The following is a 57671-nucleotide window of genomic DNA, read 5'->3' on the forward strand; positions in this document are numbered from 1 at the left end:
CCTCCGGCCGCCGGAGGGCACCGGCGCGGAGAGGCGGAGGGGCCGGACCCCTCCCGCCTCGTCCGGCGATCGGCAGCGCCGCGGCGCGGGATCATCCGGTGATCAGCCGCGCCGACGGCTCGGCGTCATTCGGCGATCAGCCGCACCGGCAGCTCGAACAGGTCGTTCTGTGTCACCACCGGCTTGTTGCGGAGCTCCGACACCGGTACGGCCAGGTCCAGGGACGGGAAGCGCTCGTACAGGGCGGGGAGGGCGACGCCCGCTTCCAGGCGGGACAGGGCCGCGCCGGGGCAGACGTGGGGTCCGTGGCCGAAGGAGATGTGCCGGTTCTTGCCGGTGCGGCTGACGTCGAAGTCGCCCGCGGCGGGACCGTGGGCGTTCTCGTCGCGGCCGATCGCGCCGTACGACACGATCAGCGCGTCGCCCGCCGGGATCACCTTGTCGCCGACCGGGACGTCCTCCGTCGCGAAGCGAATGAGGACGTGGGAGGTCGGCGTGGCGTAGCGCAGGGTCTCCTCGACGACCGCCGACCAGTCGGCCTCGCCGGCGAGGACGCGGGCGCGCTGGTCGGGGTTGGCGGAGAGGTTGACCACCGCGTTGACGATCAGGGAGATCGTCGTCTCGTGGCCCGCCGCGACCATCAGCTGCAGGGTGGAGACGATCTCCGCGTCGGTGAGGTGGTCACCGTCCTCGGAGGCCACGATCAGCGCGCTGGTCAGGTCGTCGCCCGGCTCGGCACGCTTCGCCGCCACCGTGTCCGCCATGATCCCGGCCAGCTCGGTGAGGGTCGCGATGACCTCGGCGGGCGGGGTCTGCGTCGAGAAGAACTTCTCGAAGAGCTCCTTCAGACGCGGCAGCCGGGACTCCTCGATGCCCATGAGGTCGGCGATGACGTACATGGGCAGGGGGTAGGCGAAGTCGGCCTTCAGGTCGACGACCTCCCCCGTGAGGTTGTCGAGCAGACTCTCCGTCAGCTTCGAGATCCGCTCCCGCATCTGCTCCACCCGTCGCGGCGTCAGCGCCTGCGCCACGAGGGTGCGCATCCGCCGGTGGTCCGCGCCGTCCACCGTGAGCATGGAGCGGCCGGGGTTGGCGAGCCCGATCAGCGGCCAGTCGGGGGCGATCTCGCCGCGCTGCCAGGCGCCCCAGACGTTGATGTCCTTCACCAGACGGGGGTCCGTGAGCAGGGCGCGCGCCTCGGCGTGGTGGGTGACCGCCCACACCGGCACACCGCCGGGCAGTTCGACGGCGGCGAGCGGTCCCGCTGCGCGCAGCGCGGCGCTCTCGCCGTCGAGGTCGGTGACGAAGGGGTCCAGGACTATGCGGGTCTCTTCGGTACCGGTGGTCATGCGGGGGTGCCTCCAAGGGCTGAAGTGGGAGTACTGCGTCTTCCCGGGGCAGGGGAGAGCCCCGGACCCCGGCCGGACGGCGTGCCGGCCGGGCGCAACGGCGTCTCAGAGGGCAGGTACGGGGGTGAACCGCACGGGCAGCTCGGTCAGGCCCCGCAGCCAGGGGGAGGGGCGCCGGGCCAGTGACTCGGCGGGCACGGCCAGGTCGATGTCCGGCAGCCGGTCCAGGACGACCTCGATCCCGGTGCGCGCGATGACCTCGGCGACCTCCTGCGCCGGGAACGGGCAGCGGTGCTCTCCGTGACCGAAGGAGAAGTGGGCGTTGTTGCCGCCGGTGAGGGCGGAGCTGTCGGTGCGGACCTGGGGGTCGGAGTTGGCGCCCTGCAGGCCGAGCAGCAGCAGGTCGCCGGCGCGGACCCGGCGGCCGCCGAGCTGGGTGTCGCGGGAGGTCCAGCGCCCGGCCACGTTCTGGGTGGGGGTGTCCTCCCACAGCACCTCGTTCATGGCCTCGGCGACACTGTGCCGGCCGCCGAACAGCGAGGCCGCGAAGCGCTCGTCGGTGAGCATCAGACGCAGCGAGTTGCCGATCCAGTCGGCGGTCGGCTGGTGACCGGCGGCCATCATGACCATCAGGTCCTGGGCGATCTCCTCGTCGCTGAAGCCCGAGGGGTCCGCGAGCATCCGGGAGACGACGTCGTTCGCCGGTGTCTCCTTGCGGTCGGCGAGCAGCTTCGCCATGGAACCGGCGAGGTGCTGCTGCCCGGCCAGCGCGCCCCCGCGCCCGTTGATCATGTCGTTCAGGGCGGTCACCAGGCCCGGACCCTGTTCGTCCGCGAAGCCGTAGAGCGTCGCGAGGACGCGTACCGGGAGCAGTGCCGCGTAGTCGCCGATGATGTCCGTCTCGCCCTTGGCGCAGACCGCGTCGATCAGCTCGTCGGCGAACTTCTCGGCCTGGGAGCGCAGTTCGGAGGGGTCCACGGCCTCGAGGGCGTTGCTGATCATCGCGGCACGCTCGCGGTGCCGCTCGCCGACCGTGTACAGGATGGAGGGCTGCTTGCGGCCGATCATCGGCAGCAGCGGCCAGTCGTCGGGGATGCGGTCCCACTGGCTCCACAGGTCCGAGTCGCGGCTGAACAGCTGCGGGTCGCCGGTGACGTGGTGCAGTTCGCGGTAGCCCAGCACCAGCCAGGCCGGAATGTCGCCGTCGAGGACGACCGGCACGACGGAACCGTGCTCGCGCCGCATCTCCCGGTACAGCTCGGCGGGTTCGGTCTGGAACCGCGCCCCGCTCAGGGGTACGGGCGCGGGTGCGGGTGTGGGGGTCACAGCGCCAACTCCGGTGATTGAAGGGCGCCTTCCTCGGCCGGGGCGCCGGGACGGACGTAGAGGGACTGGATGTGCTCCACCAGCGTGATCAGCACCCGCTTGCTGGACTCCCGGGACCGGGCGTCGCAGTCGATCAGCGGCACGTGCGGGTCGAGGTCGAGGGCCTCGCGGAGCTGCGCGGGGGTGTGCGGGGGGCCGCCGAAGTCGTTGCAGGCCACGATGAACGGCGTGCCGTGGTGCTCCAGCCGGTCGATGGCGTACCAGGAGTCGTCGATACGGCGGGTGTCGACCAGGACGATCGCGCCGAGTGTTCCGGAGAAAAGCCGGTCCCACAGGAACCAGAAGCGTTCCTGACCGGGCGCGCCGAACAGGTACAGGATGTTGTGGGCGTCCAGCGTGATGCGCCCGAAGTCGAAGGCGACGGTGGTCGCGGTCTTGCCGCGCACCTCGCTGATGTCGTCGACGGCCGCGCCGGCCTGCGTCATCGTCTCCTCGGTGTTGAGGGGACGTATCTCGCTGACCGAGCGGACCAGGGTCGTCTTGCCGACGCCGAAGCCGCCCACGATCACGATCTTGAGACCGTTGTCGGCCGACGCCGACAGGGGCGCACGAGCGTCAGAGGTTACGGAGTCCAACGAGCACCTGCTCCAGAATGTCGGGATCGGGAAGACCGGAAGGAACAGTGGTGTGCGGGTGGCGGGCGCTGACGCGGCTCGTGGAGAGCAGGTCGGAGAGCAGGATGCGGGTGATCGACACCGGCAGCTTCAGCTCCGCCGCGATCTCCACGACCGCCGTCGGCCGCTCGCACATCCGCAGGATCGCGGCGTGCTCGGACTGCATGCCCACCACCGGATCGCACTCGGCGACCACCAGTGTCACCAGGTCGAAGGGGGTGTCGGGCCCGGACCGGCTGCGTCCTTGGGTGAGTGTGTACAGCCGGTCGGGCGCGTCGTCCCTGCCAGGACGGCTCATGACGACCGGGGCGGCGCGCTCAGGTGCTCGCCGAGCTGCTCCACGAGTTCGCTCATGTTGTGCCCGACCAGTCCGGCGTCGGCGTCCTCGGCGGTGACGACGGCGAGATGCGCGCCGTCGCCGGCCTCCACGATAAACAGCACCCCTCCGTAGAACTCGGCCATCGCCGAGCGCACACCCCCGCTGCCGTCGCCGAACTCCACGGACGCGCCGTGGGACAGCGACTGGATGCCGGCGGCGATCGCGGCGAGCTGGTCGGCCTGGTCGACCGACAGCTCCGGAGTGCGGCACAGCTTCAGGCCGTCGCGGGAGAGCACGAGCGCGTGCCGTGCGCCCGGGGTGCGCTCAAGGAGGCCCTCGATGAGCCAGGTGAGCTTCTCGTCGGCGGTGATGGTGCCGGTCATGGGGTGGTGTCGCCTTCCGGGAACGAATGCTGGGTGGGGGTGGTGGAAGTGGCTGGGGCGGCGCCCCGTACGGCGGCCTCGTCGCGCGGGTCGTCCGCGCCGCGCTCGTCGGCGGCGCGTCCGGGCCGCGCGTCCGGAACCCGGTCCTCGGCCCGCACCCGGTCCTCGGCCCGCACCCGGTCCTCGGCCGGTGCGGGATCCTCGGCCCGTACGGCTTCGGGGGCGCCCGGCGTCGTGCCGCGTACCGCCTGGCGGAAGCTGCCGAAGCGGGTGGCCGACCGGGTCTTGGGGTCTTCGCCGGTACGCGGTTCCGGGGCGGCCGGGGGTGTGGCGTGCGAGCGGCTGCGCTCGGCGTGGGCGAGGGTGCGTCCGCGACGGCGCTTGGGCAGGCCGCCGGTGGAGGCGGGACCCTGCTCGTGCCGGGGCGAGTCGTGGGTCGGGACGGGGTCCGGGTCCAGGTCGTCGCCCGCGCGGGCGGCGGCGTACGACACGGGGGACGCCGAGGATTCCCGGGGCGACCGGGACTCCTGCGAGCCCTGCGGCTCCTCCGGCTCCGGCGATCCCTGGTCGGTCCGGGACCGTGGCGCGGAGCTGTGACCGTCGACGGCCGTCGGAGCCGACAGGACGTGCTCGGCCGGGAGCGGGGCCGCGCCGAGTGGGGTGTTCGGCAGCGTGAGGAGGTCCTGCGGGATCAGGACGAGGACGCCGGTGCCGCCGCGGGCGGAGGGCCGGAAGGACACCTTCAGGCCGTGCTTGCGGGCCAGCCGGCCGACCACCGCGAGGCCGAGGCGGGTGCCGGTGAGGCCGCCGAGGCCGGCCGGGTTCCCCGAGTCCCCGGAGACGGCGCGTTCGGCGCGCCGCAGCTGGACGTCGCCCATCACGAGGCCGCTGTCCTCGACGGAGACGATGACACCCGCCGGGACCTCCTCGACGTACACATGCACTTCGGCGGTCGGCGGCGAGAAGTTGGCGGCATTGTCGAGGAGTTCGGCGAGCGCGTGCATGACGCCCTCGGCGGCGTGTCCGGCGACGGCGGCCTCGCTGGCGGAGTGGACGCGCACGCGCTGGTAGCCGCCGATGCGGCCCATGGCGCCGCGCAGGATCGACTCCATGACGATCGGGCGGGCCCAGCGGCGGCCCGAGCGCGCGCCCGTCAGGACGGCGACGGAGTCGGCGAGGCGGCCCGCCTGGGCGGTGCGGTGGTCGAGGTGGAGGAGGTCGGCGAGGACGTCCTCGTCGGAGTGTCGCTCCTCCATGGCCCGCAGGTCGGCGAGCATGCCGGTGGACAGCGCCTGCATCCGGCCGGCCGCGTTGGCGGTCGCCGAGATCGCGGCGGCGCGGTCGCCGACGGCCTTCCGGGCGCGTTCGGAGAGTTCGGCGTTGCGCTCGGTGAGCAGGACGCGGTCGCCGGTGAGCAGTTCCCGCTCCTCGGCGAACTCCTCTGTGAGGCGGGCGCGTTCGCGTGCGGCGGCCTCGGTCAGGCGGATCCGCTCCTGGGCGGCGGCCTCGGCCGATCGGGCGCGTTCGCGGGCGGCGTCGTCGACCAGCCGGGCCCGCTCCTGGTTGAACTCCTCGGCCAGCCGGGCCCGTTCCTGCAGGAGCCGGCCGGCGTCCTGGGTCACACTGTCGAGGCGACGGCGCACCTGTCGCGTGGTCTGCACGGCGCGGGAGGCCACGATCACGGCCGCGCACAGCAGCACCGCGGCGGCACCCGTTCCCCAGGCGAGGGGGACGCGCGCCGATTCGGGGGCCAGCAGGACGGCGGTCACCACCGCGATCGCGGCCGGGACGGCGGCGGTCAGCGCGGCGGGTGCCGTGGCGCGCAGGGTGGGTCGTTCGCCGGAGGGCAGGGGCGGGGTCATCAATCGGTCCTCGGTCGTGTTCCTGGGGGGAGAACGTGTCCTCGGTCGTGTCCTCGGTCGATCCTGGGCGAGAAGCAACACCTGGTGCTCAACTCGCGGTCACTATATGAGAGTTCGTGATCGGATTGGGAAGGTTCGGGAAGCGGTTTCATGATCACCCCTGCATAACGGGGCCTTTCGGGTGCGCGGCCGGGCGGCCGGTACCCGCGCCCGGCGGCATCCTGGAGACATGACGGATCTGGGTGGACGGTCGGACGGACTGCCGGAGGGGCGACCCGGGAGGCGGCCTCAGGGACGAACCCGGGGGCGGACCGGTGGACGGGTCGGTGGGCCGCCCGGGGGCGTACCGGACGGGCTTCCCGAAGGAGCACCGAAAGGGCTCCCGGAGCAACTGCGGTCCGAGCTGGTGAAGGCCGTGCGCGGCGAGGTCTCCTTCGACGCCACGGCACGGGCGCTGACCACCATGGACGCCTCCAACTACCGGCGCGTACCGCTCGGCGTCGTGGCCCCGCGCGACGCCGACGACGTGACGGCGGCCCTCGCCGTGTGCCGCGCCCACGGGGTGCCGGTCGTGCCGCGCGGCGGCGGCACCTCGATCGCCGGACAGGCCACGGGCACCGGAGTCGTCCTGGACCTCACCCGCCACATGAACCGGATCGTCGCGCTCGACCCGGACGCCCGTACGGCCGTCGTCCAGCCCGGTGCCGTCCTCGACCGCCTCCAGGAAGCCGCCGCCCCGCACGGCCTGCGCTTCGGCCCCGACCCCTCCACCCACAGCCGCTGCACCCTCGGCGGAATGATCGGCAACAACTCCTGCGGCTCCCACTCGGTCGCCTGGGGCACCACGGCGGACAACGTGCGGGAACTGTCCGTCGTCGGCGCGGGTGGGGAGGCGCTCCGCCCCGGCCGGGACTGGCAGGGCGCCCCGGACGGTCTCCGGGCCCTGGTCGAGAGCGAGTTGGCGCTGCTGCGGACCGGCTTCCCGGACCTCCCGCGACGGATCTCCGGGTACGCCCTCGACGCGCTCCTGCCCGAGAGGGGCGCGGACGTGGCCCGCGCCTTCTGCGGCTCCGAGGGCACCTGGGGCGTCCTCACCGAAGCGGTCGTACGCCTGGTCGAGGCACCCCGGGCGCGCGCCCTGGCCGTCCTCGCCTACCCCGACGAGAGCGCCGCGGCGGACGCCGCCGCCGGCCTGCTGCCACTGGGGCCGCTGACCGTGGAGGGGATGGCCGCCGACCTCGTACGCGCCGACGCGGGACTGCCGCGCGGCGGGGCCTGGCTGTTCGTGGAGACGGGCGGCGGATCACCGGCTGAGGCACGCGCGCGTGCGGACGCGATCGTGCGGGCGGCGGACGTACGGGACTCCCTGGTGGTCACCGATCCTGCGGGGCAGCGGGCGCTGTGGCGACTGCGGGAGGACGCGAGCGGCACGGCGACCCGGATGCCGGCCGCCGAGGACGGCTCCCCGCCCGGCGGGGGCCGCGGCCCCGGCGGCGAGGCATGGCCCGGCTGGGAGGACTGCGCCGTGCCGCCCGCCCGGCTGGGCGCCTATCTCCGGGACTTCCGGCGCCTGCTCGCGGACCACGGACTGCGCGGCACGCCGTACGGGCACTTCGGTGACGGCTGCATCCACGTCCGGATCGACTTCGACCTGATCTCGACGGCGGGCGTCGCCCGCTTCCGCCGCTTCTCGGAAGAGGTCGCCCGCCTCGTCGTCTCCCACGGCGGCTCCCTGTCCGGCGAGCACGGGGACGGGCAGGCGCGCGCGGAACTGCTGCCGGCGATGTACGGCGCCGAGATGGTCCGCCTCTTCGAACGGGCGAAGGACCTCTGGGACCCGGACGGCCTGCTCAACCCCGGCATGCTCGTCCGCCCGCACCGGCTGGACGAGAACCTGCGGTTCGCCGTGCTGCCGCACCGCCCGGTGGACGTGGAGTTCGGATACCCGGCGGACGGCGGCGACTTCTCGGCGGCGGTGCGCCGCTGTGTGGGCGTCGCCAAGTGCCGTACGACCTCCGCGCCGGACGGCGCGGACGTCATGTGTCCCTCCTTCCGCGCGACCGGCGAGGAGGCGCACTCCACGCGCGGGCGGGCCCGGCTGCTGCACGAGATGCTGGCCGGCGAGATCGTCACCGGCGGATGGCGTTCGACCGAGGTCCGCGACGCGCTGGACCTGTGTCTGTCGTGCAAGGGATGCCGGTCCGACTGCCCGGTCGGCGTCGACATGGCCACGTACAAGGCGGAGTTCCTGCACCACCACTACGCGGGCCGCCGCCGCCCCGCCGCGCACTACGTCATGGGACGGCTCCCGGGCTGGCTCGCGGCGGTCACCCGCACCCGCTCGGCACGGCTCGTCAACTCCCTCGCGTCCTTGCGCCCGTTGGCCGCCCTCGCCAAGCGCCTGGGCGGCATCGCGCCCGAACGGGAGATCCCACGCCTGGCGCCGGACACGTTCAGCCAGTGGTGGTCGAGACGATTCCGGGACCGGGTGCGGGCGTACGTGCGCCGGGGACGGCGGGTCGGGGCGGACGGTCCCGGCGGGGCAGGGGGCGGGGAACGGCGGGACGCGGACGAGCTGTTCCCGGGCTTCGGCGGGAGGACGGTCCTGCTGTGGCCGGACACCTTCACCGAGCACCTGGCACCCTCCGTCGGACGCGCGGCCGTCCGGGTGCTGGAGGCCGCGGGGCTGGCCGTGCTGCTGCCGCCGCGGACGGTGATGAGGCACGGGCCCATCGGCGACGGGGTCACCCGGGGCCCCCTCCGCTTCACCACGCTGCTGCCGCGCCGCCGCCACCGCGTCTGCTGCGGACTGACGTACGTCTCGACCGGCCAGCTCGACCGCGCCCGCACCGTGCTCCGCCGGACCCTCGACCTCATGGAGCCCTACCTCGCCCTGGAGGACCTCTCGGTCGTCGTCCTGGAACCGAGCTGCGCCGCCGCGCTGCGCACGGACCTCCCCGAGCTGCTGGACGACGATCCGCGCGCGGCGCGGCTCGCGGCGGCCGTGGTGACCTTCGCGGAGGCACTGGAACGGCACGCGCCGGACTGGACGCCGCCCCGCGTCGACCGCCCGGCCGTCGGCCAGACGCACTGCCATCAGCACGCGGTCCTCGGCGACGCCGCCGAACGCCGGCTGCGCGACGCGGCCGGTCTGACCGGCACCCTCGCCGGCGGCTGCTGCGGTCTCGCGGGCAATTTCGGCTTCGAGAAGGGCCATGAGGAGGTGTCGAGGGCATGCGCCGAGGAACAGCTGCTCCCGGCAGTACGGGCGGCCGACGACACCGCGGTGATCCTCGCCGACGGCTTCTCCTGCCGCACCCAGCTGGCCCACCTGACCGACCGCCGCGGCCGCCACCTGGCGGAGGTGCTGGCAGAAGCCCTGGAGAACGGTTCGCGGGGCGGCGGGTCCGAGGGACCCGCGTAAGTACGCTGGCGATCCCACCGATCCGAGGACTTCGAGGAGCAGTGCGCATGACCCTCCGCCTGCAGGCGATCACCCGTGACGAACATCTGGCGTTCGTCCGCTCGCGGCCCTCGGCCAGCCATATGCAGGTGCCCTCCTGGGGCGACGTGAAGCCCGACTGGCGCGCGGAGAGCCTCGGCTGGTTCGACGAGGACGGACGGCTCCAGGGGGCCGGCCTCGTGCTGCTGCGGCCCCTGCCGAAGGTCAAGCGGTACCTCGCGTATCTGCCCGAGGGTCCTGTCATCGACTGGCACGCCCCTGACCTCGCCGAACGCTGGCTCCGGCCGATGCTGGCGCATCTCAAGTCACGCGGCGCGTTCAGCGTGAAGATGGGTCCGCCCGTGGTCACGCGCCGCTGGAGCGCGGACGCGGTCAAGGCGGCCATCGCCGATCCGGCGGCGCGGCGGCTGGGCGAGGTGACGGCGTCCTCGCGGGAGCCGGGTGCCGCCGAGATCGCCGACCGGCTGCGGGGCATGGGCTGGCAGCGGACCGAGCCGGGCGGCGAGGACGGTTTCGCGGCGGGACAGCCGCGCTACGTCTTCCAGGTCCCCTTCGCCGGACGGTCCCTGGAGGAGATCCACAAGGGCCTCAACCAGCAGTGGCGGCGCAACATCAAGAAGGCCGACAAGGCCGGAGTCCAGGTGGTCCGGGGCGGGTACGACGACCTGCCCGCCTTCTACGAGCTGTACGCGGAGACGGCGGAACGGGACCGTTTCATCCCCCGCCCGCTGCCCTACTTCCAGCGGATGTGGACCGCGCTGACGGCCGAGGACCCCGACCGTATGCGGCTCTACCTCGCCCACCACGAGGGCGACGTCCTCGCCGCGGCCACCATGCTGACCGTCGGCACCCACGTCTGGTACTCCTACGGAGCCTCCACCGGCCGCAAGCGTGAGGTCCAGCCCAACAACGCCATCCAGTGGCGCATGATGGCCGACGCCCACGCCCTCGGCGCCGCCGTCTACGACTTCCGCGGCATCACCGACACCCTCGACGAGACGGACCACCTCGTCGGCCTACTCCGCTTCAAGGCGGGCGCGGGCGGTGAGGCGGCGGAGTACCTCGGAGAGTGGGACTTCCCCATCAACCGGCTGCTGCACAAGGCCCTCGACCTGTACATGACCCGCCGCTGACCGCCGCTGACCGCCGCTGACCGCCGGGGCCCGCTGAGGTGGGCGTCGGTCCCGCTATCCGTCCAGGTTCGCTTCGAGGCCCTTGGCCTTCCCACGGCCCACCTGGGTGCGCACCGCGCCCATGCTCGCCGCGATGACCAGGGCGATGGCGAGGGACTCGGGGAGCGAGAGGGCCTGGTCCAGGACGAGGAAACCGGCGGTGGCGGCGACGGCCGGTTCCAGGCTCATGAGGATGGCGAAGGTGGAGGCGGGGAGGCGGCGCAGGGCGAGAAGTTCGAGGGTGTACGGGAGGACCGAGGAGAGCATGGCCACCGCGGCTCCCAGGGCGACCGTCGTCGGGACGAGGAGCCTCGAGCCCGACTCGACGACCCCGAGGGGCAGGAACGCCACCGCCGCGACCACCATGGCCAGGGCGAGGCCGTCGGCCTGGGGGAAGCGTCGGCCCGTCCGCGCGCTGAAGATGATGTACGCCGCCCACATGGCGCCCGCACCCAGGGCGAAGGCGACACCCGCGGGGTCGAGGCTGCTGAAGCCTCCGCCGCCGAGCAGGAAGACCCCGCCGAGGGCGAGGCCCGCCCAGAGCAGGTTCAGGGCGCGGCGGGACGTGAGGACGGAGAGCGCGAGCGGGCCGAGCACTTCGAGGGTGACGGCGGGGCCGAGCGGGATGCGGGCGACCGCCTGGTAGAAGAGGCCGTTCATCGCGGCCATGGTGAGGCCGAAGACGACCACCGTGCTCCAGTCGGCGCGCGAGTGGCCGCGTACCTTCGGACGGCAGACCAGCAGCAGCACGATCGCGGCCACCACCAGCCGCAGCGTCACCACGCCGAGGGCGCCCACCCGGGGCATCAGGCTCACCGCGAGAGCCCCGCCGAACTGCACGGAGATCCCTCCGGTGAGCACCAGGCCCACGGGCCCGAGGCCACCACGCCGGCCGGAACCGCCCGCCGTGGGCGCACCGGCCGCGGACACGGGTGCCAGGGCGGGGGCGGCCGAGGCCGGGGAGGACGGGGCGGCGCTGGGGGTGTTCACGGGACCTTCCGGGGGATCGACGCGTTCGTTCATCATACTGCACCTGTAAGTCCAGAGCAGTGGACTTGGTCAGGCGTGTGAACTCTTTACGCAACTGTCTCAAAGAATCGGGCGGGGCGCCCGAAGGGGACGCCCGGCCACGCGGGCGCGGCTGTACCGGCCAATTAATGCAAGCATGCTTGCTTGTTTCTTTGAGCGCTGCCATGCTCCGTGCCACACACCGTCGTGTCCCGAGGGGAGCGCATCGTGTCCGACGCGTCGTCCGTGGTCTCCGTGATCGACGATCTGCACCGGGAGAGTGAGGAACTCGACCGGTTGGTGGGGGAGTTGGACGCGGGGCAGTGGGCCCTCGGCACGCCCGCCGCGGGCTGGACGGTCGCCCACCAGATCGCGCATCTCGCCTGGACCGACCGGTCCGCCCTGCTCGCCGTCACCGACGCCGAGGCCTTCGCGAAGGAGGTCGAGAAGGCGCTCGCCTCTCCCGACGGCTTCGTGGACGAGGGCGCGGAGGAGGGCGCCGCACAGGCGCCCGCCCGGCTGCTCGCCGGCTGGCGCGAAGGGCGGACCGCCCTGGAGACGGCCCTGCGCGCGGCACCCGCCGGAACCCGGTTCCCCTGGTACGGCCCGCCCATGTCGGTCGCCTCCATGGCCACCGGGCGGCTCATGGAGACCTGGGCCCACGGACAGGACGTGGCCGACGCGCTCGGTGTGGTGCGCCCACCCACCGACCGGCTCAAGCATGTGGTCCGTATCGGCGTACGCGCCCGTGACTTCGCCTTCGCCGTACACGGCCTGACCGCACCCGCCGAGGAGTTCCGGGTGGAACTCGAGGGCCCCTCCGGCGAGATGTGGACCTACGGCCGGGCCGACGCCCCGCAGCGCGTCACCGGCCCCGCCCTCGACTTCTGCCTGCTGGTGACCCAGCGCGCCCACCGCGCCGACCTCGCCGTACGGGCCGAGGGCCCCGACGCGGACCGCTGGCTGGACATCGCCCAGGCCTTCGCCGGTCCGCCGGGTGCCGGGCGGGAGCCCAAGGAGGCCGGCCGGTGACCGAGGCAGCCGCGACCTCCACCCGCCCGCTGCGCATCGGCAACGCCTCCGGCTTCTACGGCGACCGCTTCGACGCGCTGCGCGAGATGCTCACCGGCGGACCGCTCGACGTCCTGACCGGCGACTACCTCGCCGAACTGACCATGCTGATCCTCGGCCGCGACCGGCTGAAGGACCCCGGACGCGGCTACGCCAAGACCTTCCTGCGCCAGTTGGAGGAGTGCCTCGGCCTCGCCCATGAGCGCGGCGTACGTCTCGTCACGAACGCGGGCGGCCTGAATCCGGCCGGACTCGCCGACGCCGTGCGGGAGCTGGCCGGCCGGCTCGGCATCCCCGTGCGCGTCGCCCACGTCGAGGGCGACGACCTCACGCACCGCCACCCCGGCAGCCTCGCCGCGCACGCCTACCTGGGCGGCGCCGGTATCGCCGCCTGTCTGGCCGAGGGCGCGGACATCGTCGTCACCGGGCGCGTCACCGACGCCGCGCTGGTCACCGGGCCCGCCGTCGCCCACTTCGGCTGGGGGCCGCGCGACCACGACCGGCTCGCGGGCGCCGTCGTCGCCGGGCACGTCCTGGAGTGCGGCACCCAGGCCACCGGCGGCAACTACGCCTTCTTCGCCGACCACGACCCGGCCGGGCTGCGCCACCCCGGTTTCCCGCTCGCCGAACTCCACGAGGACGGCACGAGCGTCATCACCAAGCACGACGGCACCGGCGGCCTCGTCGACATCGGCACCGTCACCGCGCAGCTCCTGTACGAGACGCAGGGCGCCCGGTACGCGGGGCCCGACGTCACGGCCCGCCTCGACACGGTCGCGCTCACCCAGGAGGGCCCGGACCGGGTACGGATCGACGGCGTGCGCGGGGAGGCCCCGCCCCCCACCCTCAAGGTCGGCCTCAACCGGCTCGGCGGCTTCCGCAACGAGGTCGTCTTCGTCCTGACGGGGCTCGACATCGAACGCAAGGCGGAGCTCGTGCGGGCCCAGCTGGAGTCCGCCTTCGACACCGCCAAGTCCCGCCCGGAGGAGGTCCGCTGGGACCTGTCCCGCACCGACCACCCCGACGCCCCCACCGAGGAGACCGCGAGCGCCCTGCTCCGCCTCGTCGTGCGGGACCAGGACCAGCGGGCGGTCGGACGGGCGCTGAGCGGAGCCGCCGTGGAACTGGCGCTGGCGAGCTACCCCGGATTCCATGTGATGGCGCCACCCGGTCCGGGCTCGCCATATGGGGTCTTCGAGGATGTGTACGTCCCCCAGGACGCCGTGGATCATGTGGCGGTCCTCCACGACGGGCGTCGGGTCGCCGTACCCCCGGCCCACGACACCCTCGTACTGGAAACCCCCGAAGAGCCGCCCCTGCCCGTGCCGTTGCCCGCGGGGCCGACCCGGCGGGTGCCGCTCGGACTGATCGCGGGGGCGCGCAGCGGGGACAAGGGCGGCAACGCGAACGTCGGCGTCTGGGCGCGTACGGACGACGCCTGGCGGTGGATGGCCCATCACCTGACGGAGGACACGTTCCGGAGTCTGCTGCCGGAGACTCGTGATCTGAAGGTCGCCCGGCACGTCCTGCCCAACATCCGCGCCCTCAACTTCGTGATCGAGGGGATCCTCGGCGAGGGCGTCGCCTCCCAGGCCCGCTTCGACCCCCAGGCCAAGGCCCTCGGCGAATGGCTCCGCTCCCGTCACCTGGATATCCCGGAGGCCCTGCTGTGACCGTGCTTTCCTCCGCGCTCGACATCAAGAGTCCCGAGTACGCGGCCCACCGCGAGGCCATGGCCGGCAAGCTCGCCGATCTGGAATCCGAGCACGCCAAGGCGCTCGCGGGCGGCGGCGAGAAGTACGTCGCCCGGCACCGCGGACGCGGCAAGCTCCTGGCCCGCGAGCGGATCGAGCTGCTTCTCGACCCGGACACGCCCTTCCTGGAGCTGTCGCCGCTCGCGGCCTGGGGCAGCGACTACGCGGTGGGCGCCTCGCTCGTCACCGGGATCGGCGTCGTCGAGGGGGTCGAGTGCCTGATCACGGCGAACGATCCGACGGTGCGCGGTGGTGCCAGCAATCCGTGGAGCCTGAAGAAGGCGCTGCGGGCGAACGACATCGCGCTCGCGAACCGGCTGCCCTGTATCAGTCTGGTCGAGTCGGGCGGCGCGGATCTGCCGTCGCAGAAGGAGATCTTCATTCCCGGCGGCGCGATCTTCCGTGACATCACGCGGCTGTCGGCGGCGGGCATCCCCACGGTGGCCGTGGTCTTCGGGAACTCGACGGCCGGGGGCGCGTACGTCCCCGGGATGTCCGATCACGTGATCATGGTCAAGGAGCGGGCGAAGGTCTTTCTCGGCGGGCCGCCGCTGGTGAAGATGGCCACGGGCGAGGAGAGCGACGACGAGTCGCTGGGCGGCGCCGAGATGCACGCGCGCGTGTCGGGTCTCGCGGACTACTTCGCCGTCGACGAGCGGGACGCGCTCCGGCAGGCCCGGCGGGTGGTCGCCCGTCTGAACCACCGCAAGGCGTACGGCGATCCGGGTCCGGCGGCGCCCCCGAAGTACGACGAGGACGAACTCCTGGGGATCGTCCCGGGCGATCTCAAGCATCCGTTCGATCCGCGTGAGGTGATCGCCCGGATCGTCGACGGTTCGGACTTCGACGAGTTCAAGCCGCTGTACGGGACGAGCCTGACCACCGGCTGGGCGAGCCTGCACGGCTATCCGGTCGGCATTCTCGCCAACGCCCAGGGGGTGCTGTTCAGCGCCGAGTCCCAGAAGGCCGCCCAGTTCATCCAGCTGGCCAACCAGCGCGACATCCCGCTGCTCTTCCTGCACAACACCACCGGCTACATGGTCGGCAAGGAGTACGAGCAGGGCGGCATCATCAAGCACGGCGCGATGATGATCAACGCGGTGAGCAACTCGCGGGTCCCGCATCTGTCGGTGCTGATGGGCGCCTCCTACGGAGCCGGCCACTACGGGATGTGCGGGCGCGCCTACGACCCCCGCTTCCTGTTCGCGTGGCCCAGCGCCAAGTCGGCCGTGATGGGCCCGCAGCAGCTCGCGGGCGTCCTGTCGATCGTCGCCCGGCAGTCGGCCGCCGCGAAGGGGCAGCCCTACGACGACGACGCCGACGCGGCGCTGCGCGCCATGGTGGAGCAGCAGATCGAGTCCGAGTCGCTGCCGATGTTCCTGTCCGGGCGGCTGTACGACGACGGGGTCATCGACCCGCGCGACACCCGCACCGTCCTCGGCCTGTGTCTGTCCGCGATCCACACGGCGCCCTTCGAGGGCGCGCGCGGTGGCTTCGGCGTCTTCCGGATGTGAGGAATCGAATGATTTCGAGTCTGCTGGTCGCCAACCGGGGCGAGATCGCCTGCCGGGTCTTCCGTACCTGCCGCGCATCGGGAGTACGCACGGTCGCGGTGTATTCCGACGCCGACGAGAACGCCCTGCACACGCGGGTGGCGGACGCGGCGGTGCGGTTGCCGGGCGAGGCGCCCTCGGAGACGTATCTGCGGGGCGATCTGATCGTGCGGGCCGCGCTGGACGCGGGCGCGGACGCCGTGCACCCGGGGTACGGGTTCCTGTCGGAGAACGCCGGTTTCGCGCGGGCGGTGATCGACGCGGGGCTGGTGTGGGTCGGTCCGTCGCCGGAGGCGATCGAGTCGATGGCCTCCAAGACCCGTGCGAAGAAGCTGATGGGACTCGCCCCGCTGGAGCGGGTCACCGCGGCGGACCTGCCGGTGCTGGTCAAGGCGGCCGCGGGGGGCGGAGGGCGCGGGATGCGGATCGTCCGTGACCTGGCCGACCTCGACGCCGAGCTGGAGGCGGCCCGCGCCGAGGCCCTGAGCGCCTTCGGCGACGGGGAGGTGTTCGTCGAGCCGTACGTGGAGGACGGCCGGCACGTCGAGGTGCAGATCCTGGCCGACGCGCACGGCACGGTCTGGCCGCTGGGCACGCGTGACTGTTCCCTCCAGCGGCGTCATCAGAAGGTCATCGAGGAGGCGCCGGCTCCCGGGCTCGGCGACGGCCTCACGCGGACGCTGTACGACCTGTCCGTGCGGGCCGCCCGCGCGGTGGACTATGTCGGCGCCGGCACCGTCGAGTTCCTGGTCGCCGACGGCACGGCGCACTTCCTGGAGATGAACACGCGTCTCCAGGTCGAGCACCCGGTGACGGAGGCGGTGTTCGGAGTCGATCTGGTGGCCCTGCAGCTCCGGGTCGCGGAGGGGGAGCGGCTGGAGGGCGAACCCCCGCGCGCGCGGGGTCACGCGGTGGAGGCCCGGCTGTACGCGGAGGACCCGGCGGGCGCGTGGGCGCCGCAGACGGGCACGCTGCACCGGATCGCCGTCCCGGACGGCGTCCGGCTGGACACGGGTTTCACCGACGGGGACCGCGTCGGTATCCACTACGACCCGATGCTCGCGAAGGTCGTCGCGCATGCCGGTACCCGCGCGGAGGCCCTGCGGAAACTGTCCGGCGCCCTGGAGCGGGCCACGATCCACGGTCCGGTCACCAACCGGGATCTCCTCGTGCGGTCGCTGCGGCACGAGGAGTTCGCCGGGGCCCGCATGGACACGGGCTTCTACGGCCGTCACCTGGCCGCGCTGACCGAGCCCGCCCCGGACCCGTACGCCCCGCTGGCCGCCGCTCTGGCCGACGCGTACGGCCGTTCGAGGTTCGGCGGCTGGCGGAACCTGGCGTCGCAGCCGCAGACCAAGCGCTATCTGATGCACGGCGCCGAGCACGAGGTCACCTACCGGCACACGCGTGACGGGCTCGCGGCCGACGGGGTGCGGGTGGCGCACGCCGACGCGGACCGCGTCGTCCTCGAAGTGGGCTGCGTGCGGCGGACGTTCGAGGTCGCGCGGTACGCCGACGGCCAGGTCTTCGTGAACGCCACCGCGCTGACCGCGCTGCCCCGCTTCCCCGATCCGGCCGCGGACCGGGCTCCCGGTTCGCTGCTCGCGCCGATGCCGGGCACCGTGGTCCGGGTCGCCGAGGGACTGGCCGAGGGGGCCGCCGTGCGGGCCGGAGAGCCCCTGCTGTGGCTGGAGGCGATGAAGATGGAGCACAAGATCTCCGCGCCGGCGACAGGAACGCTCAGCGCTCTGCACGTCGCCGTCGGGCAGCAGGTCGAGGTGGGCGCACTGCTGGCCGTCGTACAGGAGGAGACGCCCCCGGACGACGCCCGGTGAGAACGCGCCCCGGGGCGCCGGGCCGCGCCACCGCGCGGACCTGAGCCGCGCGGGCGCGAACAGCCACGTACAGGCCGCACTTCCGTACTTTCCGTACTTTCCGTACCTTCCGTACCGAACCTCCGTACCGAGGAGCCGTCATGAGCCCTGTCACAGAGACCGACGAACACAAGGCGCTCCGTTCCGCGGTCGCCGCTCTCGGCAAGCGCTACGGCCGCGAGTACCTCACCAAGGTCGTCGCCGAGGGCGGCCACCCCGACGAGCTCTGGTCCGAGGCGGGCAAGCTCGGCTACCTCGGGGTGAATCTCCCCGAGGAGTACGGCGGCGGAGGCGGCGGCATCGCCGAACTGTCGATCGTGCTCGAGGAGTTGGGCGCGGCGGGCTGCCCGCTGCTGATGCTCGTCGTCTCGCCCGCCATCTGCGGCACGGTCATCGCCCGCTTCGGCACCGAGGAGCAGAAGCGGCAGTGGCTGCCGGGCCTGTCGGACGGCACCCGCACCATGGCGTTCGGCATCACCGAGCCCGACGCCGGTTCCAACTCGCACCGGATCACCACCACGGCACGCCGCGACGGCACCGACTGGGTCCTGAACGGCCGCAAGGTGTTCATCTCCGGCGTCGACATCGCCGCCGCCACGCTCATCGTGGGCCGCACGGAGGACGCGCGCACGGGCAGCCTCAAGCCCTGCCTGTTCATCGTCCCGCGCGACACCGAGGGTTTCGGGCGGCGCGAGATCGACATGGAACTGCACGGCGCCGAGAAGCAGTTCGAGCTCACCCTGGACGAGGTGCGGCTGCCGGCCGACGCGCTCGTCGGTGGGGGCCCCTCCCACGCTTTCGGCAGTGGGGGAGAGGACGCGGGGCTGCTGCAACTGTTCGCCGGGCTCAATCCGGAGCGCGTGATGACGGCCGCGTTCGCGATCGGCATGGGCCGTTTCGCGCTCGCCAAGGCCGTCGCGTACGCACGTGAGCGCACCGTCTGGAAGGCGCCGATCGGCGCGCACCAGGCCATCGCGCACCCGCTGGCGCAGGCCCACATCGAACTCGAACTGGCCCGGCTGATGATGCAGAAGGCGGCGTTCCTGTACGACTCGGGGGACGACATCGCGGCCGGGGAGGCTGCCAACATGGCCAAGTACGCGGCGGGGGAGGCCTGCGTACGGGCCGTCGACCAGGCCGTGCACACCCTCGGCGGCAACGGCCTCACGCGGGAGTTCGGTCTCGCCTCCCTGATTACGGCGGCGCGCGTGTCTCGTATCGCGCCGGTCAGCAGGGAGATGATTCTCAACTACGTCTCCCACCAGACACTGGGCCTGCCCAAGTCGTACTGACCGCTCCAGGAGGAACCGTGTTCCGCAGCGAGTACGCAGATGTACCGGCCGTCGAGGAACCCATCCACGACGCCGTCCTGGGCCGCGCCGCCGAGCGCGGCGACACACCCGCGCTCGTCGACGGCGTCGACGGCACCACGCTCACCTACGCCCAACTCGACCGGTTCCACCGGCGGCTGGCCGCCGCGTTCGCCGACGCGGGGCTGCGCAAGGGCGATGTGCTGGCCCTGCACAGCCCGAACACCATCGCCTTCCCGACGGTGTTCTACGGGGCCACGCGTGCGGGGGCGTCGGTCACGACGGTGCACCCGCTCGCCACTGCCGAGGAGTTCGCCAAACAACTTCGGGACTCCTCGGCCCGCTGGATCGTGACCGTCTCGCCCCTGCTGGAGACGGCCCGGCAGGCCGCCGAACTCGCGGGCGGCGTACGGGAGATCTTCGTGTGCGACCAGGCATCCGGACACCGCTCGCTGGTCGACCTGCTGAGCGGCACCGCGCCCGAACCGCAGGTCGACATCGACCCCGTGGAGGACGTGGCGGCGCTCCCGTACTCCTCGGGCACCACCGGTGTCCCCAAGGGCGTGATGCTCACCCACCGCTCCATAGCCACCAATCTCGCGCAGCTCTCGCCGGCCATGCCGATGGGCCCGGGCGACCGCATCCTCGCCGTGCTGCCGTTCTTCCACATCTACGGACTGACGGCTCTGATGAACGCGCCCCTGAGGCAGGGCGCCACCGTCGTCGTCCTGCCCCGCTTCGAACTCGACACGTTCCTGGCCGCCATCCAGGAACACCGCATCACCGGCCTGTACGTGGCGCCGCCGATCGTCCTCGCGCTCGCCAAGCATCCGGCGGTCGCCGAGTACGACCTGTCGTCCCTGCACTACATCATCTGCTCGGCCGCGCCCCTGGACGCGTCGCTCGCGGCCGCGTGCTCGGCACGGCTGGGGCTGCCGCCGGTGGGCCAGGCGTACGGCATGACGGAGCTGTCGCCCGGCACCCACGTCGTCCCGCTGGACGCCCAGGACGCGCCCCCTGGGACGGTCGGCAAGCTCGTGGCGGGCACCGAGATGCGCATCGTCTCCCTCGACGACCCCGGCAAGGACCTGGGCGTCGGAGAGCCCGGCGAGATCGTCGTCCGGGGTCCCCAGGTCATGAAGGGCTATCTGGGCCGCCCCGACGCGACCGCCGCGATGATCGACCCGGACGGCTGGCTGCACACCGGGGACGTCGGCCACGTGGACGCGGGCGGCTGGCTGTTCGTCGTGGACCGGGTCAAGGAACTCATCAAGTACAAGGGGTTCCAGGTCGCCCCCGCCGAACTGGAGGCACTGCTGCTCACCCACCCCGGCATCGCCGACGCCGCCGTCATCGGGGCCTACAACGAGGACCACAACGAAGTCCCGCACGCCTTCGTGGTGCGCCAGCCCTCCGCCGCCGGCCTGTCCGAGGGAGAGGTGATGATGCACGTCGCCGAGCGCGTCGCCCCGTACAAGCGGGTCCGTCTCGTCACCTTCATCGACGCGGTCCCGAGGGCTGCCTCCGGGAAGATCCTGCGCCGGGAACTGCGAGGCCTGTCATGACCGTCGTCCTGACGGCGCGGGAACGCGCCGTCACCACCCTCACGCTCGACTCGCCGGCCAACCGCAACGCCCTGTCGGCCACCCTCGTGGGCGAGCTGGCCGACGCGCTCACCCGCTGCGGCAAGGACGACGAGACCCGCGCGGTCGTCCTGACCCACACCGGGAACACCTTCTGCGCGGGCGCCGACCTGCGCGAACCGCCGAACCCGGACGCCTTCGTCGGGCTGCTGCGGCAGATCGTCGAGCTGCCCGGACCCGTCGTGGCCCGGGTTACCGGGCACGTCCGGGCGGGCGGCCTCGGCCTGCTCGGGGCCTGCGACATCGCGGTGGCCGGCGGGGAGGCGACCTTCGCCTTCACGGAGGTACGCATCGGGGTCGCGCCCGCCGTCATCTCGCTCCCGCTGCTGCCGCGCGCCGACCCGCGCGCGCTCGCCCGCTACTACCTCACCGGCGAGCGCTTCGACGCCGCCGAGGCGGTCCGCACCGGGCTTCTGACGGCGGCCGGCGAGGACGTGGACGCCGTACTCGCGCCCGTTCTGGACGGGCTGCGCCGGTCGTCCCCGCAAGGCCTCGCCGAGACGAAGGCACTGCTCACGGCTAAGGTGCTGGAGGCCTTCGACCGGGACGCGGCGGACCTGACCGCGCTCTCGGCCCGGCTGTTCTCCTCCGCGCAGGCCCGCGAGGGGATGACGGCCTTCCTCGAACGACGGGATCCCGCATGGGTGGTGTGAGCGCGACGGAGCACGCGGCACGTACTCCGCACGTCCCCAAACAGGACCGCAGCCGGGCCACCCGGCAGCGGCTGCTGGCCGCCGCCGTGGCCTGTCTCGCCGAACACGGCTGGGCGGGCTCCACGGTCTCCGTCGTCGCCGAGCGCGCCGGTGTCTCGCGGGGCGCCGCCCAGCACCACTTCCCCACCCGCGAGGACCTCTTCACGGCGGCGGTCGAGTACGTCGCCGAGGAACGCTCCACCGCCCTGCGCGCCCTCTTCCCCGACGGCCCCGCCGACCGGCGTGTCGTCGTCACCGCCCTCGTCGGCCTCTACACCGGGCCGCTGTTCCGCGCGGCACTCCACCTGTGGGTCGCGGCCTCCAACGAGGACCAGCTCCGCTCGCGGGTGACCGAGCTCGAGGCCCGTGTCGGCCGCGAGAGCCACCGCATCGCGGTGGACCTGCTGGGCGCGGACGAGTCCCGCCCCGGAGTGCGCGAGACGGTGCAGGGACTGCTCGACATGGCGCGCGGCCTCGGCCTCGCGAACCTGCTCACCGATGACGCGGCGCGCCGGGAGCGGGTCGTGGCGCAGTGGGGCGCGATCGTGGAGGAGGCGCTGGGCTGAGCGTGCCGGGGGCCGGACGCCCGGGGCGAGCGGTGGCCGGGGCCGGCACCGCTCGCAGGTCAGGGGCTGAGCCGCTCGATCCGCCAGCTGCCGTCCGGCTCGGCCGCGTAGCGGAGCCGGTCGTGGAGGCGGTTCTCGCGGCCCTGCCAGAACTCGACCGTCTGCGGGGCGATCCGGAAGCCTCCCCAGTGCGGCGGCACCGGCACCTGCTCGCCCTCCGGATAGCGCTCGCTCAACTCCGCGTACGAGGCGTCCAGTTCGGTGCGCGAGGAGATGACCGTGGACTGCGTGCTCGCCCAGGCGCCGAGCTGGGAGCCGTGCGGACGGGTGCGGAAGTACGCGGCGGTCTCGTCCCGGCCGGTGCGCCGCGCCGTCCCGGTGACGATGACCTGCCGGGCCATCGGGTGCCACGGGAAGAGCAGCGAGATGTACGGGTTCCGGGCCAGCTCGAGGGCCTTGCGCGAGTCGTAGTTGGTGTAGAAGACGAAGCCCTGCTCGTCGTACTGCTTGAGCAGCACCGTGCGCGAGCTGGGCCGGCCCTCGGCGTCGGCCGTGGAGACGACCATCGCGTTCGGCTCGTGCACGAAGCCGTGCACCGCGGCCTGCGCCGCCTGCTTGAACCAGCGGGAGAACTGGTCCATGGGGTGTGCGGCGAGATCGTCCTCGTCGAGGCCCTCGGCGCGGTAGTGCGCCCGCATGGCGGCGGGGTCGGCGGCGATCTCCTCGTCCGCGGCCTCGGCGGCCTCGGCCGCGCGCCGGATGAGGGGTTCGGTCACGGATTCGTCCGGGAAACGATCGTTCACGCGGGTCATCCTGCCGTATCCGGGCCCGCTCCCGCGGGCGGGTGTCCTTCGTCACGCCGTGGCACTCAGTGCCGCGTACTCTCCCCAATGGTGGCACTCGGAGATATCGTGCTGCTGCTGTTCCGGTTGGATGACCGGCTGCACGGGGCATCACCGGAGTGACCGCTTCGGACCGCGAGTCGGCGGAGAACTTTCGAAGATCTTTCGAGAGCCTTCGTAAAACGACCGTGAAACCGGCTCGCGCACCGCACAATCGTCGACCGTCACCCCAGCAAGGGCACAGGGGTCACGAAGATCCCACAACATCATTTGTCGTACACATCACGAGGAGCCGCCTGATGTCCGACTTCGTACCCGGACTCGAAGGAGTCGTCGCGTTCGAGACGGAGATCGCCGAACCGGACAAGGAGGGCGGCGCCCTCCGGTACCGGGGCGTCGACATCGAGGACCTCGTCGGCCATGTCTCCTTCGGGAATGTCTGGGGACTCCTCGTCGACGGCGCCTTCAATCCCGGCCTGCCGCCCGCCGAGCCGTTCCCGATCCCCGTCCACTCCGGTGACATCCGCGTCGACGTGCAGTCCGCGCTCGCCATGCTCGCCCCCGTGTGGGGCCTCAAACCCCTCCTCGACATCGACGAGCAGCAGGCCCGCGAGGACCTCGCCCGCGCCGCCGTCATGGCTCTGTCGTACGTCGCGCAGTCCGCCCGCGGACAGGGTCTGCCGATGGTCCCGCAGAACGAGATCGACAAGGCCCACTCCGTCGTCGAACGGTTCATGATCCGCTGGCGGGGCGAGCCCGACCCCAAGCATGTCGCCGCCGTCGACGCCTACTGGACCTCCGCCGCCGAGCACGGCATGAACGCCTCCACCTTCACCGCGCGCGTGATCGCCTCGACGGGCGCCGACGTCGCCGCCGCGCTCTCCGGCGCCGTGGGAGCCATGTCGGGTCCGCTGCACGGCGGCGCCCCCTCCCGCGTCCTCGGCATGATCGAGGAGATCGAGCGCACCGGGGACGCCGACGCCTACGTCCGGCACGCCCTCGACAAGGGCGAACGCCTGATGGGCTTCGGTCACCGCGTGTACCGCGCCGAGGACCCGCGCGCGCGGGTGCTGCGCCGCACCGCGCGCGAGCTCGGCGCCCCCCGCTTCGAGATCGCCGAGGCCCTGGAGAAGGCCGCCCTCGCCGAGCTCCACGCCCGCCGCCCGGACCGTGTCCTGGCGACGAACGTCGAATTCTGGGCGGCCATCGTCCTCGACTTCGCCGAGGTTCCGGCCCACATGTTCACGTCCATGTTCACGTGCGCCCGTACCGCGGGCTGGTCGGCGCACATCCTGGAGCAGAAGCGCACGGGCCGCCTCGTGCGTCCCTCCGCGCACTACGTGGGCCCCGGCTCGCGGAGCCCCCAGGAGATCGAGGGATACGGGGACATCGCCCGCTGACCCCCGTACGCCGGTCATCACGCGGGAGTGAGCAGCTCCGCGTGATGACGGGCGGCGACCAGCGGGTGCGCCCGCAGCTTGCCCTTCAGCTCGTTGAAGCCGTACTCGGCGAAGAGCGGATTCGACGGATCGTCGGTGACGCCGGGCGCTGCGGAGGCGTGCGGGAACGGCAGCGGCTCGACCCGGGCGTCGAGGCGGGGGTTGTAGAAGAACGGCACCGAGAACCGCTCGGTGGCCCCGGCCGGGCTCACCACCCGGTGATTGGTCGCCACGAGGTACCCGTTGGTGGCGACCTCCAGGAGTTCGCCCAGGTTGACCACGAAGGCGCCCGGCAGCGGTGGCACGTCGTGGAAGCGGCCGTCCTCGCGCTGCACCTGCAGCCCGCCGACCTGATCCTGGAGCAGCAGCGTCAGGAATCCGTAGTCCTTGTGCGCTCCCACGCCCTGGTCGGCGCCGTCGCCCGCGCTCCCCGGATACCGCACCAGCTTCAGATGCGGGTGGGCCCGCTCGCCGAAGACGGGGTCGTAGAAGGCGGCCGGAGCCCCGATGGCGGTCAGCAGCTCACGCAGCAGCCGCGCCGCGACCGCGCTCAGCCGCTCGATCCAGGCCAGCGTGGCCGTCCGCAGCTCCGGCAGCGCGGCGGGCCACTGGTTCGGCCCCTCCAGCCACCAGTACGCGGGCTCGCCGGGACCGGGTGTCCGCGCGACCCTCTCGGCCCCTATGTCGAGCTGGTCCCGCCAGTCGCGGCTGCCGCCGGTCCGCTCGTCGCCCGTCCGCGTGTACCCGCGGAAGTGCGGCGAGCCGATGTTGTCGATGGCCAGCCGGTCGGCCTCGGGGAGCGCGAAGAACCGGTGCATGGCCCGCAGCAGCGCGCCGGTCTCGGCCTCGCTCACCCCGTGCCCGGTGAGCTGGAAGAACCCCACGTCATGGGCGGCGCTGTGCAACTGCGCGTGCAGCAGCGCGCGCGCCTGGGGGCCGCGGTCGGCCGCGGAGAGATCGATGATCGGAAGCTGCTGGTACAAGGGGAACCGCTGCCCGCTCGGGGCAGGCGTGGAAGACGTGTTCGTCGTCATGAGATGCGTCCGCGGGGTGTACGGGTGCCCGGGCGGCCGCCGGGGGTGGGGCGGGGGCCACGGGTGCCAGGTGGAGGAGAGAAGCGGTGCGAAGGGGGCCGGTCAGGCAGAGCGCCGACAGCCCATGCTCGTGACGCGCACGAAATCCACGTGGCGGCGTCGAACGAGCATCGGAGGCATGGACACAGCGTACTGCCGCCCACGCGATCCATCCGTGACCCGGGTCACCCCGGATGAACGCCCGCCCGGGCCCCGGCGCCCGCCCCGCCGGAGGCGCGTCCGTGGAGAAACGCAGACGACCCGCGAGCTCGGGTCCCTCCGCCGTGCGGCGGAGGAGCCGGCCGGACGCACCGGCGAGCTCGCGGGTCGGGTGACTGCGTTGGATTGGGCCGGCTGCATGCACACCACACATGCTGGTCCGGCGCCGAACCGAGTCCGACAACGGGCCGCTAGCCCGCAGTCACCTCGTATGTCCGGGTTTCCGTCATGAGCCGAAACACCTCCTCTCCTACGTGGGCAGCACTCTAGGAAGACATCCGGGGAGCCTCAAGCGATTTATGGAGGGGTGCGGGACGTGTGCTCCTGGGACGGACGGGGCGAAAATCCGGCGTACAACGATTTCGTCCAATCTTCGGGGAACGAGGTGTGGGCTGGGTCACGTTCGAGTTGAATGGTGACGAGTGAGCGAACTGTCGCGCCGTACACACGGACGCAGCCTGCAGGGGGTCCAGGTGAGTGCTTCCCGGCGTAGTGGGACCACCGACGAGCTCGGGCCGGACGAGCCCGAGCGGGATGGTTCCGATCTGCTTGCCGCGCTGCTGGACGGCATGGACGCGGCCCTGTGCGCCTTCGACGCCGACGGGGCCGTGACGCACTGGAACCGCGAGGCCGAGCGCATTCTCGGGTGGACGGCGGCCGAGGCGGTGGGGCGGCACGGCTTCGCCGGCTGGGCCGTGCGGACCGCGGACGCCGAAGAGGTCGAGGCCCGGCTGATGTCCGCAACGGAGGCCCCCGGCCGCCAGGTGCACGAGTTCGCGCTCCTGACCAAGGACGGCGGCCGCGTGCTCGTCCGCACCCAGTCCGCCGCCGTCCGCGGCCCGGACGGCAAGCCCGCCGGGGTGTACTGCGCCTTCAGCGAGGTGCACGCCCAGATCGACCTCGAACGGTCCATAGCCCTGAGCGAGGCGCTGTTCGAGGACGCCAGCTGGGGCGTGGTGCTGGTCGACGCCGACCTGCGGCCCGCCGTGGTCAACGCGCACGCCGCCCAGGCCCTCGGGACCGGACGCACCTCCGTTCTCGGCCGCCCCCTGGGGGAACTGCTCGCCCAGGGCGTCGAGGAACTGGAGAGCGCCTTCACCCACGTACTGGCCGAGGGCGCGCCGCCCGCACCCGCGGAGCTGTGGGTGAGCGTGCGCACGCCGGAGGGCGAGAAGCGCCGGTGCTGGCGCAGTGGCTTCCTGCGGCTCGCCTCGCCGCTCGCGGAGGAACCCGTACCCCTGGGTGTCGGCTGGCTCTTCCAGGACGTGACCGAGGCCAAGCAGACCGAGCAGGAGGCGGCGACGCTGCGCTTCCGCGCCAATCAGCTGCACCGCGCGGCGCGGGCCGCGGCGGAGTGCGAGGACCCGGGCGAGGCCGCCACCGTCCACCTCGACTTCGCCCTCGCGGGCTTCGCCGACCACGCCCTGGTCGACCGCGTGACCGGGGGCCGGCTCGCGGACGGGGAGGGGCCCGTGCGCCTCGTCCGGACCGTCGCCACACCCGCCGGGGCACCCGGACCGAGCATCCTCACCGGCAAGGCCGGGCTGCCCGTGCGCTACGCCGAGGGGCACCCCGCGCTGCAGTGCGTGGAACGCGCCGGGTCGGTGCGGGCCGACGCGGGCGCCGCCGACGCCGAGCAGGCGCGCGAGTGGGCTCTCGCCCGCCAGTGGCCGCGCGACTCCGTGCACGCCCTGTGCGCGGTGCTGCGCAGCCGCGGGCGGACGCTGGGGGTCGTGACGTTCCTGCGGAGCGCGGGGCGCAGCCGTTTCGAGCGGACGGACGCGATGTACGCGGAGGACGTGGCCGTACGGATCGCGATGGCGCTGGACCTGGAGGAACTGACGGGACGGCCCTGACGCCGCCTCCGGGGCGCGATCTTCCCGCGCCCTCATCCCTTCCCGGGCCCGCCCGCCGGGGGCGGACCTCTCGGCGCACGCCCGGACGTCCCCTCAGTGGCGGTAGAAGATCCGGTCCCCGTACTCCGTCATGACCCGACCGTTCCACTCGTGGCCGCCGTCGACGTTGCCCGAACGGAGCAGGGGCGGTTCGATGCCGCGGTCCGCGAGGGCGCCCGCGGCGGTGGCCATGACGGCCTGCAGGAGGGCCGAGGTGACGACGGTCGAGGCGGGGGCGAAGGGCGCCTCGATGGAGTCCACGGTGAGTTCCGCGTCGCCGACCGGGATCCTCGAGTCGAGGACGAGGTCGCAGTGGTCCTTGAGGTAGGTGCCCGACACGTGCCGGGACGTCGTCTCGGTGGCGTAGGCGACGGAGGTGACGCCGATGACCTTCACGCCCAGGGCACGGGCGTTCATGGCCATTTCCACCGGGAGCGCGTTGCGGCCGGAGAGCGAGATGATCACCAGCAGGTCGCCCGAACGGAGCGGGCTGGAGTCGAGGACCGCGCTCGCCAGACCGTCGACCCGCTCCAGGGCGGAGCCCAGCGTCGCGGGCATGACGTCGACGCCCACGACTCCCGGCACGACGAGCAGATTCATCAGGGCGAGGCCGCCCGCGCGGTAGACGATGTCCTGCGCGGCGAGCGAGGAGTGCCCGGCGCCGAAGGCGAAGAGCCGGCCGCCGTCGGTGACGGTGTCGGCGATCAGGGTCCCGGCCGCCCCGATCTCCCCGGCGTCCTCGTCCCGCACCTGCCGCAGCAGGCCGATCGCGGCGTCGAAGAACTGCCCGGCCAGCTTGCTGTCGCTCATCGGCGAAGCCCCTTAGAAGTCTCGTCGCTTGGACGTCTCGTCGGCGTCGGGGTCGGCACGGGGCGGGTGGGCGGCTGAACCGGTTCCCCGGTGCGGCCGTACTCCCCTCGTGTCGCGGATCACGTTGCGGTCTGGACCACTGCCCTGTCAATACGACCCACGGGCGCTGTCCACGACCTTCGGGGGCGGTCCCGGCCACCGTCACCGGGGCCTGTGCGGGCCGACCGGGGCCCGTGTCCGCACGGTTTCCGGGCACTCGGCAGCATGCGGTTCGGACGGCGAGGCACGGTTGTCAGTGCTATGCGTCAGAATTGAGTTCAGGGCCAGCGCACACGCCGGTGGACCATCGAGTCTCCGGCAGAGCTAATCGAGGGGCACGAATGTCCGGACTGATCGACACCACGGAGATGTATCTCCGCACCATCCTCGAGCTGGAGGAGGAAGGCGTTGTCCCCATGCGCGCCCGGATCGCGGAGCGGCTCGACCAGAGCGGCCCGACGGTGAGCCAGACGGTGGCGCGGATGGAGCGCGACGGTCTGGTGGCGGTCGCCAGCGACCGGCATCTGGAGTTCACCGACGAGGGACGGCGGCTGGCCACACGCGTCATGCGCAAGCACCGCCTCGCGGAGTGTCTCCTCGTCGACGTGATCGGTCTGGAGTGGGAGCAGGTGCACGCGGAGGCGTGCCGCTGGGAGCACGTGATGAGCGAGGCGGTGGAGCGGCGCGTGCTGGAGCTGCTGCGCCACCCGACCGAGTCGCCGTACGGGAACCCGATCCCGGGCCTGGAGGAGCTGGGCGAGAAGGACGGTGCCGACCCGTTCCTGGACGAGGGCATGGTGTCGCTGGCCGAGCTCGACCCGGGTCTGGACGGCAAGACCGTGGTCGTACGGCGGATCGGTGAGCCGATTCAGACCGACGCGCAGCTGATGTACACGCTGCGGCGGGCGGGCGTGCAGCCCGGCTCCGTGGTCAGCGTGACCGAGTCGGCGGGCGGGGTCCTCGTGGGCAGCGGCGGCGAGGCCGCGGAGCTGGAGGCCGACGTTGCCTCCCATGTGTTCGTCGCCAAGCGTTGACGCCGTCGGCGGGCGTACCGGCTCTCCGGCACCCACGCCTTCCGCGCCCGAGCCCCCGGTCCCCGGAGCGGGTGCGAGCACTGCCCGCGCCCGCGCCTCGGCCGGCCACGCTCCCGGTATCCACGGTTCCGGATATCGGCCGTTTCCCCGCCCATGCTTCCGGTGCCCGCGAGGGGCAGCTCCCGGGCGTCGACGGAGGGGCCGGCAGCCGCTGACCTCTACGTCGACGCCCGGGCGCACGCCGGACACCGTGGGGCGCATGCCTTCCGGTGCACCCCGGGGTGTGTCAACTGCTGTGGCTGTAGGGGTAGTTGTGATGTTTTCGCGACCTGGCCGAAACCAAGATTCAGTGTGCGGAATCGCAGCGGCGGGACCATTTGCGTGCGAGGCTGTCGCGTGAGGCATATGACCTGAGGGCTCTTGACCGTGTCCGAGAGCGATGGTGTGCGGTCGGGGAGGGGGCGTAAGGATGTGCCGCAGATGTGGAGAGGGCCCCGGCGCCGTCCGGCGCCGGGGCCTGTCCTCCCCTGTGCTGACCCGGAGCCCCGAGCTCTCAAGGTCATTCCCCTCGGACCGGTTTCCCCGAGCGGTCCGCCTCCCGCTGAAGATCTCCCCGCGGCGGCGGCGGTCAATCCTCGCGGGTGGTCACTCGAACGAGGGGTGTTGCGGCCAGAAAGGCCATTCTCGAAACCCCATTCGATAACGTGACGGTGTGGCGGGAGTACACATTCGGACACCGAGCAGCAGGAGCAGCGGCAGGAAGCGGTACGAGTGGACCGGCCGGATCGAGCGGGAACGGACGGGTCCGAGCGAGCTAGGGGGGTGCCATTACCGATGGTGCGGCGCATCGACGTGACGGGAGCGGGCGGCGTACGCCTCGCTGCCTGGGAGTTCGCCGATCCTCCCAAGAACGATCAGCCGAGGGCCTCCGAGGCGCCCGGCGTGCTGTTACTGCACGGCCTCATGGGCCGTGCCTCGCACTGGGCGTCCACCGCCCGCTGGCTCTCCGAGCGGCACCGCGCCATCGCCCTCGACCAGCGGGGCCACGGCCAGAGCGACAAGGGCCCGGAGGCCGAGTACACGCGTGAGGCCTACGTCGAGGACGCCGAAGCCGCCCTCGACCAGCTCGGCCTCGGACCGGCCGTCCTCATCGGCCATGCGATGGGCGCCCTGACCGGCTGGCAGCTCGCCGCCAAGCGCCCCGATCTCGTCCGCGCCCTGATCATCTGCGACATGCGGGCCTCGGCACTGGGTGCCGCCTCGCAGCGCGAGTGGGAGGACTGGTTCAAGGCCTGGCCCGTGCCCTTCGCCACGCTCGCCGACGTACGGAAGTGGTTCGGCGAGGACGACCCCTGGGTGGAGCGCCGCAACCCCTCCCGCGGCGAGTTCTACGCCGAGGTGATGCACGAGTGCCCCGACGGCTGGCGCCCGGTCTTCGATCCGGAACAGATGCTCAAGTCCCGCCAGACATGGGTGTACGACGCCCACTGGGAGGAGCTCGCCCAGGTCCGGTGCCCCGCGCTGGTGGTACGGGGCCTCGACGGCGAGCTCGGCCGGGCCGAGTCCCAGGAGATGGTCCGGGTCCTGCCGCGCGGCCAGTACGCGGAGGTCGCCGACGCCGGCCATCTGGTGCACTACGACCAGCCGGAGGCATGGCGCGCCGCGATCGAGCCGTTCCTCGACGGCGTACTCACCGTCTAGGACCTGTCCGGCCCCGGTCCCCAGCTGTCGGGACCGCCGGAGCGGGCGCCGGCGCGTGTACCGGCCGGCGCCGCCCGGCGCACGCTCACCCCTTGCTGACCGCCGCCAGGATCTCCGGCAGGCGCCGGGCCGTCCGGGGCGCCGCCAGCCGGAGCCCGAGCAGCGTGATCAGCGCCCCGTAGACGGCCCCCACGGGCAGCAGCAGCCAGCTCCACCGGTCCCCGTCCGCGCTCACGTTCAGCCAGATCGTGAGGGCGATGACGGGGGCGGCCAGCAGAGCGGCCGAGACCATGCCGCCGAAGATGGAGATCCAGGCGAGGCCGGCCTGACCGGGGGCCACGTTCTTGTAGCCCTCCTGAGGGATGGAGTACGGAAAGCGGGCCGAGGACCAGGCGCCGGTCGCCAGCATCGCGCCGAGCAGCGCGAAGGACAGGCCGAGCACCTCGGGCAGCTGCCGCCAGGCACCGAGCAGCGAGGTCGTCAGGACGGTCACGAGCGTCGCGTACGGCAGGGTGATGACCAGCAGGGCCAGCGCACGCCCGCGCAGTTCGACGTACGCGTCGCGGGTCGAGGAGATCGTCATCGCGACCATCCAGAACGCGGACGTGTCCTGCCCGAACTGGTTGTACATCTGGATCCCGAGCATCCCCGCCGCGAAGCAGGCGAAGTAGACCGTGCCGGTCCCCTGAAGGGCGTTGAACACCGGCACGATCAGCCCGATGGCCAGCGAGGTCACCCACGCCGCCTTGGTCTTCGGATCGCGCCACACGTACCGCAGGCTGCGCTCCATGACCGTGCCGGTGCGCCCGGCCGGCAGCAGCCGTCCGATCCCCGACGGACCCCGGTCCCGCGCGACGGGCTCCGCCGCCTGGAGCGTGGACCCGTCGGGCGAGGTCATCAGCCGTGTCAGATGGCGGGACCAGAGACTCAGCAACCCCGCCAGGGCGGCCGCGCACAGCGCGAGTTGGGCGATCCCGCTGCCGTACGATCCGTCGCTCACCGAGTCCACCGCGCCGATCGCCGACGCGGGCGGCACCCAGCGCAGGACGTCCGCCGCCGGGTCCAGCGTGGACAGCCCGCCCGCCGAACCGAGGCGCTGCGCGCCGAAGTTGACCAGTTGCACGCCGACCGCGACGACCAGTCCGCTGAGGACCGCCAGATCGCGGCCCTTGCGGCTGGACAGCAGCCGGATGTTGGCCGCCGCGACGGCCCGCGCGAGGGCCACACAGACCAGCAGGGCGAGCACGAGGGCGACGGCCGCCGTCACGTACGCCGCCGCCCCGTGGGCGACCGAGATCACCGAGCCGACCAGCAGGCAGAGGGTGAAGAGCGGCCCGATTCCGACCAGCGAGGCGGCCAGCAGCGCCCGGACGAGCGGTTGCGGCCGCAGCGGCAGCATCACCAGACGCGTCGGATCGAGCGTCTCGTCGCCACCGGGGAAGAACAGCGGCATCACGGCCCAGCCGAGCGCCATCACCGTCACGAGCGCCACGGCGACGGTGGTGGCGTGCGCGTTGCCGCGCAGCGCGATCAGCCCGATCAGCTGGAGCGCGGCGACCAGCAGGACGAGCACCAGGGAGACGATGTAGGCGGCCCGCCGCCCGGCGGACTGCCGCAGCCCGTTGCGCAGGAGCGACAGCTTCAGACGGACGACGACGGGCGTGATCGACGCGGCGGAGACGCTGGCGGGGGCGCTCACCGGGGAGCCCCGCCGCCCAGCCAGTCCAGATCGGCCGCGGTGCCGCGGCCGTGCGCGCCGACCAGCTCCAGGAAGGCCTGCTGGAGCGAGGGCGCGCCGCCGCGCACCTCCGCGAGCGGGCCGTGCGCGCGGATCCGCCCGGCGGCCATGACGGCGACCCAGTCGCACAGCGACTCGACCAGTTCCATCACATGGGAGGAGAAGACGACGGTGGCGCCGGAAGCGGTGTACCGCTCCAGGACACCGCGGATGATCTGCGCGGAGACCGGGTCGACACCCTCGAACGGCTCGTCGAGGAAGAGGACTTCGGGGTTGTGGAGGAGGGCGCAGGCCAGACCGATCTTCTTGCGCATGCCGGTCGAGTAGTCGACGACGAGTTTGTGCTGCGCGCCCGCGAGGTCGAGGACGTCGAGGAGCTGGGTGGCGCGCTTGTCGACCTCGGCACCGGGCAGGCCGCGCAACCGGCCGGTGTACGCGAGCAGTTCCCGCCCGGAGAGCCGCTCGAAGAGCCGGAGTCCCTCGGGCAGCACGCCGATCCGCGCCTTCACCTCCACCGGGTCGCGCCACACGTCGTGGCCGACCACCTCGACGGTTCCCTGATCGGGCCTGAGCAGCCCGGTGACCATCGACAGGGTGGTGGTCTTGCCGGCTCCGTTCGGACCGACGAGTCCGATGAACCGGCCCGCGGGCAGCTCCAGATCGACCCCGGCGACGGCGACCTGTTCCCCGAACCGCTTCCAGAGCCCTCGCACGCGTACGGCGGGCACGCCGTCGTCCTTCGCTCCCTCGCTCATGTAGGCACCCTAAGGGCCGACGGGCCGGCCCGGGGGTGTGGAGAACCGCGCGACCAGCCACGACGGACCGCGGCCGCCGGACCATCGCTCCGGCGGCGCGGATCGCGCCGTCAGCGATCCCGTCCGCAGGCGTAGGCCAGCGGCGAGATCAGCTCCTCCGCGTCCGGCAGCCAGCGGTTCGCGGGCGTCGGCCGGCAGGCCCACTGCACCGCACCCCGGGAGCCGAACCGGGTGGGCGGCGCGGCCACATAGGCTCCCTCGCCGAGCGCGACCAGGTCGAGCGAGGCCGGCGGCCAGCCCAGCTTCCGTACGAGATCGGGGACCTTCGCGGCGGCGCCGGGAAGTACGAAGAAGTGCATGCGCCGGTCCGGTGTGCAGGTCACCGGCCCGAGGGTGAGCTCCATCCGCTCCATGCGGGCGAGGGCCAGGAACCCGGCCGTCTCGGGTACGTCGATCGCGTCGAACGTACGCCCCGTGGGCAGCAGGACCGACGCCGTCGGCTGCTTCGACCAGAGCCGGCGCGCGACGGTCGCACTGCCCGTCGCCTGGGTCGCCCAGTCCTCGCGCATCGGATGCGCTCCGGGTACGGCACAGGCCGGCTCTCCGCAGGAGCAGCGCTGCACCCCGTCGGCTGCTTCCAGCCAAGCGCCGGGGAACACGTCCCAGTGGCGTTCCTCGGCATAGCGCACGGCGGTTTCCTGCAGCGATTCGCCACGCTGCTGGGGGATCTGCGCGGTCTCGGTGCCTGCGATGGTCTCGTCCACGGGAATCTCAACTCCCGGGTCCACCTCGGGTTACGGGGGACACACGCGCGGGGGAGGGGCATCGATTCCGTGCCTGGGGCGCATGGATGCACGTGTGGGGGCGCGCAGGGGGAACGGCAGCCGGTAGTGGGTAATCAGGGGTGGGGTCGGGCAACCGCCCTTACCCCGGCAATCCTCACATGTCTCGCATCTTCGGTATGTCTGCGGGGCATTGATCTTCCTGGCCGGCTTCCTTCGACGGGGCGGCCGGTGAAGACACGTCAACTCGGTGCGTGGGCAGGCACCGCAGCCACAGGGGGTACGCCATGGCCGCAAGGCCACTCATCGCCAGGCAGCCGAACGAACGACTGCAGGCACTCATCCAGGAAGCGGGCTGCTCGAACGCCGGGCTGGCCCGCCGGGTCAACATGTGCGGCGCGGAACACGGACTCGATCTGCGCTACGACAAGACGTCCGTGGCGCGCTGGCTGCGCGGCCAGCAGCCGCGTGGACGGGCTCCGGCGATCATCGCCGAGGCGCTCGGCCGCAAGCTCGGCCGGACGGTCACGATCGACGAGATCGGCATGGCCAACGGCAAGAACCTCGCGTCCGGCGTGGGTCTGCAGTTCTCGCCGACCATACTGGGCGCGATCGAGCAGGTCTGCGAGCTGTGGCGCAGCGACGTGGGGCGGCGGGACTTCCTGTCCGGGTCGTCCGTCGCCGCCTCCGCGCTGGTCGAGCCGAGCCGCGACTGGCTGATCTCGGCGCCGGACTCGCAGGTCGCCCGCTCGGCGGGCCCGCGCGTCGGGCTCTCGGACGTGGCGGCGGTCCGCGCGATGACCCAGGCCCTCGTCGAGCTCGACCACCAATACGGCAGCGGGCATGTGCGCCCGGTCGTCGTGCACTACCTCAACAGCGTGGTCTCGGGGCTGCTCGCCGGCTCCTACCGGGAGGCGGTCGGTCGCGAACTGTTCGCCGCCGTGTCCCGGTTGACGGAACTCGCCGGCTACATGGCCATCGACACGGGTCAACCCGGGCTCGCCCAGCGCTACTACATCCAGGCGCTGCGGCTCGCCCAGGCGGCCGGGGACCGCGGTTACGGCGGCTACGTCCTCGCCGCGTCCATGAGCCACCTGGCCGCCCAGCTCGGCAACCCGCGCGAGATCGCGCAGTTGGCGCGCGCGGCACAGGAGGGGGCACGCGGGCGGGTGACACCGCGAGCGGAGTCGATGTTCCACGCGGCCGAGGCGCGCGGGCACGCGCTGCTGGGCGACGCACGTGCCGCGCAGGTGGCGTCCGGGCGGGCCGTGACCGCTCTGGAGGGTGCCGACGCGGCCTCCGGGGACGACCCGGCGTGGATCGCGCACTTCGACGAGGCCTATCTGGCAGACGAGTTGGCCCACTGCCACCGGGACCTCGGCCAGGCCGAGGCCGCCGCGCGGTGCGCCGAGGAGTCCCTCGCCGGTCATCCCGAGTCGCGTGCCCGCCGCCGCGCCATCGGCTACGTCCTGCTGGCCACGGCACAGGTCCAGCAGCGCGAGGTGGAGCAGGCCTGCAACACGGGTCTGCGCGCCGTCGAACTGCTCGGCACGCTCCGCTCCAACCGGGGTGCCGAGTATCTGGAGGACCTGCAGCAGCGCCTGGAACCGTTCCGGGACGAGGCGGTGGTGCGGGAGTTCGGGGCGCGCATGGAGTTGCAGGCGGCGGCGTGAACGTACGGGTGGGGCACGCGGGTTGAGATTCCGCGTCCCGGCGTGGACGGACCGGTGCGTGGCCCGGTGGGGGCGCACACCGCGTGCGCCCCACGGGAACCGCGGCGCGCGCGCTCCGGCGCGGGGAGTTCGGCGCGGGACTTCGCGGGAGCTGTCCGCCGGGTGCGGGTGTGATCATTTTTCTCACGCTCCCTGCCGCCGCGCACATGAACATATGGCCTGTACCGGCGTGAACGCCGGGAAAACGAGAGCGCTGTGAGCGGAGGAAGTGAGATACAGCGCATTCGGGGGCGGTTTCGTTACCCGTGTCACAGGGTGCGGGGGTCGGGTCCCGTGCTGCGTGGCACCGGGTTGTGGGAACCCGGTAGCGTGAGCCGACGATTCCGAAGGTCCCCCATTCGTAGGAGTCCCGGTGACGCAGAGTGGACAGGGCGAGGAGCCCTCGGCGCGGCCCGCGCGCGAAGGCATCGTGCTGCCTTCCGACGGCAGCGAGCCGCTGCTGCCGGGTACGACGGGTGACCGCGCCACCCCGGCGGGTGGTCAGGCCTGGGGCACGCCGTGGGGCCCCGACCAGGCGGCCTCTCCGGCTCCGCAGCCCGGTGACGGCTGGGGAGCGCCACTGAACGGCACCCAGGCGTGGGGCGCCGCCGAGCAGTCCCCGCCGACGCCCTCCACCCCGGAGTGGGGCGCCTCCGCGTCCTCCGGGTCCCAGGGCTGGCCGGCTTCGGACCCGCACGGTGCCCAGCAGGCGCAGGGCTTCGCCCAGCCGCAGGCGTCCGGCGCCGGACCGCTGCCGCCCGAGGCCGCGCAGGCGTCGTCGTACGGCGCGCAGAACGGCTACGCGCCGGGGGCGCACGGCTCGCAGACGGCGGCCGGCTACGACGGCTACGACGGCTACGGGGTCCAGGGGCAGCAAGGACAGCACGGGCAGCACCGGCAGCAGGGCCGGGACGCCGGACAGTCCATGCCGCTTCCGCCCGGCGGCGAAGACGGGGCGACCCAGTACATTCCGTATATTCCGGCCGCCCCGGGTGGTGACGAAGGGGCGACGCAGTTCATACCGCCCGTCGCCGCCGCGCCGGACGAGGGCGCCACCCAGTACATACCGCCGGTGGGACCGGGCGCGCTGCCGCCGGAGGTCCAGGCCGACGCGACGCAGTTCCTCGGGCGGAGGCCGCAGGGCGGCCCCGGTGCCGGATCCATGCCGCCCGCCGCCGGTTCGGACGCCGACGCCACGCAGTACATCGCTCCCGTGCCCGCGCAGTCGGCCGGGCCCTACGGGATACCCTCCGGCGCGCCGGAGGAGCGGCAGCCCCCGGCGGAGTTCGACAACCTCTTCCGCAGTGAACCGGAGGTGCCCGGGTCGACGCAGATGCTGCCGCGCATCGACGCGTCCGCACCGCAGGCCCCGCACGACACGTACGGCGCGCAGTCCGCGCCCGGCGCACCCGGTGGCCGGGCCGCCGCACGGCGCGGCGGCGCGTCCGACGGCGACGGAGCGGGCGGCGGTGGCCGCAGCCGTTCACGCGTCCCGGTGATCGCGGCCGTCGGCATCGGCATCATCGTGCTCGGCATCGGCGCCGGAGCCGCGCTCAGCGGCGGCGGCGGAGGCGACGACAGCAAGGACGACACCGGCAAGACGGTGTCCGCGACGGCGCCCGCCACGCAGGGCTCGTCGGCACCCGCCGCCGATCCGGCGAAGGCGCAGGCCGTCGAGCTGGACAAGCTCCTCGCCGACAGCAGCGACAGCCGTGAAGCGGTGATCAACGCGGTGGCCGACGTGAAGGTGTGCAACAACCTCGACCAGGCGGCCGGTGATCTGCGGGACGCGGCCAAGCAGCGGGGCGAGCTGGTGACCCGGCTCTCCGCGCTCGCGGTCGACAAGCTGCCGAACAACGCCGAGCTGTCCACGGCGCTCACCAACGGCTGGAAGGCCTCCGCGGCGGCCGACAACCACTACGCGGCCTGGGCCGATCAGGTCAAGGGCAAGAAGGGCTGCCGCAAGGGCCACGCCCGCACCACCGGGCAGACCCTGGCGGCCGGCCAGGCCAGCGGTACGGCCTCCACCGAGAAGGAGAAGGCCGCGAGGCTCTGGAACTCCATCGCCTCCAAGTACGGCCTGACGCAGCGGGCCCGCACCCAGCTCTGACCGGCCCGGGAGACCGGCCGTCCCGACCCTGGGCGGCCGGGGCGGGAGCCGCCCCGGCCGTGGACGGCATCCGTCCGGAGCGGAGCCCCCAGGGCGGACGACGGGACTTCGCGGACACGCCCTGGTCCAGCCCTAGTCCGCGTACTCCAGCGTCTTCGACATATTGACGAACCCGCTCCGTGCCGACGTCAGTTGACCATTGCGTACGACCTGGAAGGTGACGTCGGAGTTGATGAGGCGCGGGAAGCCGACGGCCGCGATCATGTCCTCGAAGCGCCAGCTCAGCGTCGGCGTGAGCCCGCCGGTGCCCACCTTCAGGCCGTTGTCGAGCGTGCGCCGGATGGTGAGCGACGAGACCTCGCCCGCGCCGATGGACTCGATGACCTTCTTCAGCACGGTGTAGGCGATCCAGGTGGTCTGCACCCCGGCGTCGTCCGGAACGATCCGGTTGTCGCCGAAGGCCTGCTCCTTGATCACCTTGCGCATCTGGTCCCAGCGCGGGTCGCTCGCCGCCGGGTACCAGCCGGTGACGTACGAGCCCTCGTAGGGCCCCGACCGGCCGCCGGTGGCGTCGATCTGCGACTGGTCGACGCTGCCGATGACGGTACCGGTGCGCACCTTCGGGAAGTCCGCGCTGTCGCGCCGGAACGAGTCCATGAAGGTGTTCGTGCGGTCGCCGAGCGCGGGGACCACACAGCCCCGCACGGCCGTGTCGGAGGTCGCGTGCCGGAGAGCCTGCTGCGTCGGCCGGGAGTACTCGGTGGCGTCCTCGGCAGCGCGCTGGTCCGCGGCCTGCGTGTGTCCCTGCGTCTTCAGGCCGGAGTTGAGCAGCACCGGGAGCTCGTCACCGGCGATGGTGTCGGGGCGGATGAGCGAGACCGGGCCGCAGTTCTTGCCGAGCTGCTCGCCGAGGCCGGCCAGCAGGGCCGGCTGGCCGCCGTTGACGGGGTAGGAGAGGGGGCTGGTGAACTCGTCGTCGGTGACGCCGTAACCCCCTATGTAGGGGATGCCCGCGCTTTCCAGCGGGGCGAGGAACGATTTGCTGTGCTGGCTGTAGGAACCGACGACCGCGACGACGTTCTCGTCGGCGGCCCGCTCGGCGCAGTGCGCGGCCGAGACCGACTCGTTGTGGTCGTTGCAGGTGAGGACCTCGAGCCGGCGGCCGTTGATGCCGCCATGGGCGTTGACCCAGCGTGCGTAGGCCTTCGCCAGCGCCGGCATTCCGGGCTTGTTGGTCGCGCTGGTCTTCTCCGGCGCCCAGGTCATCACCTTGACGGGGCCATCCCCGGAGCCCCCCGTGGCACCAGGGATGGCCCCGCACCCGACGGCGACCGACGCGCACGCCACCAGCGCGCTCGCGTACAGCAGCGTGGCCTTTAAGGGCCGGGGCGGAACGGGGGAGGTGGTGCGAGTACGTCGCCTACCGGTCATGGACAGGCACGATTCCCCCACACCGAGAACCCTTGTGTGACTCTTGGTCGACATGAGGTGACGTAGAGGTGAATTGCGGGGGCCGATGAACTGCTGTTCGCAGGGAACGTACGATCGGTGACCGTGCAAGGTTCGGAGAACTCTTCCCGTCGCGGCCGTCGCTCATCCACCATGGGCGGCATGCCACTGAACGACATGCCGTGGTGGCGCTGGCGCAGCAATGTGCGCTCCGCGCTGCACATGCTTTCCGACCCCGCCTTCCAACGAGACGTCTGGCTCGCCGGTGTCGACGGGTACGGGGACGTCACCGACGCCGTGTACCGCCTGGTCGAGGACACCTGGCTGGACAACTGGTCGGCCGAGAAGTACGTCGGCACGATCTTCCGCGACTCCCAGGAGGCGGTCCTCGTGGACAGCGCCGTCCTGCGGGTGCTGCGGATCATGCACCAGGTCGGGCCCGACGCGCCCGTCTCCGCCTATCTCGACCACCAGGCGTGGCCGGAGGCCTTGCAGGCCGCGCGCGCCGCGCACGTACGGCTGGCGGCGAGCGACGGTGAGGACCCGGACGTGCCTCCGCGCACGCTCGAGATCCTGCGCATCATGACGCGGTCGGCCTAGCGGTCGGCCTGGCGGTCGGCCTGGCGGTCGGCCTGGCGGTCGGCCTGGCGGTCGGCCTGGCGGTCGGGTCCGTCGGTCGGTCCGGCATCCTCCGGTGCCGGTCCGGTGCTGACCGGGGGACGTCCGTGAGACGGTCGGCGGGTGTCCGCGGGGCGTCCGCGTGGCGGGACGACAGTCCGCTCCGGGCACCTGGTATGGGACCCTGTCCCGCATGAATGAGCCGTCCGTCCGCGGGGCCGCCCCCGCCTCCGAGCAGTACGTCCTGACCCTCTCGTGCCCCGACAAGCAGGGCATCGTGCACGCCGTGTCGAGCTACTTGTTCATGACCGGCTGCAACATCGAGGACAGTCAGCAGTTCGGCGACCACGACACGGGTCTGTTCTTCATGCGCGTCCACTTCTCGGCCGAGTCGCCGGTGACGGTGGAGAAGCTGCGCGCGAGCTTCACGGCCATCGGTGACGCCTTTCACATGGACTGGCAGATCCACCGGGCCGAGGACCGGATGCGGATCGTCCTCATGGTCAGCAAGTTCGGCCACTGCCTGAACGACCTGCTCTTCCGCGCGCGGATCGGCGCTCTGCCCGTCGAGATCGCCGCCGTGGTCTCCAACCACACGGACTTCGCGGAGCTCGTGGGGTCGTACGACCTTCCCTTCCACCACATCGCGGTGACGAAGGACAACAAGGCCGATGCCGAGGCGCAGCTGCTGGAGCTGGTGCGCGAGAAGGACGTCGAGCTGGTCGTCCTCGCCCGCTACATGCAGGTCCTCTCCGACGACCTCTGCAAGCAGCTCAGCGGCCGCATCATCAACATCCATCACTCCTTCCTGCCGAGCTTCAAGGGCGCGAAGCCCTACCACCAGGCGCACACCCGCGGGGTCAAGCTCATCGGCGCCACCGCGCACTACGTCACCGCCGACCTCGACGAGGGCCCGATCATCGAGCAGGAGGTCGAGAGGGTCGGCCACGACGTCACCCCCGACCAGCTGGTCGCCATCGGCCGTGACGTGGAGTGCCAGGCCCTGGCCCGCGCGGTGAAGTGGCACGCGGAGCGCCGCATCCTGCTGAACGGCCGCCGGACGGTCGTTTTCGCGTAAGGGCGTAAGGGCGTAAGGGCGTAAGGGCGTAAGGGCGGGCGCCGGTGCGCGGGCCGCTCCTGCGCACCGCCGTACCGTCGTGCCAGCCTGACGGCGCGTCGGCGTCGGCCGGGTGCGGTGGGGCGGTGGCCGGACGCATGGTCCGCGGCTTGACCCCCGCGCCCGGCTACATCCGGCTCAGCGACGCCGCCGCGAACAGCACGTCCCTGATGGCCTCGCGGTCGCCGTCCTGTCCGGCGGCGGCCTCCTCCGGGGACACATGGCCCGCGGCCAGGCGGCAGAATTCCACCCCGTCCAGCGCGACATGGGCCACCTCGCGCTCGGCGGAGCCGACGGCGCCGGGCGAGTCGAGCGGGATGAGCCACTCGCCGCCGCCGGAGCCCTCGATCTCGAGGCGCAGGCTGCGCCCCGGAGCGCCCGCCGTGACGAGATGCCGTGCCGACGGGGCGGACAGCCCCGCCCGGCGCCGCTCGGCGAGCGACACGGGCAGCATCCGCGCGGCCAGGTCGATCATCCGGTGGAGGTGCCGGGGAGCGGGCGGCTCGTACGGGTAGTCCACCGCGTCGGCGATGTCCCCCGCGTGCACCCAGCACTCGAAGGCCCGGTCCAGCAGCGAGTCGCTGAGCGGCAGTTCGAAGCCGCCGTACGCCACGGTGAGCAGCGCGGAGCCCGCCCCGCGCTCGACCGCGCGGGCGTGGGAGGCCCCTCCCTCCACGAACGACACCGTCCGGACGATGGTGTGGCTCTGCTCCCGCCAGGGTCCGCGCACGGACCGGGTGGGCGGGACGTTCGACGCCCGCCAGTACGCCTCGGTGCGCTCCTGCGGCGTCGGGCGCTCGGCGCCGGTGCCGCCGCCGAGCGGGTCGTCCAGGCCCAGCGCGACGGCGACCAGTCCGTCGACGGTCAGCAGATGGGCGATGACCCCGGCGACCGTCGTACGGCGGCTCGTGGGCCCGTCGCCCTCGAACCACCGCAGCCGCACGGGCGCGTGCCACTCGGAACCGCCGATGTCCTGGAGCAGGGCGTCGAGCCGGGCGGTCTCGGCGTCGTACGGAGCGGCCCAGTCGGGTACCGGGATGCGCGGCGGGCGCCGGCCGAGGCAGCTCGTCAGGACGCGCGTGCGCAGCGTCGGGTCCAGATCCAGGCTCTCCGCGGGATGCAGCAGGCCTACCGCCTCGCGCAGCCGCAGCGCCTCGTCCGCGCACGAGCCGCAGTGCCCGAGGTGTTCCTCGACGGCCGTCGTCTCGTCCGCCGAGCAGGCGGCCAGCGCCCAGGCGCCGAGCAGCGACTTCAGGACCCGGTGTTCGAGGACGAGCGGAGCCGGGCCGGGCGCGGCGGCCGGTTCGGGCAGCGTCAGTCCGGTGTCCTCGACGGAGGTGCGCGGCGGCGGTATGCGTGGGGGCCCGCCAGGCTCCGGTTCGGCGTCGCCGCCGCTCCCCGGGCGACCGGGGTTCCGGGACGCCTGGGAGTCCAAGGAGTCCCGGGCGTTCTCGTGCCCGTCCGCGTGCCCGTCCTCGTCGTCGAACGACTCGAACCGGTCATTTCCTTCGGTCACCGCGCACCCCCGTATTCCGGCGGGGCGCCGGCGGGTCCGGTGTCGTGGGCGGTGGACAGGAGCTGCAGGCCGAGGCGGAGCCGGCGGCGGGCCTCGTCCTCGGTGACGCCGAGATCGGCGGCGGCCTGGCGGTAGTCGCGGCGCTGGAAGTACGCGAGCTCCAGGGCGGTCCGCAGCGGGGTGGGCATGGAGGTGACGATGTAATCCGCGCGGGCGGCTACGGACGCGCTGAGCACCTTGCGCTCCAGCTCCTCGGTGGTGCCGTGGCCGCCCTGGGCGAGCGCCGCGGTCTCGGTGGCGCGCAGGCGCTGCACGGCGAGACGGTGGGTCAGTGCGGCGACCCAGGAGCGCAGGGGGCCCTGCTTGGGGTCGTAGGCGTCGGGGTTCTCCCAGACGTGCGCGAAGACCTCGCGGGTGATCCCGTCGGCGGCCCGCTCGTCTCCGAGCACGCGATGGGCGAGGCCGTGCACCAGCGAGGCGAACCGGTCGTAGAGCTCACCGAGCGCGGCCGCCTCCCCGCGTGAGAGCCGCTGCTGCATCTTGCGGTCCCAGCGGGGCGGTGCGTCCTGCTTCGCCATGCGGCCCCCTCACCCCTGGTAGTGCCCGGCGCCCGTCCGTGTGTCCGGCCGTGTCCCCTGTCGCTGTCCAGCCATGCGGTGCCGCTGTCCAGACTGTGTGCAACTGCTGTCCTGAATGTAGTCGGCACGTCCGACAGCGCACGCCCCTTTGCGCCAATGTGCGCCCCTGGACCGGCCATGGATGGTAGAAGCGCGGCGCTTCCACCCCCGGACCCGACCACAACAGACCGTACGCGACCGAAAGAGACCCCTCTTGAAGCATTTTCGACCGTAGACAGTCGTTTCTTCCTGTGGGAATCCGTGTTTCATGGAACTGCGGGTGGGCAGCCGCGCTGGAAGGAAGCGTACGGAGTGCTTCCGTTTCTGCTGGGCGAGGCGAGCGAGAGGCGTGGCGGTGACGCTCAAGGTGACCGACGTGACCGACGTGACCGACGGCGAGGGCGGCGCGGGCGGCACAGGGAGTACGGGCGGCCGGGGAGCTCTGAGCCGCGAAGAGGGCGAGTGGGCCGTGCTGCGGGTGTCGGGCGAACTCGACCTCGTGACGTCCCCGGCGCTGCGCCAGAGCGTGCACGACGTGGTGGCCGAGGGGCGGCACAGCATCGTGCTGGACCTCTCCGGGGTCGTGTTCTGCGACTCCAGTGGTGTCGGCGTCCTGATCGCCGTGCGCCGCCTCATGCGCTCCTGCCGGGGCCGTCTGCGGCTGATCCTGCCCGCTCAGGGAGCGGCCGACGGCTCCCACGTCAACCGCGTCCTCGCGGCCCTCGGGGTGCGCCGCCTCTTCGACGTGTATCCCGACGTCGACGCGGCCGTCGACGGGGAGTCCCGCCCGCTGTCGGCCTGACATGACCTGCGGTCACCGTGCCTGCCGGTCACCATGCCTTCCGCTCCGGGCCCCCGGCGCCCGTCACCCCGTCGGCCCGGAGCCCACGCCCGCCCCGGAAGCGTGCCCCCGCCTTCGCCCGGAGTGACACCCCCTGCTCACTGTGCGACGCACCGCCACGCGGTTGTTCCAGAATTCCTGCGGTCTTGGTACAACCGTCGTTTTCCCGCTCCCTCGGTGGCCCGGTCGTCGTACGCTCCGTCCCAGATGAACCGCAGTCCGGCCGAGGCCGGCTGAGAAGTTAGGCGGTCCGAACACACCATGGTCAGCACCGAGTACGAGCGCAGGATCGCCGCCCGGTTCGCCGGCTTCGACCAGGACGGCAACGGCTACATCGACCGGGAGGACTTCAACGCCGCGACCAAGGCGGTGCTCGCCGCGTTCGGTACGACGGCGCGGTCGGACAAGGGCCAGGCCCTGTACATCGGGGCCGAGGCGTTCTGGCAGGGCATGGCCGGGATAGCGGACCGGGACGGCGATCAGCGGATCACCCGCGAGGAGTTCGTGAGCGGCGCCGTGAAGCGGCTGCGCGACAACCCCGACCGGTTCGCCGAGATCGCCCGCCCCTTCCTGCACGCGGCCCTCGCGGTGGCGGACACCGACGGGGACGGCGCGGCCACGGTCGAGGAGACCACGCGCGTCCTCAGGGCCCTCGGAGTGGGCGACGACATCGCCGCCGCGGCCGCCGCGGCCCTGGACGCGGACGCCGACGGACGGATCGGCGAGACGGAGGTCGTGAGCGCGTTCGCCCGCTACTTCACGGTGCCGGAGTAGGACGGCCCGGGAGCACCGACCCACCTCACCGTCCCGGGACCACCGGACTCACCTCGCCGGCCTGGGCGGCAACGGCCCACCCCGGGCCGGCCGGCCGCTCGCCCAGGTCCGGCCCACGGCCCGCGGCTCACCCCGGGCCGGTCGACCGCTCACCCCAGGAGGATCGCGCCGACCCGGGCCTCACCCCGAAAAGCGCTCCCTGAGCCGGTACTTGAGCACCTTCCGCAGCGCCTCGTTGCGCGGAAGGGCGTCCACGACCTCGAGTCGCTCCGGCAGCTTGTGCACGGACAGCCCTTCCCCGCGCAGGTACGACGTCACGGCGTCCAGCGTCAACTCCACGGCGCCCGGCGGCTGTTCGACCACCGCGCAGACGCGCTCGCCGCGCTCGGCGTCGGGCAGTCCGATCACGGCGACGTCCCCGACCGCCGGGTGCCGGTGCAGCAGATCCTCGATCTCCTTCGCGGAGATGTTCTCGCCCTTGCGGATGATGATGTCCTTCACCCGGCCGGTGAGGACGAGATGCCCGCTCCCGGTCAGATGGCCCACGTCCCCGGTGATCAGGAACCCGTCCCCGTCGAACGCCTCCGCCGTCTGCGCCGGGTCCAGATACCCCTGGCACACGGCCTCCCCCCTGAGCCGTACGTCGCCGTCGACGCCACAGGGCCGGGAGGCTCCCGCCGCGTCCACGATCCGTATCTCCATGCCCTCCGGGGGCCTGCCCTCCGTGGTCGCGAGGTTCTCGGTCGTGTCGTCCGGCGCGCCCATCGTGATCATCGGGACCTCGGTCATCCCGTACCCGTGGGTGAGCTGGACGCCCATCTCCCGGACGACGGAGTGATAGACCTCGGGCGGCTTCGGGGCTCCGCCGCCCGCCAGCAGCCGCAGCGTGGGAATGACCGGCTCCCCGGGCTGCTTGCGCTGTTCGGCGAGGAACATCGAGTAGAAGGCGGTCGACCCGCCCGCCACCGTCACCCCGTGCTCGCGGTAGCCCTCCAGGGCGGCGGGCAGCGCGAAGTGCTCGAACATCACGGCCGGGAAGCCGTACAGCAGCAGCATCACCGTGTAGTCGGGCCCGGCGATGTGCGCGTACGGGAAGGCCATCGAGCCCACGTCGTCGGCGGACAGGCGCAGCGCGTGGGCGAGGCAGGAGCCACCGGCGATCAGTGAACGGTCGGTGTGCAGCACGCCCTTGGGGTCGGAGGTGGTGCCCGAGGTCCAGTAGATCCAGCGGACGGAGGTGCCGTCGGAGGGCGGGGCGGGCAGCACGGCGGGATCGCCGTCCGGCAGCGTGTCGTACGCCTCGAAGACGTTCTTCGCGCCGAGCCGGTGCGCCATCGCGGTGTGGTCGAAGCCGCGCCACTCGCCCGGCACGGCGAAGTACTCCGCCTTCGACTCCCGCAGCGCGAAGCCGACCTCGCGGTCGCGGTAGAAGGGGATGACCGGCGACTGGACGGCGCCGACGCGGGCCAGCGCGAAGGACAGCAGGGCGGTCTCGATACGGGTGGGCAGCTGCCAGGCGACCACTGTGCCGGGGCGTACGCCCCTGTCGTGCAGGCCGGCCGCCACCCGCTCGGCGCGGTCCCGCAGCTCGCCGAAGGTCAGGGAGCGGTCGCCCTGGAGCAGGACGGGCCGGTCGGGGGTGAGGTCGGCACGGCGGGCGACCAGCTCCCACAGCGTGCGCGCGGAGCTCAGGGCGTGTGCGGTGTCGTTCACTTCGACCCCCGGTGATTCGGTCACTTCGACGCCCGTAGCTGACGGGCAGTCAGATCGTGCGCAGAGCGTAGGGCTCGCCGCCTTGTCGGTCCATAGGCGCGGGGCTAGCCTGCTTGTGAACAGGAATCTGACGACCCATCAGATACGTCGGGGGCGCGCCCTCGGACCGACCCGTACGCCAGGCGGAGGGGACCATGACCGAACTGCCCCGCATCATCAGCGTCGACGACCACGTGATCGAGCCCGCGCACCTCTTCGCGACCTGGCTGCCGCGGAAGTACCGGGAGCGCGGTCCGCAGCCGCTCACCGCCGGGATCGGCGAACTCGCCTACGTCGCGGGCAAGTACCAGATCACCATGGACCCGGACGGTCCGCCGACCGACTGGTGGATCTACGAGGACCTCAAGTTCCCGTACAAGCGCAACATCGCCGCCGTCGGCTTCGACCGCGACGAGATGACGCTGGAGGGCATCACGCGCGCGGAGATGCGGCGCGGCTGCTGGGACCCCGTCGAGCGACTAAAGGACATGGACCTCAACCATGTCGAGGCCAGCCTCTGCTTCCCCACCTTCCCGCGCTTCTGCGGCCAGACCTTCGCCGAGGCGCACGACAAGGAAGTGGCCCTGGCCTGTGTGCGGGCGTACAACGACTGGATGGTCGAGGAGTGGTGCGGCGACAGCGGCGGCCGGCTGATCCCGCTGTGCCTGATCCCCCTGTGGGACATCGGCCTCGCGGTCGCCGAGATCCGCCGCAACGCCGCGCGGGGCGTGAAGGCCGTCACCTTCTCCGAGATCCCCACCCATCTGGGGCTGCCCTCCATCCACTCCGGCTACTGGGACCCGTTCTTCGCGGTCTGCCAGGAGACCGGGACGGTCGTGAACATGCACATCGGCTCGTCGTCCCAGATGCCCGCCGCGTCACCCGACGCGCCCCCCGCCGTCCAGGCCTCGCTGTCCTTCAACAACGCGATGGCCTCCATGATGGACTTCCTTTTCAGCGGCGTCCTGGTGAAGTTCCCGCGCCTCAAACTGGCCTATTCGGAAGGCCAGATGGGCTGGATCCCGTACGCCCTGGAGCGTGCCGACGACGTCTGGTCGGAGCACCGCGCCTGGGGCGGGGTCAGGGATCTGATCCCGGAGCCCCCGTCGACGTACTACTACCGGCAGATCTTCTGCTGCTTCTTCCGCGACAAGCACGGCGTCGCGTCCCTGGACGTGGTGGGCCGCGACAACGCCACCTTCGAGACCGACTACCCGCACGTCGACTCGACCTTCCCGCACACCAAGGAGGTCGCCCTCGACCATGTGAAGGGCCTCGACGACGAGACCATCCACAAGCTGATGCGCGGCAACGCCATCCGCATGCTGGACCTGGATCTGTAGTGGATCTCGCCCACACGCCCGAGGAGGAGGAGTTCCGCGCGCGGCTGCGCGCGTGGCTCGGCGGGGTCCTTCCGGCGCTGCCGCCGAAACCGTCCCCGGACGACTGGCCCGCGCGACGGGCGTACGACCTCGGCTGGCAGCGGATGCTGTACGACGCCGGGTACGCGGGGCTGCACTGGCCCGTCGACGCGGGCGGCCGGGGTGCCACGCCGACGCAGCACCTCATCTACCTGGAGGAGACGGAGAAGGCGGGCGCCCCCTATGTGGGGGCCAACTTCGTCGGGCTGCTGCACGCCGGGCCGACCATCGCCTCCGAGGGGAGCGCCGAGCAGCGGGCGCGCTGGCTGCCGCCCGTGCTGCGTGGCGAGGAAGTCTGGTGCCAGGGCTTCAGCGAGCCGGACGCCGGCTCGGATCTCGCGGCGCTGCGCACGCGCGCGTGGCGGGACGGCGACGACTACGTGGTGAGCGGGTCCAAGATCTGGACCTCCCACGCCGAGGTGGCCGACTGGTGCGAGCTGCTGGTGCGGACGGACCCCGCCGCCCGCAAGCACCGGGGCATCACCTGGCTCGCGATGCCCATGGACGCGCCAGGGATCACCGTCCGGCCGCTGCGGACCCTCGCGGGCTCCACCGAGTTCGCGGAGGTCTTCCTCGACGAGGTGCGCGTCCCGGTCGCCAACCGCGTCGGCGCCGAGAACGACGGCTGGCGCGTGACCATGGTGACGCTGTCGTACGAGCGCGGAACCGCCTTCGTGGGTGAAGTGGTCGCCTGCCGACGTGTGTTGGCCGAGATCGCGCGCGAGGCGCGGAAGAACGGGCGCTGGGACGACGCCGTACTGCGACGCCGTCTCGGCCGGCTGAACGCCGAGTTCCGCGCACTGTGGCGGCTCACCCAGTGGAACGTCAGCGAGGCGCAGGGGACGGGGGGAGTGCCGGGCGTCGGCGGTTCGGTTTTCAAACTGAGCTACTCGCACGCCCGCCAGGAGCTGTTCGACGCCGCTGCCGAGGTCCTCGGCCCCGAGGCCCTGGACCTGGGACGGGAGTGGACCCGGGACCGGCTGTCGTCGCTCTCGTACACCATCGCGGCCGGTACCTCGCAGATCCAGCGGAACATCGTGGCCGAGCGGATCCTCGGTCTTCCCAAGGGGAGGTGAGTTCGGAACATGGACTTCAGGCTCACCGATGATCAACGGGCTCTGCGGCAGGGCGTACGGGAACTGCTGGAGGGCCGGTTCGGCCGGGCGGCACTGCGCGCGGCGGTGGACCGGGGGGACGGGGAGCGCGGGGGCGTTCTCGACCGGGAGCTGTGGCGCGAGCTCGGTGCGGCGGGGTTCTTCGCGCTGCGCCTGCCCGAGGCCGACGGCGGCGTCGGGCAGGGGCTTCCGGAGGCCGTGCTGGCCTTCGAGGAGGCGGGGCGGGTCCTGCTGCCGGGCCCGCTGATCGCCACGCATCTCGCCGCGGGCGCCGTGGCCGGGGCGGCCACCGGCGAGGTGGTCGTGACCTCCGTCGACGGGGGGCTCGTGGAATGGCTGGACGAGGCCGACGTCGTCCGCGGCGACACCGCCGGAGCCGAGCCGCTGGCCTCGGCGGACCCGCTGACACCTGTGCACCGGCTCCCCGCCGCCGCGAGGCCCGGGAGCGGCGCACTCCGGGGTCCCTGGACACCGGGCGGGCCCGGCGGTCCGTCGGTGCCGGACGGACTCGGTGGCTCCCCGGCGCCGGTTGCGCCCGGCAGCCCCGCGCCTGCGCCGGCCGGGGACGCGCTCCTCACGTCTCTCCTCACGGCCGCCGAGCAGCTCGGCAGTGCCGCCCGGACCTGTGAGGCGGCCGTGCAACACGCCCGGACGCGCGAGCAGTTCGGGCAGCCGATCGGGGCCTTCCAGGCGGTGCAGCATCTGTGCGCGGGCATGCTCGTGCGGGTCGAGCTGGCGCGCGCGGCCGTCTATGCCGCCTCGGTCACCGCCGACCCGGTGGACATCGCGGCGGCCCGGCTGCTCGCCGACGAGGCCGCCGTGCGCGGCGCCCGCGACTGTCTCCAGGTGCACGGCGGTATGGGCTTCACCTGGGAGTCCGACGTCCATCTGCACCTGAAGAGGGCGTGGATACGGACGCACCGTGCGGGTGGCACCACGCGGAGCGAGGAGGAGCTGGCGGACGATCTGCCGGCCGGGACGGTCTAGAGCGCCTCTGTCCTGGGGAGCTGGGGGACGGGCGCGAGCGGATGTCGCGGATCGTGGCGGAGCGGAATCACGGAGCGTTGAGACCTGGTTGTGTCCTAGGCGTGACTTGTCACGGCCTGGAGTCGGCGCCGGGCTCCGGTACCTTGTGTGGGATGCGAGTGGTTCTGAGGCTGAGCCATCCCGGTGTTGCCCCCGAGGCCGCGCCGAACCCGGCGATGCACGCCGCTCGCGAGGCAGGGCGGACCCCCGTACCTGCCTGTTCGACTCCCCGTGGCGAGCGTCGCACAGTATGCCGCACGCGTACTCCTTCGCGCTGGAATATGCCCGAAGCGCTTGTTGGGGTGACTGTACGTCAACCATGCTGTCTCGCAAGGGAATCACGTTCCGTGATCCTTGTTCTGGCCATGCAGAAAATGGCTACGATCGTGGCCCTTGTGAGGCGCGAGGCGATGTGTCCGCCGGTTCGGATGGTGTGAGCGGTGCAGGTGCTTCAAGTGCAGCTGGAGATCCGGCCCGACCCCGCAGAGGTGGGGCGAGCCCGGCGGTGGGCCCGTTCGAGGCTCGCGGGGTCCGGGATAGAGGCCGATGAACCGCTCGCCGAGACGCTGATCCTGCTCGTCTCGGAGCTTGTCACGAACGCCGTGGTGCACACCGGGTGTCCGGCCGTACTGCGCCTCTGTCTGCCGGGCGGTGCCGGGGCCGCCACCGTGCGCCTCGAGGTGGCCGACACCAGCGCCCGGCCGCCGATCCCCCGGCATGCCGACGGCGACGAGACCAACGGCCGCGGCCTGGAGCTCGTCGACGGCCTCGCGGACCGCTGGGGCTGGAATCCCGAGGGTGCCGGCAAACGCATCTGGTGCGAGGTGGACCGCTGCGCCACGGGCGCCTCGGCGAGAACCGTCTACCCGGGCTACGAGGGCTTCGCGTACGAGGCGGTCTAGTTCCCGTCCTCGTACGCATGCCGTGCGGGGCGGTCCGGCCTCGGGGGCGGTCGAGTTCTCCCGTGCGTGGGCGCACGGTTTCGTGCATGTATGCACGAAACCTCTGTACACGGCCGCCGTGGTGGCCGAATGCGCCGGGCCGTGCTTCCGTACGCGCTGTCTCAAAAGGGATGCCGTGGCATAAATCGCCGAGCGGGTGTTGACGTGACGTGTCCGTTTGATCACGCTTGTGTTCAGCGATGCGCCGCGAGGGGACGGCGGGGGTTCCGGTGACGGGGGCCCTCGGCGAGTGCGGGTCGCGATTCGGCGTCGGCTCCTCCAGGGCCAAGGGGGGCGGGATGGGCGCGCCGGAGGCGGATGGCGGCGCGCGCTGCCGTGCCCGGGGCGAGGTGGGGGACCTCCCGGTCGGGCGCAGTCGAGAGTGGGGGAAGCGCGCCGCCAGCCGCCCCTCCATCAACCCTAGAGGAGCGCCACGGGCGCCACGGGCGTGCCCGTGCCGCCGACGAAGGGCTCCGGCATCGCCGACAGCAGGAAGGCGTAGCGGTTTTCTTGTCCACAGGCTGTGGACAACTCTTCGAGATTCCAGTTCTGGCCTTGCAGCATCCCCATCTCGACCAGGTCGAGCGCGTGGACGGGCAGCCACAGGTCCTCGATCTCGGGCGGGAAGATCTCGAAGGTCAGGGTGTCGTTGGCGACCGCCGCGACATCGCGCGCGTGGAACCACTCCGGGGTGCGTACCGACAGGCCGGGCGACGGATATCCGTACGCCTGCTTGTCGCCCGCCAGATACACCTGGATCTGCCCCGTCCGTACGAGCACGATGTCGCCCGCCCGCACCCGCGTGCCCGCCAACTCCTCCGCGGCTTCCAGGTCTTCGGGGGTGACCGCGTGCCCGCCGGCCAGCCGGTGTTCGCCGCGTGCCCGCGCCACGTCGAGCAGGACGCCGCGCGAGACGATGTGCCGCGGCTTGTCGATCCCGCTGAACTCGGCGCCGCCGTGCGGCGTGACGGTGCCGGCCGGGCGGCCGTTGTAGAGCTTGCCGGAGTGCGAGACATGGGTCAGCGCGTCCCAGTGGGTGGCCGCCTGGAGCCCCATGGTGACGGCGTCGTCGCTGCACGCCACCGTGCCGGGGCCGAAGATCTCCTGGTTGATCTGCACCATCGTGTGCAGCGGATTGACCCGCCCGGGGATCATCCCGGTCTGCACGCCGTCCTGTTGGAGGGGAAGGGCGAGCGGGACGCGGCGCCCGGTGCGTACCGTCGCGGCGGCCTCTCGCACCACCTCGTCGGTGATGAGGTTCAGCGTTCCGATCTCGTCGTCGGCCCCCCAGCGCCCCCAGTTGTTCACGCGCTTGGCGATCTCGTGGAACTCGGCCGGCAGTGACATGAGTCCTCCCCGGGGCTTGTCTCCAGGTATCCGACGGGTCGTAGAATCCGAGTTGAATCTAACGGACCGTCAGAAACTGCGGGAAGGGGCCGGGCGTGGGGAACTTCTTGGCGGGCAAGGTCATCGCCGTCACGGGCGCGGGGCGGGGGATAGGCAGGGCGGTCGCTCTCGCCGCGGCGGCCGAGGGCGCGCGCGTCGTCGTCAACGACTACGGCGTGTCCGTCGAGGGTGCGGAGCCCACGAGTTCGGTCGCCGACACCGTCGTCAAGGAGATCGAGGCGGCGGGCGGCGAGGCGGTCGCGGTGGCCGACGACATCTCGACGATGGCGGGCGGGCAGCGCGTCGTCGACACCGCGCTCGCGTCGTACGGGCGGATCGACGGCGTCGTGTGCGTGGCCGGCATCCTGCGCGAACGGATGCTCTTCAACATGTCCGAGCAGGAGTGGGACCCGGTGATCGCCACCCACCTGAAGGGCACGTTCACCCTCTTCCGGGCCGCCTCGGCGGTGATGCGAAAACAGGGTTCGGGCACGCTGATCGGTTTCACCAGCGGCAATCACCAGGGCTCGGTCGCGCAGGCCAACTACAGCGCGGCGAAGGGCGGGATCATCTCCCTGGTGCGCAGCGCGGCCCTCGGACTGCACAAGTACGGGGTCACCGCGAACGCGGTCGCGCCCGTCGCCCGTACCCGCATGTCGGCGAACGTCCCGATGGAGCTGAAGGAGATCGGCGAGCCGGAGGACGTGGCCGCGCTCGTGGTCTACCTGCTGTCGGACCGGGCCCGCGAGGAACGCATCACCGGGCAGGTCTACACGATCGCCGGACCCAAGATCGCCGTATGGGCCCAGCCCCGCGAACTGCGCGCCGGATACGCCGAGGGTGCCTGGACGCCGGAGAGGATCGCCGACTTCCTGCCCGGGACGGTCGGCGTGGATCCGATGCCGTTGCTGGAACAACTGGAGGCGATGGCCCGCGCGGTGGCGGAGAAGACACGCCCCAACGTGTGAGTCCGGCTTCGGTCCGGTGGGAGGAGAGCGCGTGGATTTCGCATTCGGTCCGCAGGACGAGGCCTTCCGGCGCGAGGCGCGGAGCTGGCTGGAGGAGCATCTGACCGGCGCTCCCGGGCGGCGAGCGTGGGAGCGGGAACTCGGGCGGGGCGGCTGGATCGGGCTCGGCTGGGACGAGGACGGGTACGGGAACCGGAGCGTGGACCTGACCCGGCAGGTGGTGTGGGCCGAGGAGTACGCCCGCTCGAAGGCGCCGGCGCGATCGGGGCACATCGGCGAGAACCTGTTGGCGCCGACGCTCCTCGCCCATGGGACGCGGGAGCAGAAGCGGCGCTTCCTGCCGCCGATCGCCGAGGGCCGTGAGCTGTGGTGCCAGGGGTACAGCGAACCCGGCGCGGGCTCGGACCTGGCGGGCATCCGGACGACCGCCGAACGGACGGCCGAGGGCGGGACGGCCGCGGCAGGGGCGACTGCCTCGGTGGCGGTCGGCGCGGGGACGGCCGCCCCAGGGGTGACCGGCGCACGGGGGGCCGCCGAACGGGCGACGGATGCGGGCACGGCCGGCGCGGGGGCGACTGCTGTGCGGGACGAGGGGGCGGTGCCGTCGGGGGCCTTCCGTGTCACGGGGCAGAAGATCTGGACCTCGCTCGCCCACGAGGCGGACTGGTGCTTCGTGCTCGCCCGTACGGAGCCGGGGTCCACCCGCCACCACGGCCTGTCCTTCCTCCTCGTTCCGATGGATCAGCCCGGCCGCATCGAGGTCCGTTCGATCCGCCAGATGACCGGCACGAGTGAGTTCAACGAGGTGTTCTTCGACGGGGCGTTGGCGCGGCCCGAGCATGTGGTCGGAGGGGAGGGGAACGGCTGGCGGGTCGCCATGAGCCTGCTCGGATTCGAGCGCGGTGTCTCCACGCTCGCCCAGCAGATCGGGTTCGCCGAGGAGTTGGGGCGCGTGCTGCGGACGGCCGTCGCCACGGGCGCGGCCACGGATCCCGTCCTGCGCGACCGGCTCGTCCGCCTGTGGGCCGAGTTGCGCACGATGCGATGGAACGCCCTGCGCACACTGGGGAGTTCGGCCAGCCCCGGGGACGCGGGGGCGCCGAGCGCGGCGAAGCTGCTGTGGGGTGGCTGGCATCGGCGGCTCGGTGAGCTCGCGGTACAGGTACGGGGGGCCGGTGCGGCGGCGGGCCCGGCGGACTGGTCGGCGGAGCGGCCGTACGAACTGGACGCTGCCCAGCACCTGTTCCTCTTCAGTCGGGCCGACACGATCTACGGCGGCTCGGACGAGATCCAGCGCACGATCATCGCCGAGCGCGCGCTCGGCCTGCCCAAGGAGCCCCGGGGGTAGCCACGGCCCACCCCGGTACGGCCAGGAACAGCCCGGTACGGCCCAGGAACAGCCCGGGGTGCCCCGGGAAGAAGGGGAGCTGGCGCGATGCGAGGCGTGATCTTCGACGGAAAGCGGACCCAGGTCGTGGACGATCTGGAGATACGGGACCCGGGGCCCGGAGAGGTCCAGGTGGCGATCTCCGCCGCGGGCCTCTGCCACAGCGACCTGTCCGTGGTGGACGGGACCATCCCCTTCCCCGTCCCCGTGGTGCTCGGCCATGAGGGTGCGGGCGTGGTGGAGGCCGTGGGCGCGGGCGTCACCCATGTCGGTCCCGGCGACCATGTGGCGCTGTCCACGCTCGCCAACTGCGGTGCCTGCGCCGAGTGCGACCGGGGGCGGCCCACGATGTGCCGCAAGGCGATCGGCATGCCGCAGCGGCCGTTCGCGCGAGCAGGGCAGCCGCTCTACCAGTTCGCCGCCAACTCGGCCTTCGCGGAACGCACGGTCGTGAAGGCGGTGCAGGCGGTCCGGATCCCGAAGGACATCCCGCTGACGTCCGCCGCGCTGATCGGCTGCGGGGTCCTCACGGGCGTCGGAGCGGTCCTGAACCGGGCCCGGGTCGACCGGGGCGACACCGTCCTCGTCATCGGCACGGGTGGCATCGGCCTGAACGTCATCCAGGGCGCACGGCTCGCGGGCGCCCTCAGGATCGTCGCGGTCGATTCCAACCCGGCCAAGGAAGCCGTCGCCCGCCAGTTCGGCGCGACACACTTCCTGACCTCGACGGACGGGGTGAAGGACATCCTCCCCACCGGCGCCCAGCACGCCTTCGAATGCGTCGGGCGCGTCGAACTCATCCGCCAGGCGGTCGACCTGCTCGACCGCCATGGACAGGCGATCCTCCTCGGCGTCCCCCCGGCGACGGCCGAGGCGTCCTTTCTCGTCTCCTCGATGTACCTCGACAAGTCCATCCTCGGCTGCCGCTACGGCTCCTCCCGTCCCCAGCGGGACATCGCCCTGTATGCCGAGCTGTATCGCGAAGGCCAGTTGCTCCTAGACGAGTTGGTGACGGCGACGTACCCGGTCGAGGACTTCGAGAGGGCGGCCGAGGACGCGCACGCGGGGAAGGTGGCGAGGGCGGTGCTGACGTTCTAGGGGGCTGCCGGGACGTCATGTCCGCGTGGCGACATAGGAGTTGCCGCCCTCGGCTCCGTCGGTCCGGTCGGCTCCGGCGCCCGACCTGAAGGTGCGCCGGTAGGTGGTGGGATTGACGCCGAGGGTCGCCTGGAGGTGCTGGCGCATCGACTGGGCCGTGCCGAAGCCGGCGTCGCGGGCGACCTGGTCGATGGACAAGTCACTGGACTCCAGGAGGTGGCGGGCGTGTTCGACGCGCTGCCGGGTGAGCCACTGGCCCGGGCTGACGCCGACCTCCTCCCGGAAGCGGCGGGTGAAGGTGCGCACCGACATGGACTCCTGCTCGGCCATGTCGCGCAGCTGGATGGGCTCGTGGAGACGCCCGAGCGCCCAGGCACGTGCGGCGGTCGTGGTGGCCGACTGCGCCTCCGGCACCGGGCGCTGGATGTACTGCGCCTGGCCGCCGTCGCGATGCGGCGGGACGACGGTACGGCGGGCCACCTCGTTGGCGACGGCGGCGCCGTGGTCGCGGCGTACCAGATGGAGGCACAGGTCGATCCCGGCCGCGACACCGGCGGAGGTGAGGATGTCGCCGTCGTCGATGAAGAGCACGTCCGCGTCGACGCGGATCTGCGGGAAGAGCCGCTGGAAGTGCTCGGCGTGCATCCAGTGCGTGGTGGCCGGGCGGCCGTCGAGATACCCGGCGGCGGCGAGGACGTAGCTGCCGGTGCAGATGGAGACGAGGCGGGTGCCGGGGCGGATGTGCGCGAGGGCGGCGGCCAGCTCCGGGGTCAGTATGCCGTCCTGCTGGACGGGTCCGAGTTCGTACGAGGCCGGGACGACGACGGTGTCGGCGGTGGCCAGCGCCTCGGGGCCGTTGGCGACGAGGACGGCGAAGTCGGCGTCCGTCCCTACGGGGCCGGGCGGCCGGGCCGAGCAGGTGACGACCTCGTACAGCGGCCGTCCGCCGGTGTCCCGCGCCTTGCCGAAGATGCGCTGCGGAATGCCCAGCTCGAAGGGGAGCAGCCCGTCGAGGGCGAGGACGACGACACGGTGGCGGCGGAACGCGCTCGAAGGGGCCATGGCCCGATCCTAGCGAACACTGTCCTTCAGGCCAGTGGCCCGCCCGTGCACGCTCCCCGAAGATCGATGACGTGACCCAGACAAGCGAAGCCGCCGCGGCCCCGGAGGACTCCCGGCCCACCCGTCCCGCCGCCTCCCACCGCATCCACCGTGCCTGGTTCGTCGCCGCCGTCACCTTCGTGACGATCATCGGCGCCGCGGCCTTCCGCTCGCTGCCCGGTCTGCTGATCGACCCGCTGCACCAGGAGTTCCACTGGTCGCGCGGCACGATCAGCGCGGCGGTCTCCATCAACCTCGCGCTCTACGGACTCACGGCGCCGTTCGCCGCGGCGCTCATGGACCGCTTCGGCATCCGCCGCGTGGTGGCGGTCGCCCTGACCGTGATCGCGGTCGGCTCCGGGCTGACCGTGTGGAT

Annotated in this window: 47 protein-coding genes (1 of these 47 running past the window's edge); 28 read left to right on the forward strand and 19 right to left on the reverse strand. The window is 72.4% G+C overall.

Annotation, left to right across the window (positions count from 1 at the left end):
* Nucleotides 1-125 precede the first annotated feature (125 nt).
* The 6 genes from ACWD68_RS25185 to ACWD68_RS25210 all read right to left on the reverse strand — a co-directional run bounded on the left by ACWD68_RS25185 (nt 126) and on the right by ACWD68_RS25210 (nt 5913).
* On the reverse strand, nt 126-1349 hold the full coding sequence (locus ACWD68_RS25185) for a cytochrome P450 family protein (protein WP_451808709.1): 1224 nt from the start codon (nt 1347-1349) through the stop codon (nt 126-128).
* Nucleotides 1350-1454: 105 nt separating this feature from the next.
* On the reverse strand, nt 1455-2675 hold the full coding sequence (locus tag ACWD68_RS25190) for a cytochrome P450 (protein ID WP_451808710.1): 1221 nt from the start codon (nt 2673-2675) through the stop codon (nt 1455-1457).
* Entirely contained in the window at nt 2672-3310 is a 639-nt protein-coding gene (locus tag ACWD68_RS25195) for a GTP-binding protein (protein ID WP_451808711.1), read from the reverse strand. Before ACWD68_RS25195 ends, ACWD68_RS25190 begins: the two co-directional genes overlap by 4 nt.
* Complete coding sequence (locus ACWD68_RS25200) at nt 3291-3647, reverse strand: DUF742 domain-containing protein (RefSeq protein WP_451808712.1); 357 nt, start codon at nt 3645-3647, stop codon at nt 3291-3293. Before ACWD68_RS25200 ends, ACWD68_RS25195 begins: the two co-directional genes overlap by 20 nt.
* On the reverse strand, nt 3644-4051 hold the full coding sequence (locus ACWD68_RS25205) for a roadblock/LC7 domain-containing protein (protein WP_451808713.1): 408 nt from the start codon (nt 4049-4051) through the stop codon (nt 3644-3646). Before ACWD68_RS25205 ends, ACWD68_RS25200 begins: the two co-directional genes overlap by 4 nt.
* Nucleotides 4048-5913: an ATP-binding protein gene (locus ACWD68_RS25210; protein ID WP_451808714.1), complete on the reverse strand. Its 1866-nt coding sequence runs from the start codon at nt 5911-5913 to the stop codon at nt 4048-4050. Before ACWD68_RS25210 ends, ACWD68_RS25205 begins: the two co-directional genes overlap by 4 nt.
* 463 nt (nt 5914-6376) lie before the next feature.
* Between ACWD68_RS25210 and ACWD68_RS25215 the strand changes: the two genes are divergently transcribed.
* Both ACWD68_RS25215 and ACWD68_RS25220 read left to right on the forward strand, forming a co-directional pair.
* Nucleotides 6377-9337: an FAD-binding and (Fe-S)-binding domain-containing protein gene (locus ACWD68_RS25215; RefSeq protein WP_451808776.1), complete on the forward strand. Its 2961-nt coding sequence runs from the start codon at nt 6377-6379 to the stop codon at nt 9335-9337.
* A 47-nt stretch (nt 9338-9384) separates the two neighbouring features.
* Nucleotides 9385-10509, forward strand: coding sequence for a lipid II:glycine glycyltransferase FemX (locus tag ACWD68_RS25220; protein ID WP_451808715.1), 1125 nt, complete (start codon nt 9385-9387; stop codon nt 10507-10509).
* Between the two features lie 54 nt (nt 10510-10563).
* Here the strand turns inward: ACWD68_RS25220 and ACWD68_RS25225 are convergent, their stop codons facing one another.
* A complete protein-coding gene (locus ACWD68_RS25225; RefSeq protein WP_451808716.1) occupies nt 10564-11538 on the reverse strand; it encodes an EamA family transporter in 975 nt (324 codons plus the stop codon).
* Between the two features lie 246 nt (nt 11539-11784).
* Between ACWD68_RS25225 and ACWD68_RS25230 the strand changes: the two genes are divergently transcribed.
* The 8 genes from ACWD68_RS25230 to ACWD68_RS25265 all read left to right on the forward strand — a co-directional run bounded on the left by ACWD68_RS25230 (nt 11785) and on the right by ACWD68_RS25265 (nt 22019).
* Nucleotides 11785-12588 carry a TIGR03084 family metal-binding protein gene (locus ACWD68_RS25230; RefSeq protein WP_451808717.1) on the forward strand — a complete coding sequence of 268 codons (804 nt, stop codon included), beginning with the start codon at nt 11785-11787 and terminating at the stop codon, nt 12586-12588.
* Complete coding sequence (locus ACWD68_RS25235) at nt 12585-14300, forward strand: acyclic terpene utilization AtuA family protein (protein ID WP_451808718.1); 1716 nt, start codon at nt 12585-12587, stop codon at nt 14298-14300. The genes ACWD68_RS25230 and ACWD68_RS25235 overlap by 4 nt, the downstream gene beginning before the upstream one ends.
* Nucleotides 14297-15895 (forward strand): acyl-CoA carboxylase subunit beta, encoded by a 1599-nt coding sequence (locus tag ACWD68_RS25240; RefSeq protein WP_451808719.1) that lies wholly within the window; start codon nt 14297-14299, stop codon nt 15893-15895. The genes ACWD68_RS25235 and ACWD68_RS25240 overlap by 4 nt, the downstream gene beginning before the upstream one ends.
* 8 nt (nt 15896-15903) lie before the next feature.
* A complete protein-coding gene (locus ACWD68_RS25245) occupies nt 15904-17769 on the forward strand; it encodes an acetyl/propionyl/methylcrotonyl-CoA carboxylase subunit alpha (protein ID WP_451808720.1) in 1866 nt (621 codons plus the stop codon).
* Between the two features lie 140 nt (nt 17770-17909).
* A complete protein-coding gene (locus tag ACWD68_RS25250; protein WP_451808721.1) occupies nt 17910-19100 on the forward strand; it encodes an acyl-CoA dehydrogenase family protein in 1191 nt (396 codons plus the stop codon).
* 17 nt (nt 19101-19117) lie between these two features.
* Entirely contained in the window at nt 19118-20683 is a 1566-nt protein-coding gene (locus ACWD68_RS25255) for a 4-coumarate--CoA ligase family protein (protein ID WP_451808722.1), read from the forward strand.
* The gene (locus ACWD68_RS25260) at nt 20680-21414 is read left to right on the forward strand and encodes an enoyl-CoA hydratase family protein (protein WP_451808723.1); all 735 of its coding nucleotides are present in this window, start codon (nt 20680-20682) and stop codon (nt 21412-21414) included. The genes ACWD68_RS25255 and ACWD68_RS25260 overlap by 4 nt, the downstream gene beginning before the upstream one ends.
* On the forward strand, nt 21402-22019 hold the full coding sequence (locus ACWD68_RS25265) for a TetR/AcrR family transcriptional regulator (RefSeq protein WP_266759901.1): 618 nt from the start codon (nt 21402-21404) through the stop codon (nt 22017-22019). The genes ACWD68_RS25260 and ACWD68_RS25265 overlap by 13 nt, the downstream gene beginning before the upstream one ends.
* A gap of 59 nt (nt 22020-22078) precedes the next feature.
* Here ACWD68_RS25265 and pdxH read toward each other — a convergent pair whose 3' ends face one another.
* Nucleotides 22079-22717 (reverse strand): pyridoxamine 5'-phosphate oxidase, encoded by a 639-nt coding sequence (gene pdxH, locus ACWD68_RS25270; protein WP_451808777.1) that lies wholly within the window; start codon nt 22715-22717, stop codon nt 22079-22081.
* 443 nt (nt 22718-23160) lie between these two features.
* Between pdxH and ACWD68_RS25275 the strand changes: the two genes are divergently transcribed.
* Nucleotides 23161-24261 (forward strand): citrate synthase 2, encoded by a 1101-nt coding sequence (locus ACWD68_RS25275; protein ID WP_451808724.1) that lies wholly within the window; start codon nt 23161-23163, stop codon nt 24259-24261.
* A 17-nt stretch (nt 24262-24278) separates the two neighbouring features.
* Here the strand turns inward: ACWD68_RS25275 and ACWD68_RS25280 are convergent, their stop codons facing one another.
* Nucleotides 24279-25334 (reverse strand): isopenicillin N synthase family dioxygenase, encoded by a 1056-nt coding sequence (locus ACWD68_RS25280; protein ID WP_451808725.1) that lies wholly within the window; start codon nt 25332-25334, stop codon nt 24279-24281.
* A 731-nt stretch (nt 25335-26065) separates the two neighbouring features.
* Here ACWD68_RS25280 and ACWD68_RS25285 point away from each other — a divergent pair.
* On the forward strand, nt 26066-27448 hold the full coding sequence (locus ACWD68_RS25285) for a PAS domain-containing protein (protein ID WP_451808726.1): 1383 nt from the start codon (nt 26066-26068) through the stop codon (nt 27446-27448).
* A gap of 93 nt (nt 27449-27541) precedes the next feature.
* Here ACWD68_RS25285 and ACWD68_RS25290 read toward each other — a convergent pair whose 3' ends face one another.
* Nucleotides 27542-28297 (reverse strand): SIS domain-containing protein, encoded by a 756-nt coding sequence (locus ACWD68_RS25290; RefSeq protein ID WP_451808727.1) that lies wholly within the window; start codon nt 28295-28297, stop codon nt 27542-27544.
* 380 nt (nt 28298-28677) lie between these two features.
* On the opposite strand from ACWD68_RS25290, the gene ACWD68_RS25295 reads away from it, so the two are divergent.
* Entirely contained in the window at nt 28678-29370 is a 693-nt protein-coding gene (locus tag ACWD68_RS25295; RefSeq protein ID WP_451808728.1) for a metal-dependent transcriptional regulator, read from the forward strand.
* Nucleotides 29371-30204: 834 nt separating this feature from the next.
* Nucleotides 30205-31071 carry an alpha/beta fold hydrolase gene (locus ACWD68_RS25300; RefSeq protein ID WP_451808729.1) on the forward strand — a complete coding sequence of 289 codons (867 nt, stop codon included), beginning with the start codon at nt 30205-30207 and terminating at the stop codon, nt 31069-31071.
* A gap of 85 nt (nt 31072-31156) precedes the next feature.
* Here the strand turns inward: ACWD68_RS25300 and ACWD68_RS25305 are convergent, their stop codons facing one another.
* The 3 genes from ACWD68_RS25305 to ACWD68_RS25315 all read right to left on the reverse strand — a co-directional run bounded on the left by ACWD68_RS25305 (nt 31157) and on the right by ACWD68_RS25315 (nt 34328).
* Entirely contained in the window at nt 31157-32770 is a 1614-nt protein-coding gene (locus ACWD68_RS25305) for a transporter (protein ID WP_451808730.1), read from the reverse strand.
* Nucleotides 32767-33564, reverse strand: a complete 798-nt coding sequence (locus ACWD68_RS25310) for an ABC transporter ATP-binding protein (protein WP_451808731.1) — start codon at nt 33562-33564, stop codon at nt 32767-32769. The genes ACWD68_RS25305 and ACWD68_RS25310 overlap by 4 nt, the downstream gene beginning before the upstream one ends.
* A 110-nt stretch (nt 33565-33674) precedes the next feature.
* Entirely contained in the window at nt 33675-34328 is a 654-nt protein-coding gene (locus ACWD68_RS25315) for a bifunctional DNA primase/polymerase (protein WP_451808732.1), read from the reverse strand.
* A gap of 305 nt (nt 34329-34633) precedes the next feature.
* Between ACWD68_RS25315 and ACWD68_RS25320 the strand changes: the two genes are divergently transcribed.
* The gene (locus ACWD68_RS25320; protein ID WP_451808733.1) at nt 34634-36019 is read left to right on the forward strand and encodes a transcriptional regulator; all 1386 of its coding nucleotides are present in this window, start codon (nt 34634-34636) and stop codon (nt 36017-36019) included.
* Nucleotides 36020-36431: 412 nt separating this feature from the next.
* Nucleotides 36432-38168, forward strand: a complete 1737-nt coding sequence (locus ACWD68_RS25325; RefSeq protein WP_451808734.1) for a hypothetical protein — start codon at nt 36432-36434, stop codon at nt 38166-38168.
* A 132-nt stretch (nt 38169-38300) separates the two neighbouring features.
* Here ACWD68_RS25325 and ACWD68_RS25330 read toward each other — a convergent pair whose 3' ends face one another.
* The gene (locus ACWD68_RS25330) at nt 38301-39599 is read right to left on the reverse strand and encodes an ABC transporter substrate-binding protein (RefSeq protein ID WP_451808735.1); all 1299 of its coding nucleotides are present in this window, start codon (nt 39597-39599) and stop codon (nt 38301-38303) included.
* 117 nt (nt 39600-39716) lie between these two features.
* Here ACWD68_RS25330 and ACWD68_RS25335 point away from each other — a divergent pair, with 117 nt between their 5' ends.
* Together ACWD68_RS25335 and purU are read left to right on the forward strand one after the other, a co-directional pair.
* Complete coding sequence (locus ACWD68_RS25335) at nt 39717-40217, forward strand: SCO4402 family protein (RefSeq protein ID WP_451808736.1); 501 nt, start codon at nt 39717-39719, stop codon at nt 40215-40217.
* Nucleotides 40218-40428: 211 nt separating this feature from the next.
* Nucleotides 40429-41313, forward strand: coding sequence for a formyltetrahydrofolate deformylase (gene purU, locus ACWD68_RS25340; protein ID WP_451808737.1), 885 nt, complete (start codon nt 40429-40431; stop codon nt 41311-41313).
* 166 nt (nt 41314-41479) lie between these two features.
* On the opposite strand, the gene ACWD68_RS25345 is transcribed toward purU, so the two are convergent.
* Both ACWD68_RS25345 and ACWD68_RS25350 read right to left on the reverse strand, forming a co-directional pair.
* Complete coding sequence (locus ACWD68_RS25345; protein WP_451808778.1) at nt 41480-42706, reverse strand: zf-HC2 domain-containing protein; 1227 nt, start codon at nt 42704-42706, stop codon at nt 41480-41482.
* Between the two features lie 158 nt (nt 42707-42864).
* Entirely contained in the window at nt 42865-43446 is a 582-nt protein-coding gene (locus ACWD68_RS25350; RefSeq protein WP_451808738.1) for a sigma-70 family RNA polymerase sigma factor, read from the reverse strand.
* A 481-nt stretch (nt 43447-43927) separates the two neighbouring features.
* On the opposite strand from ACWD68_RS25350, the gene ACWD68_RS25355 reads away from it, so the two are divergent.
* On the forward strand, nt 43928-44287 hold the full coding sequence (locus tag ACWD68_RS25355) for an STAS domain-containing protein (protein ID WP_451808779.1): 360 nt from the start codon (nt 43928-43930) through the stop codon (nt 44285-44287).
* Nucleotides 44288-44587: 300 nt separating this feature from the next.
* The gene (locus tag ACWD68_RS25360; protein WP_451808739.1) at nt 44588-45100 is read left to right on the forward strand and encodes an EF-hand domain-containing protein; all 513 of its coding nucleotides are present in this window, start codon (nt 44588-44590) and stop codon (nt 45098-45100) included.
* A 180-nt stretch (nt 45101-45280) separates the two neighbouring features.
* Here ACWD68_RS25360 and ACWD68_RS25365 read toward each other — a convergent pair whose 3' ends face one another.
* Nucleotides 45281-46813, reverse strand: a complete 1533-nt coding sequence (locus tag ACWD68_RS25365; RefSeq protein WP_451808780.1) for a class I adenylate-forming enzyme family protein — start codon at nt 46811-46813, stop codon at nt 45281-45283.
* Between the two features lie 194 nt (nt 46814-47007).
* Between ACWD68_RS25365 and ACWD68_RS25370 the strand changes: the two genes are divergently transcribed.
* The 4 genes from ACWD68_RS25370 (at nt 47008) to ACWD68_RS25385 (ending at nt 51316) form a co-directional block, all read left to right on the forward strand.
* Nucleotides 47008-48195, forward strand: a complete 1188-nt coding sequence (locus tag ACWD68_RS25370) for an amidohydrolase family protein (protein WP_451808740.1) — start codon at nt 47008-47010, stop codon at nt 48193-48195.
* On the forward strand, nt 48195-49349 hold the full coding sequence (locus tag ACWD68_RS25375; RefSeq protein ID WP_451808741.1) for an acyl-CoA dehydrogenase: 1155 nt from the start codon (nt 48195-48197) through the stop codon (nt 49347-49349). The genes ACWD68_RS25370 and ACWD68_RS25375 overlap by 1 nt, the downstream gene beginning before the upstream one ends.
* A 9-nt stretch (nt 49350-49358) precedes the next feature.
* On the forward strand, nt 49359-50375 hold the full coding sequence (locus tag ACWD68_RS25380; protein ID WP_451808742.1) for an acyl-CoA dehydrogenase family protein: 1017 nt from the start codon (nt 49359-49361) through the stop codon (nt 50373-50375).
* 479 nt (nt 50376-50854) lie between these two features.
* On the forward strand, nt 50855-51316 hold the full coding sequence (locus tag ACWD68_RS25385) for an ATP-binding protein (protein WP_451808743.1): 462 nt from the start codon (nt 50855-50857) through the stop codon (nt 51314-51316).
* A gap of 459 nt (nt 51317-51775) precedes the next feature.
* Here the strand turns inward: ACWD68_RS25385 and ACWD68_RS25390 are convergent, their stop codons facing one another.
* Nucleotides 51776-52702, reverse strand: coding sequence for a cyclase family protein (locus ACWD68_RS25390; RefSeq protein ID WP_451808744.1), 927 nt, complete (start codon nt 52700-52702; stop codon nt 51776-51778).
* A gap of 95 nt (nt 52703-52797) precedes the next feature.
* Here ACWD68_RS25390 and ACWD68_RS25395 point away from each other — a divergent pair, with 95 nt between their 5' ends.
* The 3 genes from ACWD68_RS25395 to ACWD68_RS25405 all read left to right on the forward strand — a co-directional run bounded on the left by ACWD68_RS25395 (nt 52798) and on the right by ACWD68_RS25405 (nt 56194).
* Nucleotides 52798-53709, forward strand: coding sequence for an SDR family oxidoreductase (locus ACWD68_RS25395; RefSeq protein ID WP_451808745.1), 912 nt, complete (start codon nt 52798-52800; stop codon nt 53707-53709).
* A gap of 31 nt (nt 53710-53740) precedes the next feature.
* Nucleotides 53741-55057, forward strand: coding sequence for an acyl-CoA dehydrogenase family protein (locus ACWD68_RS25400; RefSeq protein ID WP_451808746.1), 1317 nt, complete (start codon nt 53741-53743; stop codon nt 55055-55057).
* Nucleotides 55058-55144: 87 nt separating this feature from the next.
* Nucleotides 55145-56194: a Zn-dependent alcohol dehydrogenase gene (locus ACWD68_RS25405; RefSeq protein ID WP_451808747.1), complete on the forward strand. Its 1050-nt coding sequence runs from the start codon at nt 55145-55147 to the stop codon at nt 56192-56194.
* 15 nt (nt 56195-56209) lie between these two features.
* Here the strand turns inward: ACWD68_RS25405 and ACWD68_RS25410 are convergent, their stop codons facing one another.
* A complete protein-coding gene (locus tag ACWD68_RS25410; RefSeq protein WP_451808748.1) occupies nt 56210-57256 on the reverse strand; it encodes a GlxA family transcriptional regulator in 1047 nt (348 codons plus the stop codon).
* Nucleotides 57257-57327: 71 nt separating this feature from the next.
* Between ACWD68_RS25410 and ACWD68_RS25415 the strand changes: the two genes are divergently transcribed.
* Nucleotides 57328-57671 carry the start of an MFS transporter gene (locus tag ACWD68_RS25415; RefSeq protein WP_451808749.1) on the forward strand. It continues 991 nt past the right edge of the window, so 344 of the gene's 1335 nt are visible here — the first part of the coding sequence; its start codon is at nt 57328-57330; the stop codon falls past the right edge of the window.

The organism is Streptomyces sp. NPDC005141 (genome assembly GCF_053599975.1).

Coding starts and splice junctions, on each gene's coding strand:
- ACWD68_RS25185 (WP_451808709.1), bottom strand. CDS start 1,349: ATGACCACCGGTACCGAAGAGACCCGCATAGTCCTGGACCCCTTCGTC.
- ACWD68_RS25200 (WP_451808712.1), bottom strand. CDS start 3,647: ATGAGCCGTCCTGGCAGGGACGACGCGCCCGACCGGCTGTACACACTC.
- ACWD68_RS25205 (WP_451808713.1), bottom strand. CDS start 4,051: ATGACCGGCACCATCACCGCCGACGAGAAGCTCACCTGGCTCATCGAG.
- ACWD68_RS25210 (WP_451808714.1), bottom strand. CDS start 5,913: ATGACCCCGCCCCTGCCCTCCGGCGAACGACCCACCCTGCGCGCCACG.
- ACWD68_RS25215 (WP_451808776.1), top strand. CDS start 6,377: ATGGACGCCTCCAACTACCGGCGCGTACCGCTCGGCGTCGTGGCCCCG.
- ACWD68_RS25220 (WP_451808715.1), top strand. CDS start 9,385: ATGACCCTCCGCCTGCAGGCGATCACCCGTGACGAACATCTGGCGTTC.
- ACWD68_RS25245 (WP_451808720.1), top strand. CDS start 15,904: ATGATTTCGAGTCTGCTGGTCGCCAACCGGGGCGAGATCGCCTGCCGG.
- ACWD68_RS25250 (WP_451808721.1), top strand. CDS start 17,910: ATGAGCCCTGTCACAGAGACCGACGAACACAAGGCGCTCCGTTCCGCG.
- ACWD68_RS25260 (WP_451808723.1), top strand. CDS start 20,680: ATGACCGTCGTCCTGACGGCGCGGGAACGCGCCGTCACCACCCTCACG.
- ACWD68_RS25265 (WP_266759901.1), top strand. CDS start 21,402: ATGGGTGGTGTGAGCGCGACGGAGCACGCGGCACGTACTCCGCACGTC.
- pdxH (WP_451808777.1), bottom strand. CDS start 22,717: ATGCGGGCGCACTACCGCGCCGAGGGCCTCGACGAGGACGATCTCGCC.
- ACWD68_RS25275 (WP_451808724.1), top strand. CDS start 23,161: ATGTCCGACTTCGTACCCGGACTCGAAGGAGTCGTCGCGTTCGAGACG.
- ACWD68_RS25280 (WP_451808725.1), bottom strand. CDS start 25,334: ATGACGACGAACACGTCTTCCACGCCTGCCCCGAGCGGGCAGCGGTTC.
- ACWD68_RS25290 (WP_451808727.1), bottom strand. CDS start 28,297: ATGAGCGACAGCAAGCTGGCCGGGCAGTTCTTCGACGCCGCGATCGGC.
- ACWD68_RS25295 (WP_451808728.1), top strand. CDS start 28,678: ATGTCCGGACTGATCGACACCACGGAGATGTATCTCCGCACCATCCTC.
- ACWD68_RS25300 (WP_451808729.1), top strand. CDS start 30,205: ATGGTGCGGCGCATCGACGTGACGGGAGCGGGCGGCGTACGCCTCGCT.
- ACWD68_RS25310 (WP_451808731.1), bottom strand. CDS start 33,564: ATGAGCGAGGGAGCGAAGGACGACGGCGTGCCCGCCGTACGCGTGCGA.
- ACWD68_RS25320 (WP_451808733.1), top strand. CDS start 34,634: ATGGCCGCAAGGCCACTCATCGCCAGGCAGCCGAACGAACGACTGCAG.
- ACWD68_RS25330 (WP_451808735.1), bottom strand. CDS start 39,599: ATGACCGGTAGGCGACGTACTCGCACCACCTCCCCCGTTCCGCCCCGG.
- purU (WP_451808737.1), top strand. CDS start 40,429: ATGAATGAGCCGTCCGTCCGCGGGGCCGCCCCCGCCTCCGAGCAGTAC.
- ACWD68_RS25350 (WP_451808738.1), bottom strand. CDS start 43,446: ATGGCGAAGCAGGACGCACCGCCCCGCTGGGACCGCAAGATGCAGCAG.
- ACWD68_RS25360 (WP_451808739.1), top strand. CDS start 44,588: ATGGTCAGCACCGAGTACGAGCGCAGGATCGCCGCCCGGTTCGCCGGC.
- ACWD68_RS25370 (WP_451808740.1), top strand. CDS start 47,008: ATGACCGAACTGCCCCGCATCATCAGCGTCGACGACCACGTGATCGAG.
- ACWD68_RS25380 (WP_451808742.1), top strand. CDS start 49,359: ATGGACTTCAGGCTCACCGATGATCAACGGGCTCTGCGGCAGGGCGTA.
- ACWD68_RS25390 (WP_451808744.1), bottom strand. CDS start 52,702: ATGTCACTGCCGGCCGAGTTCCACGAGATCGCCAAGCGCGTGAACAAC.
- ACWD68_RS25405 (WP_451808747.1), top strand. CDS start 55,145: ATGCGAGGCGTGATCTTCGACGGAAAGCGGACCCAGGTCGTGGACGAT.
- ACWD68_RS25410 (WP_451808748.1), bottom strand. CDS start 57,256: ATGGCCCCTTCGAGCGCGTTCCGCCGCCACCGTGTCGTCGTCCTCGCC.